The 57671-nt window shown below is 69.1% G+C and carries 49 protein-coding genes and 7 pseudogenes (1 of these 56 running past the window's edge); 37 read left to right on the plus strand and 19 right to left on the minus strand.

The window, feature by feature from the left end; genetic code table 11:
• The 6 genes and pseudogenes from ABT354_RS32645 to ABT354_RS32670 form a co-directional block, all read left to right on the plus strand.
• Positions 1-396 (plus strand): hypothetical protein (locus ABT354_RS32645; protein ID WP_351500545.1); only part of this gene is annotated, 396 nt, incomplete at its 5' end.
• 56 nt (positions 397-452) lie between these two features.
• Positions 453-707 (plus strand): annotated as a pseudogene (locus tag ABT354_RS32650) (methyltransferase); the annotation flags it as partial.
• Positions 708-756: 49 nt separating this feature from the next.
• A complete protein-coding gene (locus tag ABT354_RS32655; protein WP_351500547.1) occupies positions 757-1479 on the plus strand; it encodes a lipoprotein in 723 nt (240 codons plus the stop codon).
• Positions 1480-2215: 736 nt separating this feature from the next.
• Complete coding sequence (locus tag ABT354_RS32660; RefSeq protein ID WP_351500549.1) at positions 2216-3127, plus strand: aminoglycoside phosphotransferase family protein; 912 nt, start codon at positions 2216-2218, stop codon at positions 3125-3127.
• A 180-nt stretch (positions 3128-3307) separates the two neighbouring features.
• Positions 3308-3610: a hypothetical protein gene (locus ABT354_RS32665; RefSeq protein WP_351500686.1), complete on the plus strand. Its 303-nt coding sequence runs from the start codon at positions 3308-3310 to the stop codon at positions 3608-3610.
• Between the two features lie 39 nt (positions 3611-3649).
• Positions 3650-4045 carry a hypothetical protein gene (locus tag ABT354_RS32670; RefSeq protein WP_351500551.1) on the plus strand — a complete coding sequence of 132 codons (396 nt, stop codon included), beginning with the start codon at positions 3650-3652 and terminating at the stop codon, positions 4043-4045.
• Between the two features lie 895 nt (positions 4046-4940).
• Here ABT354_RS32670 and ABT354_RS32675 read toward each other — a convergent pair.
• Positions 4941-5312 (minus strand): MerR family transcriptional regulator, encoded by a 372-nt coding sequence (locus tag ABT354_RS32675; protein WP_351500553.1) that lies wholly within the window; start codon positions 5310-5312, stop codon positions 4941-4943.
• Between the two features lie 125 nt (positions 5313-5437).
• Between ABT354_RS32675 and ABT354_RS32680 the strand changes: the two genes are divergently transcribed.
• The 4 genes from ABT354_RS32680 (at position 5438) to ABT354_RS32695 (ending at position 7987) form a co-directional block, all read left to right on the plus strand.
• A complete protein-coding gene (locus tag ABT354_RS32680; protein ID WP_351500555.1) occupies positions 5438-6610 on the plus strand; it encodes an MFS transporter in 1173 nt (390 codons plus the stop codon).
• Between the two features lie 393 nt (positions 6611-7003).
• Entirely contained in the window at positions 7004-7369 is a 366-nt protein-coding gene (locus ABT354_RS32685; protein WP_351500557.1) for a hypothetical protein, read from the plus strand.
• The gene (locus ABT354_RS32690) at positions 7324-7737 is read left to right on the plus strand and encodes a VOC family protein (protein WP_351500559.1); all 414 of its coding nucleotides are present in this window, start codon (positions 7324-7326) and stop codon (positions 7735-7737) included. Before ABT354_RS32685 ends, ABT354_RS32690 begins: the two co-directional genes overlap by 46 nt.
• A 10-nt stretch (positions 7738-7747) precedes the next feature.
• Complete coding sequence (locus tag ABT354_RS32695) at positions 7748-7987, plus strand: hypothetical protein (RefSeq protein ID WP_351500561.1); 240 nt, start codon at positions 7748-7750, stop codon at positions 7985-7987.
• 1093 nt (positions 7988-9080) lie between these two features.
• On the opposite strand, the gene ABT354_RS32700 is transcribed toward ABT354_RS32695, so the two are convergent.
• Positions 9081-10127: a peptidoglycan-binding protein gene (locus ABT354_RS32700; RefSeq protein ID WP_351500563.1), complete on the minus strand. Its 1047-nt coding sequence runs from the start codon at positions 10125-10127 to the stop codon at positions 9081-9083.
• A 727-nt stretch (positions 10128-10854) separates the two neighbouring features.
• Here ABT354_RS32700 and ABT354_RS32705 point away from each other — a divergent pair.
• Entirely contained in the window at positions 10855-11211 is a 357-nt protein-coding gene (locus ABT354_RS32705) for a peptidoglycan-binding domain-containing protein (protein ID WP_351500565.1), read from the plus strand.
• 411 nt (positions 11212-11622) lie between these two features.
• Here the strand turns inward: ABT354_RS32705 and ABT354_RS32710 are convergent, their stop codons facing one another.
• The gene (locus tag ABT354_RS32710) at positions 11623-12435 is read right to left on the minus strand and encodes a hypothetical protein (RefSeq protein ID WP_351500567.1); all 813 of its coding nucleotides are present in this window, start codon (positions 12433-12435) and stop codon (positions 11623-11625) included.
• A 733-nt stretch (positions 12436-13168) separates the two neighbouring features.
• Between ABT354_RS32710 and ABT354_RS32715 the strand changes: the two genes are divergently transcribed.
• The 3 genes from ABT354_RS32715 to ABT354_RS32725 all read left to right on the plus strand — a co-directional run bounded on the left by ABT354_RS32715 (position 13169) and on the right by ABT354_RS32725 (position 15484).
• Positions 13169-14005, plus strand: coding sequence for a glycoside hydrolase family 25 protein (locus ABT354_RS32715; protein WP_351500569.1), 837 nt, complete (start codon positions 13169-13171; stop codon positions 14003-14005).
• A 253-nt stretch (positions 14006-14258) separates the two neighbouring features.
• Positions 14259-14768 (plus strand): M23 family metallopeptidase, encoded by a 510-nt coding sequence (locus tag ABT354_RS32720; protein WP_351500571.1) that lies wholly within the window; start codon positions 14259-14261, stop codon positions 14766-14768.
• A gap of 458 nt (positions 14769-15226) precedes the next feature.
• Entirely contained in the window at positions 15227-15484 is a 258-nt protein-coding gene (locus tag ABT354_RS32725; protein WP_351500573.1) for a GNAT family N-acetyltransferase, read from the plus strand.
• 511 nt (positions 15485-15995) lie between these two features.
• Here the strand turns inward: ABT354_RS32725 and ABT354_RS32730 are convergent.
• Both ABT354_RS32730 and ABT354_RS32735 read right to left on the minus strand, forming a co-directional pair.
• Positions 15996-17051 (minus strand): DUF4158 domain-containing protein, encoded by a 1056-nt coding sequence (locus tag ABT354_RS32730; protein WP_351500575.1) that lies wholly within the window; start codon positions 17049-17051, stop codon positions 15996-15998.
• 162 nt (positions 17052-17213) lie between these two features.
• Positions 17214-18467 carry a S8 family peptidase gene (locus tag ABT354_RS32735; protein ID WP_351500577.1) on the minus strand — a complete coding sequence of 418 codons (1254 nt, stop codon included), beginning with the start codon at positions 18465-18467 and terminating at the stop codon, positions 17214-17216.
• Between the two features lie 1484 nt (positions 18468-19951).
• Here ABT354_RS32735 and ABT354_RS32740 point away from each other — a divergent pair.
• Complete coding sequence (locus ABT354_RS32740; RefSeq protein ID WP_351500579.1) at positions 19952-20113, plus strand: hypothetical protein; 162 nt, start codon at positions 19952-19954, stop codon at positions 20111-20113.
• An 89-nt stretch (positions 20114-20202) separates the two neighbouring features.
• Here ABT354_RS32740 and ABT354_RS32745 read toward each other — a convergent pair whose 3' ends face one another.
• Positions 20203-21441 (minus strand): site-specific integrase, encoded by a 1239-nt coding sequence (locus ABT354_RS32745; protein ID WP_351500581.1) that lies wholly within the window; start codon positions 21439-21441, stop codon positions 20203-20205.
• 4 nt (positions 21442-21445) lie between these two features.
• Positions 21446-21760 (minus strand): polyprenyl synthetase family protein, encoded by a 315-nt coding sequence (locus ABT354_RS32750; RefSeq protein WP_502983542.1) that lies wholly within the window; start codon positions 21758-21760, stop codon positions 21446-21448.
• Between the two features lie 236 nt (positions 21761-21996).
• Between ABT354_RS32750 and ABT354_RS32755 the strand changes: the two genes are divergently transcribed.
• Together ABT354_RS32755 and ABT354_RS32760 are read left to right on the plus strand one after the other, a co-directional pair.
• Entirely contained in the window at positions 21997-23121 is a 1125-nt protein-coding gene (locus ABT354_RS32755; protein ID WP_351500584.1) for a hypothetical protein, read from the plus strand.
• A gap of 266 nt (positions 23122-23387) precedes the next feature.
• Positions 23388-23819 (plus strand): GntR family transcriptional regulator, encoded by a 432-nt coding sequence (locus ABT354_RS32760; RefSeq protein WP_351500586.1) that lies wholly within the window; start codon positions 23388-23390, stop codon positions 23817-23819.
• A gap of 709 nt (positions 23820-24528) precedes the next feature.
• On the opposite strand, the gene ABT354_RS32765 is transcribed toward ABT354_RS32760, so the two are convergent.
• Positions 24529-24993 carry a hypothetical protein gene (locus tag ABT354_RS32765; protein ID WP_351500588.1) on the minus strand — a complete coding sequence of 155 codons (465 nt, stop codon included), beginning with the start codon at positions 24991-24993 and terminating at the stop codon, positions 24529-24531.
• A 353-nt stretch (positions 24994-25346) separates the two neighbouring features.
• Positions 25347-25785 (minus strand): annotated as a pseudogene (locus ABT354_RS38130) (polymorphic toxin-type HINT domain-containing protein); the annotation flags it as partial.
• Between the two features lie 963 nt (positions 25786-26748).
• Between ABT354_RS38130 and ABT354_RS32775 the strand changes: the two are divergent.
• The 5 genes from ABT354_RS32775 (at position 26749) to ABT354_RS32795 (ending at position 31510) form a co-directional block, all read left to right on the plus strand.
• Positions 26749-27033: a diaminopimelate epimerase gene (locus ABT354_RS32775; protein WP_351500592.1), complete on the plus strand. Its 285-nt coding sequence runs from the start codon at positions 26749-26751 to the stop codon at positions 27031-27033.
• 725 nt (positions 27034-27758) lie between these two features.
• Complete coding sequence (locus ABT354_RS32780; protein ID WP_351500594.1) at positions 27759-28628, plus strand: C39 family peptidase; 870 nt, start codon at positions 27759-27761, stop codon at positions 28626-28628.
• 1 nt (position 28629) lies between these two features.
• On the plus strand, positions 28630-29919 hold the full coding sequence (locus tag ABT354_RS32785) for a hypothetical protein (RefSeq protein ID WP_351500596.1): 1290 nt from the start codon (positions 28630-28632) through the stop codon (positions 29917-29919).
• 512 nt (positions 29920-30431) lie between these two features.
• Positions 30432-31169: a DUF6192 family protein gene (locus ABT354_RS32790; protein WP_351500598.1), complete on the plus strand. Its 738-nt coding sequence runs from the start codon at positions 30432-30434 to the stop codon at positions 31167-31169.
• On the plus strand, positions 31151-31510 hold the full coding sequence (locus ABT354_RS32795) for a DUF6192 family protein (protein WP_351500600.1): 360 nt from the start codon (positions 31151-31153) through the stop codon (positions 31508-31510). Before ABT354_RS32790 ends, ABT354_RS32795 begins: the two co-directional genes overlap by 19 nt.
• A 485-nt stretch (positions 31511-31995) precedes the next feature.
• On the opposite strand, the pseudogene ABT354_RS32800 reads toward ABT354_RS32795, so the two are convergent.
• The 3 genes and pseudogenes from ABT354_RS32800 to ABT354_RS32810 all read right to left on the minus strand — a co-directional run bounded on the left by ABT354_RS32800 (position 31996) and on the right by ABT354_RS32810 (position 35510).
• Positions 31996-33450, minus strand: a pseudogene (locus ABT354_RS32800) (NF041680 family putative transposase).
• Between the two features lie 164 nt (positions 33451-33614).
• Positions 33615-34475: an alpha/beta fold hydrolase gene (locus ABT354_RS32805; protein ID WP_351500688.1), complete on the minus strand. Its 861-nt coding sequence runs from the start codon at positions 34473-34475 to the stop codon at positions 33615-33617.
• Positions 34476-34739: 264 nt separating this feature from the next.
• The gene (locus tag ABT354_RS32810; RefSeq protein ID WP_351500602.1) at positions 34740-35510 is read right to left on the minus strand and encodes an SAM-dependent methyltransferase; all 771 of its coding nucleotides are present in this window, start codon (positions 35508-35510) and stop codon (positions 34740-34742) included.
• A 364-nt stretch (positions 35511-35874) separates the two neighbouring features.
• Here ABT354_RS32810 and ABT354_RS32815 point away from each other — a divergent pair, with 364 nt between their 5' ends.
• The 5 genes and pseudogenes from ABT354_RS32815 (at position 35875) to ABT354_RS32835 (ending at position 38534) form a co-directional block, all read left to right on the plus strand.
• Positions 35875-36348, plus strand: a complete 474-nt coding sequence (locus ABT354_RS32815; RefSeq protein ID WP_351500604.1) for a hypothetical protein — start codon at positions 35875-35877, stop codon at positions 36346-36348.
• 482 nt (positions 36349-36830) lie between these two features.
• Positions 36831-37235 (plus strand): annotated as a pseudogene (locus tag ABT354_RS32820) (hypothetical protein); the annotation flags it as partial.
• Positions 37236-37244: 9 nt separating this feature from the next.
• Positions 37245-37613 (plus strand): iron chaperone, encoded by a 369-nt coding sequence (locus ABT354_RS32825; RefSeq protein WP_351500606.1) that lies wholly within the window; start codon positions 37245-37247, stop codon positions 37611-37613.
• 433 nt (positions 37614-38046) lie between these two features.
• Positions 38047-38169 (plus strand): hypothetical protein, encoded by a 123-nt coding sequence (locus tag ABT354_RS32830; protein ID WP_351500608.1) that lies wholly within the window; start codon positions 38047-38049, stop codon positions 38167-38169.
• Positions 38166-38534: a DciA family protein gene (locus tag ABT354_RS32835; RefSeq protein WP_351500610.1), complete on the plus strand. Its 369-nt coding sequence runs from the start codon at positions 38166-38168 to the stop codon at positions 38532-38534. The genes ABT354_RS32830 and ABT354_RS32835 overlap by 4 nt, the downstream gene beginning before the upstream one ends.
• Positions 38535-39214: 680 nt before the next feature.
• Here the strand turns inward: ABT354_RS32835 and ABT354_RS32840 are convergent.
• A complete protein-coding gene (locus ABT354_RS32840; protein ID WP_351500612.1) occupies positions 39215-39649 on the minus strand; it encodes a DUF6892 domain-containing protein in 435 nt (144 codons plus the stop codon).
• 354 nt (positions 39650-40003) lie between these two features.
• Positions 40004-40966, minus strand: a complete 963-nt coding sequence (locus ABT354_RS32845; protein ID WP_351500615.1) for a COG4705 family protein — start codon at positions 40964-40966, stop codon at positions 40004-40006.
• 699 nt (positions 40967-41665) lie between these two features.
• On the opposite strand from ABT354_RS32845, the gene ABT354_RS32850 reads away from it, so the two are divergent.
• The 7 genes and pseudogenes from ABT354_RS32850 to ABT354_RS32875 all read left to right on the plus strand — a co-directional run bounded on the left by ABT354_RS32850 (position 41666) and on the right by ABT354_RS32875 (position 48193).
• Positions 41666-42337, plus strand: coding sequence for a winged helix-turn-helix domain-containing protein (locus tag ABT354_RS32850; RefSeq protein ID WP_351500617.1), 672 nt, complete (start codon positions 41666-41668; stop codon positions 42335-42337).
• 4 nt (positions 42338-42341) lie between these two features.
• Positions 42342-43718, plus strand: a complete 1377-nt coding sequence (locus ABT354_RS32855; RefSeq protein ID WP_351500619.1) for a sensor histidine kinase — start codon at positions 42342-42344, stop codon at positions 43716-43718.
• Positions 43708-44295 (plus strand): annotated as a pseudogene (locus ABT354_RS38135) (NsdA family TPR-like regulatory protein); the annotation flags it as partial. The gene ABT354_RS32855 and the pseudogene ABT354_RS38135, both read left to right, overlap by 11 nt.
• A gap of 301 nt (positions 44296-44596) precedes the next feature.
• Positions 44597-45844: a serine hydrolase domain-containing protein gene (locus ABT354_RS32860; protein WP_351500621.1), complete on the plus strand. Its 1248-nt coding sequence runs from the start codon at positions 44597-44599 to the stop codon at positions 45842-45844.
• A 17-nt stretch (positions 45845-45861) separates the two neighbouring features.
• A pseudogene (locus tag ABT354_RS32865) lies at positions 45862-46386 on the plus strand (VanZ family protein); the annotation flags it as partial.
• 18 nt (positions 46387-46404) lie between these two features.
• On the plus strand, positions 46405-47121 hold the full coding sequence (locus ABT354_RS32870) for a response regulator transcription factor (RefSeq protein ID WP_351500623.1): 717 nt from the start codon (positions 46405-46407) through the stop codon (positions 47119-47121).
• Entirely contained in the window at positions 47114-48193 is a 1080-nt protein-coding gene (locus ABT354_RS32875; RefSeq protein ID WP_351500625.1) for a sensor histidine kinase, read from the plus strand. The genes ABT354_RS32870 and ABT354_RS32875 overlap by 8 nt, the downstream gene beginning before the upstream one ends.
• Positions 48194-48231: 38 nt before the next feature.
• Here the strand turns inward: ABT354_RS32875 and ABT354_RS32880 are convergent, their stop codons facing one another.
• The 3 genes from ABT354_RS32880 to ABT354_RS32890 all read right to left on the minus strand — a co-directional run bounded on the left by ABT354_RS32880 (position 48232) and on the right by ABT354_RS32890 (position 50718).
• Positions 48232-48414, minus strand: coding sequence for a hypothetical protein (locus ABT354_RS32880; RefSeq protein ID WP_351500627.1), 183 nt, complete (start codon positions 48412-48414; stop codon positions 48232-48234).
• Positions 48415-48564: 150 nt separating this feature from the next.
• On the minus strand, positions 48565-49974 hold the full coding sequence (locus tag ABT354_RS32885; RefSeq protein ID WP_351500629.1) for an FG-GAP-like repeat-containing protein: 1410 nt from the start codon (positions 49972-49974) through the stop codon (positions 48565-48567).
• A 72-nt stretch (positions 49975-50046) separates the two neighbouring features.
• Positions 50047-50718 (minus strand): DUF4291 domain-containing protein, encoded by a 672-nt coding sequence (locus ABT354_RS32890; protein WP_502983543.1) that lies wholly within the window; start codon positions 50716-50718, stop codon positions 50047-50049.
• 574 nt (positions 50719-51292) lie between these two features.
• Here ABT354_RS32890 and ABT354_RS32895 point away from each other — a divergent pair.
• Positions 51293-51624, plus strand: a pseudogene (locus ABT354_RS32895) (ATP-binding protein); the annotation flags it as partial.
• 1524 nt (positions 51625-53148) lie between these two features.
• On the opposite strand, the gene ABT354_RS32900 reads toward ABT354_RS32895, so the two are convergent.
• Together ABT354_RS32900 and ABT354_RS32905 are read right to left on the minus strand one after the other, a co-directional pair.
• Positions 53149-53778, minus strand: coding sequence for a beta/gamma crystallin family protein (locus tag ABT354_RS32900; RefSeq protein ID WP_351500633.1), 630 nt, complete (start codon positions 53776-53778; stop codon positions 53149-53151).
• A gap of 1096 nt (positions 53779-54874) precedes the next feature.
• A complete protein-coding gene (locus tag ABT354_RS32905) occupies positions 54875-55141 on the minus strand; it encodes a type II toxin-antitoxin system Phd/YefM family antitoxin (protein ID WP_351500634.1) in 267 nt (88 codons plus the stop codon).
• A 772-nt stretch (positions 55142-55913) separates the two neighbouring features.
• Here ABT354_RS32905 and ABT354_RS32910 point away from each other — a divergent pair.
• Both ABT354_RS32910 and ABT354_RS32915 read left to right on the plus strand, forming a co-directional pair.
• On the plus strand, positions 55914-56234 hold the full coding sequence (locus ABT354_RS32910; protein WP_351500636.1) for a hypothetical protein: 321 nt from the start codon (positions 55914-55916) through the stop codon (positions 56232-56234).
• Between the two features lie 542 nt (positions 56235-56776).
• Positions 56777-57671, plus strand: the 5' portion of a protein-coding gene (locus tag ABT354_RS32915) for a pentapeptide repeat-containing protein (protein WP_351500690.1). The gene runs 209 nt beyond the window's last position; the window shows 895 of its 1104 coding nt (coding positions 1-895); it begins with the start codon at positions 56777-56779; its stop codon lies beyond the right edge, outside the window.

The raw sequence follows: 57671 nt of genomic DNA on the forward strand, positions 1-57671 counted from the left end.
CCCGCGGCTGGTCCGGGGTCGAGCGGCCGTCCCCTCATGGCCAACCGCCCCGGTGCCGCATGGACACTCGAGTCCCAGCCCTGGAGCGCCCCGAAGGCCATCCGCCTGGTCAGAGAGCACCTCGCCCAGCGGGGCCGGCGCACCCCCGACAGCACCGACGAGGTCGTCCAGCTCCTTGTACGGGCCGCGGTGGCGGACGGCGGCCGGACCATCAGCCTGCACCTGGCGGAACAGAACCGCACACTCCTGGTCCTGGCCCTCAGCCACCAACCTGATCCCCCCGCCCTGGACGACTCCCTCCTCCCCGCACTGCACCGGCTCGGCGTCCTCAGCTGCGGAACCGAGACCGGGACCGACGGACGGCGCCTGTTCGCCGTCCTCCCCCTGACCCGCTGAACCAGCCCGGAACGAAAGCACTCCGCACACCTCGCCGTGCGCGGTGGGGCCTCGCCTCCGTCGACCTCGTCCTCAGCGATCCCCTCTTCCACTCCCACCGTGCGACCACCGACGCCACCGCCCGCGGCATGTTCACCGGCGCGCGCCGGGCACTGCGGCCCGGGGGCGAGCTGTGGGTCATCGGCAACCGCCACCTCGGCTACCACATCCGGCTGCGCATGCTCTTCGGCAACTGCGAGGTGGTGGCGAGCGATCCGAAGTTCGTCGTGCTGCGGTCGGTTCGCCGGGGGAGGGCGCGGCGCACGACTTAGGATCACCCCAAGTCGTATATAGGCGGGGGTAGTTGTCATGATGCGGTCCATGAAGGGCTTCATTCGGGGCGCGGTGCCGCTGATCGTGCTGGCGGTGGTGGTCACGGGGTGCAGCAGTGAGACGACGAGGACGGGCTCGCGTTCCGGTTCGGGTTCCGACTCCGGGTCGGGGTACGGCTCTGATACGGGTGCGGGCTCGGGGGCCGACGACGACTGGGACAGGGCTGTCAAGAAGCTGAAGGACGAGCAGGAGGCCGCGTCAGAGGAGGCGAAGGAGTCGTTGCGGGAGCGGGACGTCGGCCCCGAAGGCTCTGCCTGCACCCTGCCGGTGTCGTTCGATCCGGGCCGGTACTGGCACGCGAAGGCCGTCGAGGGCGCGGCGGGCAAGCCGCTGCGGAAGGAGTTCTCGCTCGTCTGCGAGGTGAACAGCAAGGAGGCCCACGTGCGCGGCACACTGCGCGTATGGACGGCCGCGACTGCGGGCCTCACCGCCGAGCAGGCGCTGAAGAGCCTGGTCGGCGATGTCGCCCCACGCCTGAAGCACGCGCGCTACACCTCGGTCCGCACAGGTGACCTCCCGGTCGCCGAGGTCGTCTTCACGGAAACCCCGTCCCCGGGCGGCGACCAGGACACCACCGCCCGCGCCTTCGCCATCCGCGCCCCGGACGGCATCACCGTCGTCCAGCTCGGCGGCCTCGGCGGCTCCGAGGACCCAGCCGCGCTCCCGGCGTACGAACGGGCGAAGAAGTCCGCCGGCCCCCGCACACACTGACCCCGGGCCCGGCCGAGGTGTGCATGCCACCCTGCCGGGGGAGCGCCCGAAACCGGGCCACCGACGCCCAGGATCCGCCGCCGGAGGTCGAGCCTGTCCTGATTGCACGCTGAAGACCACAGGGGTCGCCTCCGGCTGCACGCGGAGCAGCCGGACCGGCTGGCCGCCCTGCTCGGCATTGTTCCCGCCCGCCCGGTATGACGCTCCAGCACAGCGCCTGCTCCGGGTCGGTGAACCGGCCGCGCCGACCCATTCCCGGCAGATAACGTGTCCACAGCAGCATCCACAAGGAACGGGTCCGCTCGGATGCAGGTAAACGAAAACACCATGATCACGCGGCAACGGCCCAGGTCACGAAGTACCCGCCCCGCCCGCGCAGGGGTAGCTCGCGGGCCGCCGTCTCCGGCCGGACCGCCGAGGGATCTTCCCCGCCCACGGCCTCGACAATCTCCTCGGCGACGAGGCGATCGACGCCGTGGCCGGCATGGCCGCCTTCCTCGGCACGGGAGCCACCGCATGACCACCACCAGCACCGACACCACGGTCGGCAGCACCGAGGGGCTTAGCGGTGTCGACCTCGACCGGGCCGCGCTCATGAGCGCCCGCGCCACCGCGAAGACGCCACCGCGAAGACGCTGCCGCAGACCAAGCGCCATACCGGCACCCGGCGGCCCCGCGGCGACGGCCTTGAGAAAATCACTGGCGGCGGGCAGGCCCGGGCAAGAAGGCTCTCAGCGTGACCCTTCATGAGAACGAGATCCCTGTGGATGAGTCGGTCGTCCGGTCGTTGCTGCGGGAGCAGTTGCCGCAATGGTCCGCCCTTCCCGTCTCACCGGCCGGTGAGGGTACCGACAACAGGATGTTCCGGCTCGGCGACCAGCTCCTCGTGCGGCTTCCGCGCACCTCGGAGAACGCGAAGGCCGTGCGGAAGGAGCAGACATGGCTGCCGCGGCTGGCGCCGCACCTTCCCTGTCGCATCCCGGAGCCAGTGCACGCCGGTACCCCCAGCTCCGCATTCCCGTTCGTCTGGTCGGTGTACCGCTGGATCGACGGCGATGAAGCCGGCCGCCTGGGATCTGTCACCGATTGGCCCGGCTTCGGGGCCGAGCTGGCGGCGATCGTGCAGAGCCTGCACTCCATCCCTCTCATGGGCGCCGCTCGTCAGGGCGAGCTCAGCTGGTACCGCGGGGGTGCCCTGCAAGATTGTGACCGGTGGATCAGCGAGTACTTCGACAACTGCCGAACGATCGAGGGTCTCGACCTCGACCTCGCGCACCTGCGACACCTGTGGCAGAGTGCGCTCGCCCTGCCCGAGCCGTCCGGCCGCCATGGGTGGCTCCACGGAGACCTCAAGCCCAGCAACCTTCTGGTGCAGCAGGGAAAGCTGCACGCGGTCATCGACTTCGGAGCCCTTTCAGTCGGCTTCCCCGACGCCGAGCATTCGCCTCTGTGGGACCTTCCGCCTGGGGCCCGACAGGCATACTGGGACGCCATGAGCCTCGACGACGTGACCTGGCTGCGGGCCCGGGCCTGGGCCATCGCCGTCGGAGTCAGCGGAGTGTCCTACTACTGGGCCACCTATCCGGCATTCGTCGAGGAATGCCTGTCGCGTCTCCGAGCGATCCTGGAGGCTGCCAGTGAGCAGTGAACCAGTCCTGGACGGGGCCTCACCACGAGACCCGGTTCCACAAGAGCCAAATCGTTTGAGCATGACATCCGACTCTTTCCCGCATCATCTGTCAAACCGTCAGGGTGGAGATCTGCCAGCTGCCAACTCGGAAGGGACAGGACAGCCGGCCAGCGCCATCATGGTCAGGTGACGACATGGATGCGCTGCCACTGGGACGAGGAAGACACCTGGTTCTCCTTTGAGGTTGATGCCGAAGGCGGGGTGGTCCGGCAGATCGAACTCGAAGGTCCCGATCTGACCCCGATCGCGGCTGCCTCCCTCGCCGAGTGGCAGCGGGCCTATGACGCGGGCCGCCTGGATGAGTACGACAGCAGGTTCGGGATCACTGCCGAGCTGCCGGTCTCGGAGTGGGAAGGCCACGACCCCGAACACCTCACCTTTGAGGAATTCGAGGAAGTCTGGGGGTCTGCCCGCCGGCAGATCGCATCCCGGCCCAGCTGACCTCCCGGCCCCGCGGAGGGTTCTTGGCATCATCGCAATATGACCCCGCCGATTCCCCGCACCGTCCGAGCCGTCGACACAGCCCATCTTCTGGCCCTGGCCCAAGAGGCCGCCCGGCACAGCTTCAGCCAGCGGCTCCCGGTCGGCTGGCTCCGAGAGCACCTCGCCGCGGAGGCGACGCACTACCTGTTCCCCACAGTCGTGCAGCGGCTCACGCACCGTCCCGAGGTGCCGGTGCAGTGGAGGTGCCAGAAGCTGATGACCGTCAGCACCGGCGAACAGATCTGGGGTCTGCTCGACGTCCTTCCCGACACCTTCGACAAGATCCCGGAAACCCTGGACACGGCTGCCAAGAAGGACACCGTCAACTGCATCGGGCGAGCAGTGACCGTGAGTGAGTGGATGGAACGGATGGGGGCCGAAGCAGGTTCGTGAAGTCCCGGGTGGTGGTGGAGGCGGTTGGACAGTCTGAGGAAAGGACACCGCCTGAGACAGCCACCGGCCGACACGTCGTGAGACTGAAGAGGAACCCCCAGGTCACAGCGTCGGCGCATGACACCGAAAGTGAGAACCTACACGGGGATGTAGGACCTCAAAAGCCTTGGCAGAATCTCACGGCAGTTGGCAGATGGATGGCAGAAATGCCACTGTCGTGAGACTCGCAGTTGTCCTGGCGCACTGAAGCTGTCGGATTCTCATTGCGTCACGCGCTGAGCAGGGACGTTCGCCCCGTACGTGGGGTTTGATCTCATTTTCCTGCTCCGGTTCTCGCTGTACCTGTCACGATCGTTTTCGGCAGGTACGCGGAGCCGGGGGGATCTGGGTCTGGTCGATGTCGGGTGGGCTGACGGTGAGGGCGACGGGCTGCGGAAGTTCGTGCTGGAGGCTGTGTCCCGGGTTCGATTCGGAGCTCCCAGTGCGGCAGTTCACGTCGTACGGGCACCGCCATTGGAACCCAGGGCCTCCTCTACCAAGGGCTCTGCCTCTATCGAGGCCGCGACTTCCGTGAAATCCAGGGAAATGGAGAATCCAGGGCTGCCGCCTCCTCGAACGACCTGGCATTCCGGCAGGCCAACGGCTCGTCAGCTGACAGATGCACTTCGACAGGACAGCAGTTCAGAGGCTTCACTCGTGGTAGTCCGGGTCATGAAGTCTGTTTGAGACTGGGCTGTCTGGGCTGTGCTTCGCCTACAGCTACTCGTTCTATGGGAACGGCGATGGCGGGTACGACAGACCCGGAAGCGTTTCGGGTTTCGGGAGGTTTCGGTCGCGGATGCGGAGAAGCTGACCGAGTGGCTGGCAATAGGCTCAGCAGCAGACCCGGCATCGGTTAGGAGGCTCGGATATTGCGGCGTACGGCGTCGAGGTAGTCGGTGATGGCTCGGTGGTTCTTGGTGAGACATTCGATTTTCTCGGCCATGCGATCGCGTTCGCGTTCGAGCGTTGCGACCATGTCTGGCGTGACGTAGGGCATGTGGATCGTGCGGGGGGTGTTCAGGCAGGGCAGGATCTGCTTGATGATCCGTGTGGGTAGCCCTGCATCGAGCAGGCCTCGTACCTGGAGAACCCGGTCAACGACGTACTCCTCATAGTCCCGGTATCCGTTGGGCAGTCGATTCGCCTCGATCAGTTCCTGCTCCTCGTAGTAGCGCAGCAACCTCATCGGAGTCCGGGTGCGCGTCGACAGCTCACCGATCCGCATATCCCTCTCCTCGCCCTCTGTGGCTGGCGTTCTGTGACTCGGCGCACACCGAGTTGACCTTCACACTGATGTCACCCATCGATGGTAAGGCCATGACACGACCAGATACTCTGACACCTCGCTCGATGACGAACGCCCGGCTCCCGCTGGCGGGTCTTCTGGCCTTGGCCGCCACCGGGTTCATTACGCTCCTGACCGAGACGATGCCCGCCGGGATGCTTCCCGGGATGAGCCGAGACCTGGGTGTGAGCGAGAGTGCTGCCGGGCAGAGCGTCACCGTCTTCGCGATCGGGGCGATCCTCGCCGCGATCCCGCTCACCAAGGCGACGATCGGCTGGCCGCGCCGACACCTGCTGCTGGTGGCGATCACAGGACTCGCGATCGCCAACACCGTCACCGCGCTCTCCGAGAGCTTCGCACTTACGCTAGCCGCCCGGTTCCTCGGCGGCATCGTCGGCGGGTTGCTCTGGGCGCTGTTGGCCGGGTACGCGGTACGGATGGTTCTCCCACATCAGCGCGGCAAGGCAATGGCGATCGCGATGGCGGGCGCAATCGTTGCCCTGTCCGTCGGAGTTCCTGCTGCGGCGCTTCTGGCCAAGCTCGTCGAGTGGCGATACGCGTTCGGAATCATGACCGTCCTCACGCTCGCGTTGATCCTGTGGGTCGTCGCGGCGGTGCCGAGCTTCCCCGGACAGCCCAAGGGCTCACGGCTCCCGCTCACCCGTACCTTCCGCATTCCCGGCGTAGCGCCCGTGCTCCTCGTGACCCTCACGTTCGTGCTCGCCCACAGCATCCTCTACACCTACATCGCCCCGTTCCTCACGCCGCTCGGCATGGCAGGTCAAGTCGACGCCGTGCTGCTCACCTTCGGCCTGGTGTCGCTGGTGAGCATCTGGATCGCCGGAGCGCTCGTCCATCGGCACCTGCGCCTCCTCATGATCCTCGCGTGTGCGCTCTTCGCGACATGCGCGCTGCTGCTCGGCATCTTCTCCGGCGTGCCTACGCTCGTCTACGCCAGCGTGGCGCTCTGGGGGCTCGCGTTCGGCGGCACCTCCACCCTGTTGCAGACCGCAGTCGCCGAAGCAGCAGGCGATGCCGGCGATGTCGCCCAAGCACTCCTCACCACCGGATGGAACGTCGGAATCGCCGGTGGTGGCATCATCGGAGGCATCGTCCTCAGCGGATTGGATGCACCCTGGCTGAGTTGGGTCGCGCTCGCGCTGCTCGTCCCTGCACTCGCCACTGTGCTCACGGCGCGCGAACACGGGTTCACCAAGGGAGAACTCGGCAGCCGCTAAACCACCGCTGCCCGCGACCCAAGAAATGCCATGGCTTTGAGACTGTCCTTCAGGACCCTGCGGTGAGACAACGAGCAAAACCGAAGGTCACTAAAGATCAACATGTCATCGAAACCGAGACCCTACAGATGCTGTAGGTTCTCAAATTCTGTGTCATTTCCTCATTCGCAATGTCATCTGACTGGCCGAACTGGCGCGGGATTGAGAATCGCTGTGTCCTGTCGCATTGAAGCTGTCGGATTCTCACCGCTTCTCGTCCGCGGTGTCCGATTCTCATTGCGTCGCATTGCTGGGCGGAGATGTTTGCCCCGTACGTGGGGTTTGATCTCATTTTCCTGGCCTGGTTCTCGCTGTACCTGTCACGGTCGTTTAGGCAGGTACGCGGAGCCGGGGGTGGCGATGGATCTGGGTCTGGTCGATGTCGAGTGGGCTGATGGTGAGGGCGGCGGGCTGCGGAAGTCCGCGCTGGAGGCGGTGTCCCGGGTTCGGTTCGAGTCGGTGCTCCCGGTACGGCGGTTCACGTCGTACCGCGGGCAGCGGCACTTCACGGGCTGGTACTGGGCGGCGACGACTGAGTTGCTGGTGGGGTTCGAGTCGTGGCTGGAGCGGGACCGGGCTATGATCCTGGATCATGACCCATGGGTGGTGGGGCTGGTCTCGCAGCCGTTCCGGTTGACATGGCAGAGAGAGAAGCGCCGTGACAAGATCCTGGGATGCTGCGACTCACCGATTTCATTATCGACTGCCCGGACACGATGAAGCTGGCGGCTTTCTACTCCGAGGTGACGGGCCGTCTGATCAAGGAAGGCAGCTCCGAGGACTGGGCTGGCATCCAGTTCGGCGAGATCGAGCTGGCATTCATCCGGGTGGACGACTATCGCGCTCCGCAGTGGCCCGACAGCGAGCACCCCAAGCAGTTCCACCTCGACTTCGAAGTGGACGAGATCAAGTCCGAGCAGCGCCGCGTCCTTGACCTCGGCGCGACGCTGAGGCAGGACTTCATCGGCCCCAACGGCTACGGCTGGCAGGTCTACACCGACCCGATCGGCCACCCCTTCTGCCTGTGCCGTAACAAGGGCGTCATCTGGACCGACCAGGGCCCGATCTGGCCCAAGCGCGACTCATGAGATTCCGGTCATGGCGAAGTGCGACATCACGATCAAGCTCACCCCCGACGAGGCATTGGTCCTCTCGGACTGGCTGGAGCGAGTACAGATGACAGATCTCAGCCGCCTGGTCGACGATCCGGCTGCCTGGGCCCCGATCCACAAGATCGCGGGAACACTGGACAAAGCGCTCCCTGGAATCTTCACCGGCGACTACGCCGAACGTCTGGAAGCGGCCCGGCACCGTCTCCGGACGGCCAGCCTTGCCTAAGAGCGATACGGCTGAGCTGCCTTTGCCCACCACCAGCGCGCTTCCGTGAAAGCCGTGTCGTTTGAGAACGCCAGCCCGCGGTGTTCTCAAACGACACGGCAACCCAGCAGGTCAGCGGCCCACGATCTGTCAGTTGCACTGCGACAGGACAACGAGGACGACCTGCGGGGCGCGACGGCCACGGCGGCCGGGGAATCGGCGCCGGGCCGTTGGCGTGTGATTCTTCGAGTACGGGGGGAGTTCCAGCCGTGCCTGCGTGCCACCGCGCGCGCCTGGGCCAGAGCCCGGACGCCCGGCGGCGACGAGGAGGGATCCCGGTGACCCTCGGCGTCCGTACTTGGGGCATCTGGCACCCCACCGGCGAAGAGATCACTCCGCCCGGTGAGACCGGCGCCCGCCCCGCTGGAGTGGTGGCCCTCGGCCCGGGCCGCCGCAGTGTCCCTCCAGGCCCGTTCCCCGCAGGCCCCGGGAGGCAGGATCAACACCGACACCGAGCACCGGGCCGACGGGACCATGCCCCCCGACGCCCAGTTCTACGGCAACCACCGCTCGGTGATCCACCTGTACGCGGTCGAAGGCGAGCCCCCGGCGCCGCCCCCCCGTATCACCGGCGAGCCGTGCGCGGTGATGGAGTTCGGGCCGCGCGGCGACGTCCGCCACCGTCTCCTCCCAGCGCCGGGCCCCGGGGAGGCCGGATGTGACGGTCGCCGGGCGGCCGGTCCCCGCTCCATCCCACGGACCGCTGCGGGCGGCCTCGCCGAGCGGGTACGGCGCGGGGCCCGGGAGGTACCGAGGGGGACCATGCGGCGTGCTGGCGGCTCTCCGTGTCCGGCTACCCGCCCACCCAGGCCCGTCTCGTGTCCGGCCCCAGCCGGACACGAGGGCGCGGGCTCTGGCCCGGGGGCGCCGGCCGCTGACATCAGAATGCCCGAGGGAAAGGGCGAGGGAAGAGGTGCGCGGCCCGCTCTGCCATGCGCATGGACGCGGCCTGTATGGCAGTGCCATGGCCTGCGGATATGCGCTCATGAACCAGCGCTTCAACGCGGGGTTGGCATAAAGCGTGGGGCCCCGGCCGCCCGGGACGGTGCTCCTGTCACGCGGTCGGCCGCGGGCTGCCCTGTCGCTGGTAGGCGGGTGCCTTGACGGGAGAGGGCTGATTCACCAGGAGGGCGAGCCAGGTGTCGACATCCACCTTGCCGGTCACGGGCAGGCGCTGGGAGCGTTGGAAGGCTCTCACGTCCTCGGCGGTCGCTGACGTGAAGCGTCCCGACACCTCCGTGCCGTGCCCGGCGTTGTCGAGGAGTTCCTGCACGGCCCTCACCTCGAACTGCCCGGACCCGTGCCTGACTTCCTTGACGAGCTCCGGCCAGGTCTTCGGGCCCACTTTGCCATCGGCCGACAGACGCCTTCTCTGCTGGAACTCCATGACGGCGTCCTTGGTGTCCTGCCGGAAGAAGCCATCCGTGCGCACGGTGAACCCGTGCGCACGGAGAAGGTACTGAAGCACACGGCCCCGCGTGTAATAGTCCTCCGCGGCCATGTACAGGACCGGCCATTTGAGCGGACCCGTACCGTGTGGTGCGCCGTCCCCCGCGGCACCGGCCGCAGAGCCGCGCTCCGGCGAGACGTACCGTTCCTGGACGACCATCCCCGCCGCGAATGCCAGGGCGACGGCACCCGTGATCAGCACCAGGCGTAACCTGCGGAAGCCGGGCCGGCCCGGTGCCCGCGGTCCCCCGGACTCGGGAGCGTTGCCGTTTGTGCGCCCGGGTGCCTTGGTGACGCCCGCGTCATCCGCCGGCGCCGAACGCTGCCCCTTGGCGCCTGCGGTCTGACGACGGGCGTTCTCCCGCAGAGCCGTGTGGCACAGTTCCCGCGCCTGTTCGAGTTCCCCGGCCGGGGCACACAACAGAACATGGAGTGCCTCCACCACCCGCAACGGAACCGTCGACGGGCGGCTCACATTCAGATATCGCGACAGCGTCGTCTGGTCGACCCCCAGCTTCTGGGCCAGCGCCTGCTGCTTCGGCCGGGCGCTGCCAGGTGGACTCCCGGCCTCCTCCCACCACCGCCGCAGCATCCGCGCGAGCTCCCTGCCCGCTTCCCCGCCGAGTCCCTCGGCGTCCTGCTCCCGCCCCACCGTCCACGCCCTCCCTAGCCATATGCGGAACAGACGGGCCACGCGCATATCACCCGCATATAGGGATATCTCTGCACGTCAGATCTATGCATCGCGGCGCGCATCGCCGCATGCAATGGCCCCCGGCAGCGCAGAGCGTAGCGGCCCGTAACCCTGCCGGGACGGTCCTCCGCCAGTCGTCAACGCTGAGGCCCAGCCGGCTACCGGCCACGGACTGGAGCTCGGCCGTCGGTGACCAGGAAGAAGCCGGACCGGCGAATCGCGGCAGCCACCCTGGTATTCACCCGAACGAGTGCCCCGGCCCCGGACCGTCCCAGCAGCCCGGCAAGACCCCCGCTCGGGAACGCCTCGCTCCCCGTCCGAGGGCGGACAGGAGCCGGGTGCTCCCGCTTCTATCCAGCCCTCTGCAGGGAAACTCCCACCAGCACAGAGAGCCCCTCCCCAGCACTTGCCGAACATGACCCGGCCCCCGGGCCCGGCGTCACGAGGTACTCGTCCCACGACCCTCACCGTCACGACATCCCGTTCCGCGCCGCGGACGGTATCCGGCCCCTATGCCATGCACGACCAGGGGAACCACACATCGGCCTCGACCGGTCCGTCGCCGGACGACCGTGCCCGGGTGATGTGGCCGGAATCGCGACCGCGGTCTCGACACGGCACAGCCACGGGCCTAGAGTCCCCGCCCAACCTCCGGGAAGCAAGGAACTGTCCGAGGAGACCTCCCGTGAAACAGAGCATCGTTTCGCTCATGACCGCCGCCGTCCTCGCTGCCGGGACCCTGGCAGCCGGCGCCCCGGCCGCAAGCGCCGTCCCCGGGAACTGCGCCCACACCCCAACGACCAACCGCCCCACCCTCCAGCGGGGGAGCACCGGCGCAGCGGTCAAACAGGCGCAGTGCCTGTCCAATGTGTGGAACGGCGTCCCCCGGCTGACCGTGGACGGCATCTTCGGCGCGCAGACCCAGACCAAGATCAAATGGATTCAGGGGTGCCACGGCCTGACCAAGGACGGCATCATCGGCCCCCGGACCTGGAACGCCCTCTACAACCCCGCCCCCGATTGCTACGACCCCTACCCGTAGAGCCGGGTCGTCAGAGCGTCGGCGCTGCCCCCGGACACGATGCCCGACGACCCGTCAGCGTCGGCGCGAACCGCCCGGGAAGTGACCGCCGGATGTGAGCAGGCCCTCCGCCCGCCGGGCCTGGAAAGGCTGGACGCCTTCGCACGACCAGGTACATCGCCCGCCGTCGCCCCGCTCCGCCCCAAGGCCACGAGACCCTGCCTCCGGGGCTGGCGGCGTGGGTGGAGGGGTACGGCGCCGATTGGTCAGTGCTGCTTACGGGCGCCACGTGCGGCCCCCGTTACCTCCGTACGGTTCGACAGACCCAAGCGGCTTGCCGGGGCCCGCACCTTGCGGCCATCTACCACCAGGGCGTTCCCGGCCTGCTACACCTGACCACCGCCTGGAAACGCTCCGATGCGGGGTTGTGTCTCATTCCGGCTCGGAGGTGTCCGCCGCCGGTTGGGGGCCGTGTGGTTCATCCCGGGCCGCGAAGGCGTCAAAAGCCCGGGCGATCGTCTCGTCAAACTCGGTCTGAAGTGCGGCAGTCGCCTGCAGGTCGATCCCGGTGCGTACATCCTCGTCGGGTCTGCGGGTCGGTGCGTCCAGCCGCAGCTCCGCCGGAAACGGTGGCAGTCCAGCCAGCAGGGCCGCCAGGTTTGGATCCTCCATGGTGGCCAGCGACTCCAGTTCCGTCGCCCGGCCAAGAATCCGCCGCAGCTCGATCTCGATCGCCCTGAGGTCGAGTGTCTCGCCGGCCACCTCGACAACCCAGGAGCCATGGCCAAGTGCCCGCATCGGCGGTGGCGGAAAGACCGGCAACATACCGGCTTCCATCTCCTCGGCCGTGACGCGGGGGTGCTCGCCTGTCCAAGCGTCGAGGCGTTCGTCGAAATGCTCGCTGGCGTCCCGGACCCTGCGGTCCAGGACAGGCGATGCGTCATCAACATCCAGTAGGGCGCAAAGCCGCTCACCACGGAGTTTGCGCCGGTCGTAGGTATTCTGCGCGGGCCCGGGACTCTTCGGCCTGCCCCTGTCCACGCCGACGGGCTTGAGCATCTTCGAGACCTTGGCGCTGAACATCAGGAAGGTCTCCAGCGGGATCCAGACCAGCGGGTCCGGGGGCGTTTGGCCGGCCCGCGTTCGGATTTCCAGAAGCGCGATCTGCGCGTATCGGATGTCTCGCGCCAGCCAGGTCAGGTATACCCGCTGGGCCCACTCGTCCCAGACCAACTTCTCAGTCACGGCGACCATCCTCCACTCGTCCGGTGCTCGACGGCATCCGTCCCCGACCCGGCCCTCGCGCTCGACCGCATCTCCCTCCCCTTCCGCCTCGGCGCCGACGACGACCAGCGCCTCTTCCTCCGCTGGCACCGCCGCTCGTACCCAGCCGCCAAGGTGCTCCAGAGCATCATGGCCGCGGCCAGCCGGTCAGCCCAGCGCAGGATCCCAACAGAACGGCACCGTCCACCGCAGCGGCCTCGGTCACCTCGAAGGTGCGGATGAACGACGAAGGTCACCGAACCACCGGCGGCCATCAGACGGTTCCGTACGCGATTCCGGAGGCGGCCGCGGGTCCAGATCGGTATCGGTGGCGGCCCGTCCTCTGCGGTCGGCCCGGACGCTTCGCACCGGCCGCACCGGCCGCACCGCCCAGAGCCCCGGCCGGGATGTACGCCTGCTGCGGGCCCGCTTCGGCGAGGCCGCCCCATGCAGGGCGTGACGATGCGACCGACCGGTCGGCATCGGGCGCATAGCCGCAGGTCAACCTCTCTTCATACGCGGTCAGGCCTGCATGCATGAACGGCCCGCCGAGCGCTCTGGTGACACCCCCTGGGCCTCGGGCAATCTGTGAACCGGGCCCGGCGCGAACGCCGCCCCAAACCTCCTCTCCCTCACGCCCCCTGGGTCTGCCCCCGCCTGCGCGGACAGCGGACCCATGGGCAGCACAGACATCACCAGAACCAGGAGCCACACCATGTCCACAACCTCATCCGTGCGAGTGCGCCTGGCATGCGCCGCTGCCGCCCTGGGGGCGGCGCTGGCCGGTCTTCCCGCCATCACCGCCCCTGCCCACGCGGCCCCGCCGTCGGCGTACACCGTCACGGGAGTCGACACCAGCCACCACAACCACGGCCGGGGGGAAACGACACCGATCGACTGGCGCCGCGTGGCCACCAACCACAGCTTCGCCTTCCTCAAGGCCACCCAGGGCACCCGTTACACCGACCCCTGGCTCCAGCGCGACTACGCCGCAGCCGCAGGCACCACGCTGCTGCGCGCTCCGTACCACTTCTTCGACCCCCGCACCACCGGCGACGGCGCCGCCCAGGCGCGCCACTTCGTGACCGCTGCCCGCGCCGCCGGCTACCAGGGCGGCGGGAAGGGCGAACTGCCCCCCGTCCTGGACATCGAGAAGGTCCACCGGAACCACAAGGAGGTCTGCCCTCCCGAACTGCGCGTCCAGCAGGTCCGGGCCTTCCTGGACGAGGTGGAGCGGTCCTTCGCCGTCAAGCCCATCGTCTACACCCGTGCCTCGTTCGTCCAGGAGTGCATGGACGGCAGGGGAGAAGTCTTCGCCGGCCACCCGCTCTGGCTGGCCCGCTACCGCAGCGGCGCCAACGAACCGCAGCCGGTACCCGGCGCCGGCCGGTCCTGGACGTTCTGGCAGCACACCGACGAGGCCCAGACCCCCGGCATCCCCGGCAGGAGCGACCTCAACGTCTTCCGGGGCAGCACGGCAGACCTCCGCGCACTCGCCGGCCGGGGGCGGCAGGCCCAGCCCTCCGCCCACAGCGACACCACCCGCTCCTGAGCCGCCAGGCGGCCCCCGGTACCCCGGGTGAACCCCGGGGTACCACAGGCCGCCGAAGCGCCGACAGAGCGGGGTATTCCGCAGTGACGGCGCACGTTTCCCAGCCGGCGTGGCGGCGATCAACCGCACCCTCCCGTGCCAACGCGGTCCGGGCCGGCAACCCCCAACCCCTCTCCTCACACCGGAGGCACCCATGCAACACCACCCGTTCCGGACGACCCTCCTGCGGCGGGCTGTCACCAGCGTTGCGGCCTTGGCGTCCCTGGCCGCCTCGGGACTGGTCTTCGCCGAACCCGCGAGCGCCGCGCCTGCCTTCCAGGCGCCGTTCGCCTGCGGCGAGACCTGGCGAGGCACCACGCGCACCAGCCACAACGACTACCACTCGATCGACTTCAACTGGGGCGCGGGCAGGGACGACCACCTCCGCCCGGTACGGGCGAGCGCTCCCGGCAGGGTGACCGGCTCCGGCGTCTACAACGACGGCGTGTCCTACGTGCTGATCGACCACGGAAGCCGCTGGGAGACGCGCTACCTCCACATGCAGACCAGGAGTCTGGCGCGGGCGGGCACCACCGTGCGCCCGGGTGATGTGGTCGGCAAGGTCAGCGATGTGGGCTCTCCCGGCGCGTACCACCTGCACTACGAACAGCGCCGCAACGGCGAGATCGTCGCCGCCAGGTTCAACGGCGTCGCCTTCGCCTACCCCTCCCAACGGATCACCAGCAGGAACTGCGGCACTCCGTCACCGGTACCCGGGCGCTGAGCCGCTCACCCGAAGGACACACTCACCTGCTCCGCGGGCCCTCCCCCGGCACGGGGAAGCCCGTGATATCCCCGCCAGCGCACCGAGGCACCGGCCCCAGTGCGCTGGCCCCTGCTGGACGGCGATCCCGCCGCGGCGGGCAGCAGCTTGCACCAGCGGCTCGACGCCGCCGCGGCTGCCGATGCCGCACCGGCTCATCTCCTGGTCGCGCAGTGAACGGCCATGCACAGCATGGACGCGTACACCGCCGATGACCTGGCCACGCGGGTACGGTCGCGGATGGACCCGCCCTCCATGCCGGACAGGGCAGCCGACACGGTGAACACGGCGCCGGGGACGCGCCGGCCGCCCCGCACCCCCGGTGTGCTCCGGCTGAATGCGGTGCCGGGGCGCATCTGGCGGGGGAGGACGCGCTGCTGGTGCGCTGACTGAACGGCGGGCCCGGTACGCGGGAGGGCGTGGAGGCGTACTTCCGGCACTGCCGGGAGCAGTGGGCGACGGGCGGCCCGCTGCGGGCGTTCGGTATCCGGGCGGGCGAGGACAAGATCCTCGCGGGCACGGTCGACCTGCGGTTCGCGGGGGAGGGACTGGCACCCGGCCAGGTGAATGTCGCGTACGGGCTCTACCCAGCCTGGCGGGGGCGCGGCCTGGCGACACCTGCGGTCCTGCTGGCGACCCGGTACGCGGCGGACGAGGGCGCGACGGAGGGGCGGTGATCCAGGTGGAGCCGGACACAACCCCGCCTCCGCCGTGGTGGCCCAGCACGCGGGATTCGCCCCCGGCCCGGCAGCCCGTGGCGGGGGCGGCACCCCCCTCGACCACTACTCCCGGGCGCTGCGGTCCTCCGGGCCTGATTGTGCGACATCCCGTGGGTTGCTCTGAGCCGCCTGAGTCCCCGACTTCGTGGCCAGGGGGTTCGCCCTCTCTCCAGCAGTGGTTCGCGGGCTGACGTAGCTTCGGGATTCCTGAAGCATTCTCACCCTGACCGATCGGTTCGCAATCTGGCTGAAGGTGAGAGGGCTCGGGTTGGCGCTGGCTACCGTACGGAACCTGCGCGATGATGTCCGGCTGCCGGCCACGGCGGAGGAACTGCAGCAGTTCGGAACCGACGGCTTGCGGGGTTCGTGCTGGCACGGGCGTCGGCCGGGCTGGCGGACGGCACGATCCGCAGGGACGTCGGCGCCGGGAACGGCTGGGCCGCCGCGCTCGCCGCCCGCAGGCACACCGTCACCGCCGTCGAACCACCGCCGCGCTGCGCGCCCACGGGCAGCACCTCCACGCAGGCAGCCCCATCGCATGGACCGGCTGTCCGCCCTGGCGTCCCTCAACAGCGACGACCGGTTCGACGCTCTCACGGCCACCGGCGGTCTGGACGCACCTGGCCCCCGCCGCCCGCCACGGCCATGACCCGCCGCGCCGCCTTCCTCCCGCGGGGCTGGCCTTCTTCCTGACGCTGCGCCACGACCCCGTACTCCCGGGCCGGATGATGTACGCGGTCTCCGCCGCCGAGAACACCGGCCTCGCCGCCCTCAATGGCCTGCTGCTCATCCACCACAGTGGGGACCAGCCCGATCTCCAGGCCCGTGCCGGAGTCCGGTGGACCTCGGCTCGCCTTCCAGCGCGGTCACACGACGGTCCCGCCCGGGACCGGCTCCACAGCGGTGCCCTGCCACGCCCCCGGGACCGCCCTTCCGACAGGGAAGGACACGGACGAGCACCCCCACCGGGCCGCAGAGGGACCAGCCCGTGCCGAAGCCGACCGTGAGGAGCGCGAGGAGGTGCGCCCAGGATCCCCGGCCCGCACCGGAGGAAACGCGGCGCCGAGCAGCAGGGCGCCGCCCCGGGGCTGCCCGGCCTGTGCGGCACCCGGCCCGACGACACCGCCGGGGGGCAGAGGGGCCTGGAGGGGGACCGTAGGCACCCCGACCGGCCCGAGGTGGCATCGTGAGGGTGACGAACTCGGCGGGGTGGAGGCCGAGGTGTTCGGCGACGTGGTCGACCACGACCGCCGGGCACGTCCTCCGGGTTGTCGAGGAAGGTCCTCAGGTGGCGGACGGTCCCGAGCTGGACGGCGAGGCCGATCCGGTTGCGGGCGCCCTTGACGGCCATCGTCCGGCGCCGTGCAGTCCGGTCCGGTCCGGTCCGGGAGAATGGACCCCGTGAGCTGCCCCTCGTCGGGGTCCCGGCAAAGAGGCCGAACCGCTGCCGTTGGTCCGAGGACCCGCTCACCCCCGAGGACACCGGGCTGCGCGAGTGGCTGACCGCCCAGCGCTTCGCGCTCACCGAAGCCGACCGCGAGGAGAGGCACCCGTGATCCCCAGTCCCCGCCGGATGAAGGACAGCGCCCTGCTGCTCGGCACCGCCGGGAAGACGGACGGGCCCGGCCCGTACGGGCCACGGCCGGCGCGACGAGGCTCTGCGGCCGGTGGTGGTGGCCTGCCGTTGTCACAGTCCGCCGGTGAACAGCAGCAGGTTCGGGGTGTTCGGGCTGGGGTTGCGTACCTGTCCCCGGGAGGCGGTGTTCAGCAGCCAGTTCCCCACCTGCGAGGACGATGCCTGCGGGTACGCCTCCTTGTAGAGGGCCGCGACCCCGGCGACATGGGGTGCCGCCATCGACGTGCCGGACAGGGTCCTCTCCTGCTGGCGCGGGAAGGCGGAGTAGATGTCCTCGCCGGGGGCGTAGATCCTCACGCAGGGTCCGTGGTTGGTCCCGTGGCGGGATCCGTCCGCCTCGGTGACGTCGTACTCCATGTCGAAGCGGTCCGTTGCGGCGACGTTGAACGCGTGCGGGGAGCGGCCCGGCGAGTAGTCGCAGGCGTTGTCGCGGTTGTTGCCCGCCGCGATCACCGGGAGGATGTCCGCCGCCCGGACCCGGCGGACGGCCTCGTCCAGCATGTCGCTCGGGGAACCTCCGAGTGACGCGTTGAGGACGGCGGGGACGTTCCGGTTCAGCTTGTTCCCGATGACCCAGTCGAAGGCCGCGATGACATCGTCCCACTCGGCCTTGTTCTGGCAGTCGATGGCCCGGACGCTCACCAGTTCCGTGTCCGGCGCCACCCCGAAGTCCCGCCCGCCGATCGTCCCGGCGACGTGTGTGGCATGAGGGTGACACCAGCCGTAGCCGTCGCCGATGTAGTTCGCCCCCTCCCAGGCCCGGTTCTCGAACTGGTGATGGCTGACGTCGATACCGGTGTCCACGACATAGACCACGACCCCGGCCCCGGTGCGGGCGTGGTCGTACTGGCCGTTCAGCGGGAGCCATAGCTGATCGATCCGGTCCAGCCCCCACAGACTGCCCGGCACCGGCCGCGCCCGCCCAGCCGTGCCGCGCTCGGCGGTCCCGGCCGTGGTCCCGGGCCCGTGGCCGACGCCGTTCTCCTCCACGGCCACCACGCCCGGCATCAGCCGGACGGCCCGGAGCTGCTCCTGGGTGAGCTTGGCGGAGAAGCCGTTCAGCGCGTGGCTGTAGGTGTGCTTCGGCCGCACATCCGGGATCCCGGCGAGGAGGGACGCGGGGGTGGTGTCCTTGTTCAGTTCCACGATGTACTCGCCCGGCACGGCTTCCGCCGCCTCGCGCAGGGGCGCGGGCTCGGGGGTCGGGGCGAGGGCCGACGCGGAGGAGGGGGTGAGCTGGCATGTCACGGCCATCAAAGCGGCGACGGCGAGGGTGGAGGCTCTGAGCCTCGTACGTCTGGTCACGGTTCCGAGCAGACGCCTCGCCGGGTGGTGACGGGCGGTCGGACCGTACGATCTTCGACCAACCGTGGCGAACTCCCTCCCAACGGGGCCCTCCCTCCGGCCGACCCCGCTTTTCGTAGCCCGCGGGAGGGTGTCCGTCCTGCGGAGCCGGACCCGGCGAGATGGCCCGGGCTCAGGAATCGAAGCGCACGCTCCCGTGGACCCCAGGCTCTACCCCACCGGCGGGGATGTCCGTCGCCGTGCCCCTGCACCCGGCGAGGGGAAAGCTGTGCGCGACTGCGTCCGTTTCGTTGTGCGCGACGGAGAACTTTCCCGGAGCCACGTCATAGCACCTCCCTGCTGCCGGGTCCTCGACGGCCGGCCCACCAGTGGGGTCTCCGAGGGGCTGCGCCCAGAACACTCCGGTGGCGGCGTGGGCGGAGACGGGGGTGGAGAGGACGAGCAGGGCCGCGCTCAGGACGGCAGCGCGGGCGAACGAAGACATGCGCATGCGAAGACTCCCAGGGAAATGGGGTAACTGACACCGGGGCCATGAGACCCTCCTCCAGCCTGCGGTCCCGTCCCCCGCCCCGCTGCTCCGGTGACCCGTCGGAGTGGGAGCACCGGACCGTACTCGCCAGGACACACCGGACACGGGGTGCCGATCAGCCGCACGGCCGTCAGGGACGCGAACCCGTCCAGCACGTCGTCAACAGCCCTGGCTTCCGGGCGCCGCATGACCGCGGCGAGCAGCACCGCCCTCGTGGAGTTCCGCTCCCGCTTCGCAGCCGCCACCGGAAACCCGTCTGTTCCGAGCAGGGGCACCGGCCGCTACAAGCCGGCTCCGGGATCGTCCGCGCCAACGCTCGGCCCGGCCGGTGTCCCTGGTCGCCGAGCTGGGCGAGTTCGTGCTCGCAGTCGACGGCAACAGAACGGGGCGATCCCCCCTGGCCCAAACCCGCAGCTCACGACCATGATCGTTCTCAGTGCCAACGGCTGTACCGATGTTCCCCACGGCCGGTGAGGTCCGTGGGTTCAGGGAAACCGAAGGTTCTTCACTGTGAGGTCCGGCACGCCCTAGACTGCCGGTTTCCAGACCAGAGAGGACATCTCGTCAGATGGCGGCGCCGGACGATACAACATCCCGTTCTCTGAGCGGTGCTCCTCAGACTTCCGACCCGCTGCCAGAGGGCAGCGATAGGGGAAAGACCCTGCGTCAGCGCATCGCCGACGGGTGGAACCGGCTCGGGCCCGCTGGCAAAGCGGGTGTGATCGTAATCGGTAGCGCGGCCGCTGCGATGGTCGTAGGCCTCTTGGCCTCTTCGAACCCCCGCGCTGCTGCGGCCGACGTGGTCGAGGAAGACGACAACGACCCACCCACCCGTTGGTGGACCAATCACGCTGGCGGCTACTACGTGTGCGGTCACCAGGGGTGCAGCAAGAAGGTAAACCCGACCATCTTCGGTCACGAATGCTGCGGCCGCTGCTGGCCTGGCCGGGACTGTTTGAGCGCTGCGCAACGCGACTACGACGGTCCCGGCGGCTTCGCTCACAACTACTTCGAGGTGCTCCTGAGCCCTGGCATCTGCGAGGTCTGCGGCGAACCGCCCAAAGCACATCCCTGGGAGTTCGACTCCCTCACCGGCCAGCGCCACGCCGCCGTCTGACCGGTACTCGGCGACGTCACCCCACTCCCAACAACTACCCGCCAGTTGCATCCCTCCTTCGGGCAGCGGAAGGAGTCCGGGGTCGATGGTCAGCCGGCGTTGCCGAGATCGACGTCGTCGAGCGTGAGGGTGGCGATCTGGGCGACCCGGGCGGCGTGGACCGCCGCGAGCGCGAGCACGAGCCGTGCCGCCGGGGTGGTCACAGCCGCGACGGAGCGCTCGACCTGCTCGGGGACGAGAGGTTGCAGCACGCCGTACTCATATTGCCCGACCCTGATCCGGCTGGTGGGGTTGCGGAAGATCAGACCGTTCCGCTTCGCCCAGGTGAACAGGGATCGCAGCGCCACGAGCTGATCACGCCGATGGCGGCCGTCCACGGATTTCATGTGGGCGAGGACATCGTCGCGGGTCACCTCCCGCAGGTGGTCGTAGCGGCTCGACCACTCCAACAACGCTGGACGGACACGGTTGAGAGAGAGCCAGACCGTGCCCTCCCGTCGCGGGAGACTGCGGGGGCCGCCGTCGCGCAGGACGCGGGTCCAGCGCTCGGCTTCCGAGCCGATTCCTGGTGCGAGTCCTTCCAGCCGCTCGGTGAGCCAGCGCTCGAAGGACGGTTCGCTGTCATCCTCGAAGATCTCCATCTCTTCCAGGACCGTGACGACGTGGCCGACGGGCAGGTCCAGGGCCCGCAGCGGGGCGAAGATCTCCGTGTGCCGGATCACGTCGCCGTCGACGTGGCCGGTGAGGACGACGGCCAGGCCCCGGTTGGCGGCGATGCGTATGTTGCGTCCCCAGCCGGGGGCCTCGGCGAACCGGTGGGCGAGGTACTTCGCCCAGGCCAGCCACGGGCTGGCCAGGTCGGCGTCGGCCGGGTCGAGCTGGCCGAAGTCCCGGGGGATCTGCTCGAACAGCGGCTGCTGCCGCCAGCCGGGGGCCGGGCGCCAGGCGGGTGCGGGAGGTGGTTTGCGCGGGGCGCCACGCTGGCCTCCCCTCCGCCGGGCCAGGGGTGGTGCCGGTCTTCTGCGGTAGTCGAGCCCGACGAAGGACAGCTGATGACTCCGGACGGCGGCGAGCCGCTCCCGCGCGTATGCCCCGGCCGCTGGCCGGCCGTCGGCCGTCTTCGCGCCGAGGCGGGCCTGGCACCAGCACAAGCGGCAGTAGTTCCACTTCAGCGGCTGGACGCGACGGCAGCCGGTGCATTCCGCCGTGTCGTGCCCGCGGCCGAACATGTAGCAGGCGGGGCAGAGCCGTCCACGGAAGTCGCCCCAGGCGAGGCAGCCAGGGCAGGAACTGGTGGGTTTGACGGAGCCCTTCGGGAAGCGTGCCACCGGATCACTCCGGCGGGAGCGACCGGCCGTCCCGGTGCTTGGGGATCATCTTCGGCGCGGCGGTCGGCGCACCTCGGCGCAGGGCCGAGTCGTCCATCACGTCGTCGTGGATGAGAGCGCATGCCTGGACGAGTTCCAGGGCGGCGCCCGTACGCAGCAGCGCTGTGGGGTCTACCGCCCCGCCGGCTGCCCGCCATCCGCACCACGCGAACGACGTGCGCAGCCGCTTACCGCCGCAGAGGACCAGGGCGGTCACGCGTTCTGCGATGTCACGGGCGAACACCGGGGCTGGTGGACGAACCTGGCGGGTGTCAGCCATACGCAGCGGATGTTCGACGTATGGGCGAACCGGTCCCCGAGCTGGAAGTGCCGGTCGGCCAGGGCCGTGCCGCCCGCCGGCCCGGCAGGCGGCACGGCCCCGTGCGTTCTCCCCAGCCATCGTGAAGCTGCCGTTCCCACATGACCGAATCCGTGTCTCGACCCGGCGGTTCCCCCGTGGTTGCATGCTGTGTTCTCCGGTCGCGTACCGGAGACGTGACCTGACTGGGGGGAACAATGAGCGCAAACGCGAAGCGGAGTACCACCAGACAGAGACGTATCCGGGTCGCTCTGAGCGCCGTGGTCGCCGCGTGCGCGATCACGGCGGGGCTGCCCGGAGCGGCCTCGGCCGCCCCGACGGCCGGGACGGACGGCGCGGGCGAGCGCGTGGCCGGTGTCGAGAGGATCAGTGTCACCTCCGACGGCCTCCAGGCCAACACCGATTCAGGCGACGCCTCGATCACACCCGACGGCCGGCGCGTCGTCTTCACGTCGTCGACCCGGTACCTCGGGACGAACGCCGCGACGACGGGTGACACGGTGTACGTCCGCGACCGGCAGACCGGCCGGACCACGCAGGTCGGGGACGAGACTCCGGTCCAGGCCCCGACGATCGGCGCGGACGGGGACCACGTCGCCTTCCCGATCCTCAGGATGCGGAACGAGCACATGCGCATCCATGACCTGCGCACCGGATGGCCGGCGAGCCCTCTCTGCCCGGCCGCCTACTGCCGGATGTCGCTCGGCGCGAGCGGCCAGCATCTGGCATATGACGTCCAGTTCCGGCGTCCGGAGCCCAATCAGCGCATCGAGGTCATCAACTACGACACGGCCATCAAGTACGTGATCGACGTCATCCACAACACCGAACCGACCCTGCTCTCCCTCAGTGACGACGGCCGCTTCCTCGCCTACCAGGACGGCGGGGCACAGGACATCTTCCTGTGGGACCGGAACGACGGCACCCCCCAGGGCCCGATCGAGGGCCCGGCGAAGGCCGCCGAACTCGTCCAGATCAGCAACGACGGCAGAAAGGTCGTCTACCGCTCGGGCGCCGACACTTACGTCCACGACACCACCACGGGCACCGCGCAGCTGGTGGCCAACGTGCGAGGCGTGGCCATAGACCCCACCGGCAACCACCTCCTGTACGCCCCGCACGCCCCCGCCACCGGACCCTCGCTCGTCCTGCGCGACCTGCGCACCGGCACGGACGAGACCATCTCGGACCAGCCCGCGACGGCCGGGATCGACGCCGTGAGCGCCGACGGGCGCCATGTCGTCTTCCAGTCCGCCGCCACCGACATCGTGCCCGGCGACACCAACGGCAAGCAGGACGTATTCCTCCGTACCCTCCGCTGATCGCCCAGGGGGCCGGCTCCCGCGACGCGGTCGCGGGAGCAGGTTCCTCCGTGCACGCGGCGCCGCGAACGGCCGCCCGCCGTCACCAGGCCGGTCCCCGAAGCCTGGTGATTCGCCCGCAGCACCGCGGCACGGTTGGAACTCCGCGCCCGGTGCACCGGTTCGCTGCGGCATCATGGCCGTCACGCCGACGGCGCGGCCGGAGACACCGTGGCGGTCGCCCGGGGCACGAGGCCGTCAGCCCTCCCGGAAGGAGGCCCTCCCCGGTGAGCGAGGACGAGCAACTGCGGGTCAGGCTAGGGTTCCGTGAGATCGCGGCGGCGTTGCGCGGCGAGATCCTCGACCGCCGGTATCCGACAGGGTCGGTTCTGCCTCCGGAGCCGGAACTGGCCCTGAAATGCGGGGTCTCCCGCAGCCCGGTGAACCGGGCCATGGCCGGCCTGACCGCGGAAGGACTGGTGCGGCCCCGGCAGGAGCGCGGAACGGTCGTGACCTGGCTCCCGCCGATCCCTCATTCCCCTACGGCAGGGCATGACCCTGCCAGTGATCTCCGGGCGCTGGGCCTGGAGCCCCGGTACGAGGTCGCCGTCGAACAGGCCGAACAGCCAGCCGCTGTCACCGAGCCCTGCGCGTCGAGCGCGGGCAGGCCAGCTGTATCGTCCGCAGCGGCCGGCTGTTCGCCGACCAGATCCCCGTAACGGCTGACCGAGAGCTGGTTCCCGCTGACGATCGCGCAGAACACCGTGCTGGAGGAGCCGGGGCCGCTCACCCCAAGTGCGGCAAGGGCCGCGCTGGCCCGGGCGGGGTTCGAGCAGACGGACGTCACCGAGCGGACCATCCCCTGAGGCACTTCGCGCAGCTGACGGAGTCGGCGACCCGGCATGCCGCGACCACCGCACTCGCGCTCTCGGGTCTCGGCTCGGGTGAGATCAGCACGGTCACCGCCGAGGACCTCGACCTCACAGGCGGCACGACGCGGATCCGGCCCCGCCACTGCCGACTGGACGCGTGGGCGGTCCGGGCTCTGGCCCGGCGGATCGACCGCCTGCCCCACCCTGGTCTGCCGCTGGCCGGCAGCGAGGGCGGCACCCCGGCCCAGCGGCAGGCCCGTGTCTGCACCACTCTGCGGGAAGTCCTTGTCCGGGCCGGGCTCGGGGACGACCCGACCCTGCGGTCGGCGTCCCTGGCCGCACACCCTGGACTCCTGGCGTTCCGGGCCACCGGACGGATCGAGGACGCAGCCCGGCTCCTCGGCCCAACGCAGCCCCGTTTCCCTTGACCAAAGAGATAGGGGCACCCCCCCCCGTCGTCCGCTGGCGTTGCCGTCAAACGCCCGCAGAGGCCCCGCTGGAAAACTCCAGCGGGGCCTCTACATTTCAATCTCTGTCGCCTTCGAAGGCAGGTTGCCTACTCCGGCGAGATTCGCTGGATAACTGGGTTTGCCGACAATCCAGGAATCTCTGTAACCAGCCGCGAATGCACTTCTCGAACGAATCGAAGAACTTCACCCACGAGCTCTTCACGCCCCACGGCTCCGTGCATTGGATGCTTCGATGAACTCACCGCAACCAGATCGCCATCTTGACGCAGATGAATCACCTCTTCGCTTTCAGTGAAACCGAATGCGGCGTCTTCACCTGACGAGATGCGCTTCACCGCGCCAGATAGAGACAAGGTCAGATCGACGAGAGTCACGAATCTCTTCTTCGAGACGATCTCAACGTCGCCAACCATCAGTTCAAAATTCACCCCGAAACACTTGTAGCGGAGGTCCATTTCACTGATTATGGCCGGATCGCCCTGATTGGCGGCGTCCCAGGTCTTGGTCCAGGCTGAACCCGGCTCCGGGAGGTAGAAGGAGAGTTGAATCACGCTTTTCCTCACTTGCTACTCACTTAGTACGGAAACGCCGTCACGACTTTTCCGTCATTAACGATTGCGCGGACATTGTTTAGCCCGCCTCCACCCTTCGCCGGACCTGTCCTCCCGACAGGGCTTCCGAAATCCCACTCGTAGATTTGACCAGGCCGCGCCTCGCCTGTAACAGGGTCCGGCGTATTGGGCTTCGGCGTTCCCCGGTTGATAGTGTCGACTATTCGGCGACGAACGTGCTTTTCCTTACCGGTGAAGATCCCGGCGGCATCGTCCACCAGTGCACCTCCAGGCCGGTGACGGTCCACGATGTGCTGCCAGTCGCCGTTTTCCAGCGCCGCGGTTCCGCACAGACCATTCGAATTGTGCACCAGAACCGGGCGTCTCGCCCGCCAGCACATAGTACGTGTGCAGGTCATTCACCGTCAGGTTATAGGTCCTGACCCGCTCCGTGTACGCGCGGTTGGCGGTCACCACCACGGTGTCCCCGCTCTTCGCGAGGAGCGTCATCCCCGCGGTGAGGTCCGCGGCGTCCATCCAGCGGCGCTCGGACGGGGACCAGAAGGGGTGTTCATCGGTGGCGATGAGCTGCTGGATGCCGTCCTCGGTGGCGATGGACAGCTCGTTGAGCTGCTTGTCGCCGCGGCCGCGGATCAGGTGGGTGACCTCGCGCGGGCCCCAATCGCCGGTCTCGGGGTCCCGGGCCATGACCATGTCGCCTACTTGCACGTCCTCGATGTTCTTGGTCGTGCCGTCGGCCATCAGGACATCGGTACCGGCGAGGAAGGAGTTGCACGGGCGGGCCGCGTCCCTGAGGCGATCCAGTTGCTTGCCCAGCCTCGCCCCGTCGCCGAAGACCGGGATGAACCCGGCTCCGGCGAGTGCGACACCGACCTTGTCTCCCTCATCGGCGGCTCGGACACCGTCGTAGAGGTCGCAGCCGGCACCCGCGAGGGGGATCCAGCCGCAGACCATCAGGCCGAGTTCCTTGAGTACCTCGTCGTCGACCGTGTGTCCGCCGATCAGTACAGGTGCCGGGCTGGGCTCGTAGATCCTGGCGCCGTTCCTGTTGTCCTGCGCCTGGTACCGCACATCGCCGTTGCCGTGGTCGCAGTACGGCCTGCCCATGCTGACGCCGCAGGTCGAGGTATTGGAGAAGACCTCGGCAGGGACGGTGTTGCCGGTGCTCGACGTGGCGGACGTACCACCGCCACCTCCGCCGCCACCACCGGTTTCCCGGCCGCTGGAGCCCTTACCCGTGTAGCAGCCGTGCCGGATGCACTCCTTCTCCTCCTCGCTGGAAGCATTCTTGATCGCCTCGGTCGACTGCTCAAAGCACGCCTGGGTGACACACGAGCCGGGGTCCTGGAGGCCCGTCGGGTCGGAGGAGGTGGCCGGGTGCTGGTTGGCGTAGCTGTAGCCGTTGAGCGACTGGTGCTGGTCCAGGGTCAGGAGCGGGTCGACGCTGATGAACTGACCGCGAGGCCGGAGTCGTACTGACGGGCTCCGATATGGGTCAGATTGGTCCCGGCGTCCACCGGCTTGCCGAGGAAGCCCCCTCGCCGGACACGAACCGCGCGTCACCGAAGAACCCGGCGGAACGGTCCTCATCAAGGCCGACCTCACCACCGCCCTCGTCTCCCGCTGGCTGCACCTGCTCGCCGTCCTCGACTTAGGCGCCGCCTACGGACTGCGCAGCACCGAGGACCGCCGGACCGCCGGGCTCCGCTTCGACCTACCGGAGGATCCCCGCCCATGGCACCCCCGACGGGCCCGCCGCACCCGTTCGCCAAAGGCCACGGCGCCGAGAACGACTTCATCCTCCTCCCCGGACCCGACCGCATCACCGTCACTGTCGGCGGACACACCTGGCAGGCCCTCCACGTCGACCTCGGCAACCCCCACGCCGTCGCCCTGGTCGACGACCTCACCCACCCCGGCCCCGTCACCACCCCACCCGCCGACGCCTACCCCCACGGCGTCACGGTCGAGTTCGCCCTTCGGCGCGGGCCCCGCCACCTCGCCCTGCGCGTCCACTGACGGCGGCGCCGGCGAAACCCGCTCCTGCGGCACCGGCGCCTGCGCCGCCGTCACCGCCGCCATCCACCACACCCGACAGGCCCCCGAGCCCGGCACCTGGACCGTCGACACCACAGGAGACCGACTCACCGTCACCCTCCACCCCGACCGGACCATGGACCTCACCGGCCCCGCCGAGATCACCGCCCACGGCACCCTCACTCTCGCCCCGCAGGTGGACCGCTCGTCCCGGCCCCGCAGTGTCTGACCCGACTGAACACGGACGCCGCCGTTCCGACCTGCAGGCCCGGCGTTTGGCAAAGCGGCGCGCCAGCCTCCGACCAGGGAACTTCCGCCGAGGGACTCGCCACCGGGGCGGCCGGGACAGGTCAGGGGCAGGGCGGAGCACCGCGTGATGACGCGCCGGCGCGGCGCGGAATGAGACATTGCCGCAGGCTTCGGATCGCCCGGAGATGCCCGCTTCATCCTCCCGCCAGCTGCGCCGGTGATGTTACTGACCTGTCAGTTCGAGGGGAGGAGCCCTCTCCGGATGCTGTGCGTGACGGTCCGCGCACTTCGGGCCACGGCCGCGTGCCGGGTTGCCGGTGGCCGCGGCGCTCTGATTCCTTGTGCCTGCTGATCACGGGGGCCGACAGCGCAGTGCCGCACCGCGCCCTGCCGGATGTCCGGCAGCCCCTCCCCGTGTTCCGGCACTCAACACACGTTCCATAACGGGAGGAACCCCTATGCGCTCCAAGCGACTCTTACCCCTGGGCGGCGCCTGCGCGCTGCTGATGGCAGCCGGGACGATCGCAGCGCCCGCGGCGCAGGCGGCCGAGGAACCGCGCCGGAATCCCGTGGGCAACCACACCGGCGGAAGCGTCACGCCTCCGGGAGAGAACATCGCCCTCTCCGACCAGGGCAAGGACAAGACCGCGGTCACCGAGTCGTTCGCCCAGGCGGAGGACGGCCGGATCACCTGGGCCGAGTACAACAAGCGGGAAGCCCGGTATCTGAAGAAGTACAAGCGGGCCAAGCGGATCTCCGCGCACAGCTCGGTCGCGCCCAAGGAGAGGACGCTCAAGCTGACCCACTACGCGCAGAAGAACAACTTCTTCTGCGGCCCCGCGACCGGCATCATGATGGTGAAGATGGCCGACGGCAAGATCCGCAGCAAGTACAACAGGAACAAGTTCAACCAGACCAACATGGGCAACAGGTCGCACATGGACACCGCGCGGGCCGGTCTGACGGACTGGACCACCAAGCAGTTCGAGAGGGGCATCGACCGGTGGCGCGGTGAGAACTGGTACGTCCAGGTCCCCAGCCCGTCGGGTAAGCAGGCGGTGAAGACGATGCGGCACAGCATCGGCAACAACGGCATGCCGATCGCGGCCGACACCGTCGAGTTCCGCAACGGGCCGCACTACAACAGCCACCCGCGCAACCTCACGATCGGGCACTGGATCACCGCCTACGGCTACACATCCAAGGGCAGCAAGAGCAAGTGGGCCGACCCCTCGACATCGGTGTGGCAGGGCGTGAAGAAGAAGTTCACGGCCGGCACCAAGGGCTTCGCCGACACCTACCTCCAGTCGAACGGATACGTGTACTGACATGCGCGTCAGCCCGGCGTTAGCCCTCGTTCTCCTCCTCGCCGGGCTGACCGCCTGCACCGGCGACGAGGACACCCGCCCCTCGCCCGCACAGTCCACCCGGGCCGAGCCGTCCCCGGCCGCGTCGCCCGGCCATGGGAGCGCCCGGGGCATGTCCTTCACCGTCGCCGCCACCGTCCGCCGGGCCGACGCGGTCCCGATCGGCCGACCGGAGCAGCGGCCGTACGAGCGGCCCTTCCGCTCCGCCTCCGACCTCGGCCAGGGTCGCACCGCGGCCGGTCTCGATCTGACGGCCGACGGCCGCCTGATCACCTCGTCCGATCCGAAGGCCCGGACGGTGGACGGCCGACTGAGGATCGGCCAGTCCCGGATGGGGCTCCAGACAGCGGACGGCTTCACCCCGTTTCCCCCGGCACCACGGGGATCGTGCCGGAACAAGGGGCCCCGGCAGGCCCCTTACGCGGACGAGCAGAACGGCGTCGTCGCCTGGGCGGAGACCACCACCACCAACCTCTACCGCTTCGACTGGTGCGTCTTCGCCCACCACCCCAGGACCGGCCGCACCACCCTGCTGGGCGACTCCCACACCCTCACCCGGGGCAAGCCGATGCCCGAGGCCCAGGACGGATCGGGACTCTCCCTCGGCACCGACACCGCCTACTGGGCCACCGCCCACCCCCTGCCCGGCAAGAAGAACGCCTTCGGCACCAGGATCGTCGCCGCACCGCTCACCGCCCGGACCCCGGGATTCCACACCGTCGTGGAACGGGCGAAGCTCCCCCAGGCCCTCGGGAAGTCCCTCTTCTACGTCCGCACCGCCGACGTCACCCCGGAGCTCCGCAAGGACCGCTTCGAGATCCACCGCCTCGACCCCGGCGGAACCGACACCGTCGTCGCCCACGGCACCCTCGCGAAAGGACAGTCCGTCTCCACCCTCGCGGTCAGCAAGGACCGAATCACCTGGACCATCGCCACCCACACCAGAACTTCCGGCCTCCTCTACTCCCTCGACCTGCGCACCAACCGCGCCCTCACCATCGCCCTGGGTCACTCCGCCCCGGCCACCATGGCCCTCCGCGCCACCGACCGCTTCCTCGCCTGGGGCGGCGCCGACGAAGGTGACGCCGGCCAGTACCTCTACGACCTCCCCCGCAACAAGCTCTGGCGCCTGGGCTCCCAGCCCGGATACAGCGTCGCCCACGCAGCCGGCGACCACGTTGCCTGGGCCAAGCTCTCACAACCGAAAAGAGGCCCCGGGACCTCCACCTACACCGTCGCCCGATGGAAATAGCCCAGTCCCCAACCTGGCCGTCCCAACAGCCAGTCCCAGCGGCGCGGTACGTCACCACCCCGGGGTGAGAGTCCCCGCTTCTGATCCCGGCTCCGAGGTGTGGTGACCGGTGTGGCGTGACCACGGGACGGCCAGTGATCCGGGTCCCCACTCCGAGTGCAATCACCCTGGTGAGGTCTGGATACGGCGAAGCACGGCCCGGCAGGACCTCCGGTGACTCCGTGAGATCCACCGCCTGACCCGGTAGCCCGGCGCCGCGCCCGCAAAGCCGTCCCATATCTACGGTGAGTGACTGGGATTCTGGTCTGGTCCGTTTCGGTTGCTGGAGGGTCGCATAGAGGCTGATCCCGCCCTCTATTGGGCTGATCATATTGGCATATGTGCATTTCAGGGTTTTGCTGGTGATCTCGGCTGGTGGCGGCGGACCGTGCTGGTAGTGGCGGGACGGAGCCCGTGTCGTTGGCGTGGTGCCGCGTCTTCGTCCTGCTGGTGGGTGGTGATCCGCCGTGGCTGTGATCGGGGGTGTCAGCGCGAGCCGCTATCACGAGCTGGTGGCGTCGTCGCTTCGTCAGGTCGAAGTCCATTCCGTTGCCCAGTGGGCCTTGGGTGATGCTGTGCTGGAGATCGAGCCGATGCGTGAGCATGGCGGTCATCTGCGGGTTCCCGAGGATGGGCAGAGCGTGGAGGACTCGCTGAAGGTCTTCGCCGAGGAGGTGGGTCTGTCGGTGGCGACGGTGCGGACGTATCGGTGGGTGGCGGCGAAGTGGCCGGCCGAGCGACGGGTGGCCGGGGTGTCGTGGGAGGTCCACAAGATCCTGGCATCGGCGCCGGACCCGTTCGAGGTGATCGCGCATCCGCCGTTGAACGAGCGGACGGGGCGGCGGTCGTGGGACGGGGAGGCGGCGAAGCGGGTGGTCGGGTGGAAGACGTCCACGGCGGTCACGGTGGAGGAGAAGGTCGAGGCGGTCGCGGAGCTGGTGCGGGACGAGGCGGTGGCCTGCCGGGTGGCGGCCGACCTGCTCAAGCGCCGGGAAGTGGCGTTCGTGGCCATGCGGGACACGGATGCCCGCTACATGGTGAACGAGATCCAGTTCGAGCAGGCCGACGAGGACGACGAACTGGACGAGGAGTACCGGGACGTCCTGGCCCGCGACAACGAAGAAGAGGCCGGTGGGGACGGTGAGCGGTTCGACGACCCGGCAACCGCGTGGTCCGCCGGTGGCACCGTCAGATGGAATTCACCGATCTGATGGCCGTCTGCGAGGGCTTCATCGCGGGCGCGGCCCGGCTGGTGCCGAAGATGCGGGGGCAGGAGTTCACCGACCGGCACGAGCGGGTCAGCACCGTGCTGGAGAAGTTACGGGCGACGGCGGACTGGATCGAGACCGCCGTGGCGACGGGGCAGACGGATCTGGACGAGGTGCTGGCCCAGTTGCTGCGGGGCGAGCAGTGGCGCGGGGGCTGCCCGCCCATGTTCATGGTGAGGTGGTGCGCAAGGCGCTGGTCGAGGCCCGGCCAGCCGGAGCGAGTCCGGCCCAGCTGTGCCATGCGACCCGGCGGACGCCCTCTCCCCACGCGGCAAGTTTCATAGCGTAGTTGAGTTCGCGGATTGAGTAGTAGCCGTTGCCCTCGGGCCTCAGCACGAAGACCTGGCGGTTGATCTCGTACTGGTCGGTCCCGCGGTAGGGCGGTTGGAGGAGGACACGCCCGCGGTCGGTGGTCAGTACCCGTCCACCGAGCTTCTGCGCGAAGAGGTACTTGTCGTTGTCCAGGGCGAGGAGATGCCAGGTCTGGGAGAGACTGGGGGTTCCCGGACTGCTCCCACCTTGTAGGCGTATTCCGGCTGCGGCGTGATGGACGGCATGGGTCTCCCTCAGGTCAGCTTCACCAGACCGGGGAATCATTCACAGCCGTACACGAGTCCCCCAGAGCTTTACCCGCCATATCCACACGCGTCCGGTCATACCGCCTTGACAACTGTCACCAGATCTCTCCACCAACAGCCAAATCACCTGGCGCTCCCGCTACCGAGCGTTGCTACGCGAGGGGATGTGGGACGGCTTCTGACCTTGTCTTTTATGGTCCAGGTCGGTTTCGTTCGGTGATGCTTTCTGGTCGTTTCGCTGTTTTGCCCACGTCGTAGCGGGTGGCGGGCTGTCTGTTCTTCGAGCCGGGTGGTCGTCCGGGGCCCGGTCGTGAGGGTTTCGGCGCACGGGCGGGACAGGCGAGGTTCGGGCGGAGGTTCCTGAACCCCCGGCGGACGCGGGCCGGGGTGAGCCGGCCGGGTTAGGCGGGCTTCTCCCAGGGATGGCGGAGGTCGGCGGCGGCTGGGCGGAGGAGGCGGAGCTGGGTGTGGGCGGCGATGACGATCCACGTCCAGCGGTCGCCGGCCTCGGGGGTGCGGAGCTTCGGCCGGGTCCACCCCAGGGTCTGTTTCATGAGACGGAAGGTGTGTTCCAGGTCGAAGCGCCTCAGGAACGCCTGCCATCGGACATCGACATCCTCGCCGGTCAGGCCGGTGGCGGACGACCACAGCCAGACCGGCAGCGGGTCTCCGCCGCCGGGGAGGCGGTCGACCTGGAGGCGGATGAGGGTGCCCTCGATGACCGGCAGGGGGCCGGTGTGGTCGATCCACGCGGAGCGCGTGGTCAGCCTCGGGTGGATGCGGTCCCAGGCCGCTGCCTGGGCGGTGCCGTACCGGTCGGTGACCTGCACGGTCGCCGCGTCGGGTTCGCCCCAGGTCCCGGGTTTGGTGGAGTGGAACTCCTTGCCGTGCTTGGGCGGGTGACCGCCGCGAGGGTGGGCCCGGTAGTACTCCTCGCGGGAGGGAGCCGGGCGGCGCATGACCCGGTCCGCGCGCATCCGGCCGAGGACCTCGACCGGCAGACCGTGCAGGAGGTGGGCCATGCGCGGCGCGTCGTATCCGGCGTCGAACACGATCAGGATGTTCCGGTCGCCGGTGTGCCAGCGGCCCATCTCGATCAGGTCGGTGACCACTCGGCGGACTTGGGCGGCGGTGACCTCGGCTACGTCGTCGGCAGGTCCCAGGCGGACGGCGTCCAGGAGCTGGCACCAGGACGTCCGGCCGCATTCGAGGGCGGCGACGAAGGAGTACGGCCAGCCGGGTATCAGCTGGTCCGAGGAGCGGCCGCTGCGGCCGTAGACGTGGCAGAAGAGGCGGTCCGCGCTGGTCGGGGCGTCAGGGCGGAGCCAGTGGCTGACGTCTACCGCGAGGACCAGGCGTCCGTCGGCGGCCTGGGGCATGGGCAGGCCGGCCATGACCTGCCGCAGCCGGGGCACGTCAATGGTCCCGTTGTTCAGCGCGTCGTACAGGGCGCCGTGCCCGCGCCGGTGTTCGGCCACCAGCGTCAGGTCCACCGGTGTTCTCACCGGGCCGTCGGCACACAGCAACGCGTCGGTGAGATCGAACAGCTCGTCCCCACGCGAGGTCAGGCAGTCGAACAGGTCGTCCCGGAAGCGTGACGCCTTCGCGAACACTTCCCCAGGACCGATGTCAGGCAGCAGACTCACTCTCACGGCCTTCGTCTTGGTCGGAGCACATGATCAGACGAAGGCCGGCCCCCACGTCCGGCGAATGCCCAGGTGAGCAGCCCAGTTCGAGGCCCATTTCGACACCGGACCCCTCCGCGGTGCCGACAGCTGGGGATGACGTCAGCCGGCAAACCGGCGAGACCCTATGTGCCCACCGTGCCGTGCACGAATCGCCGAAGGTGCGCACGCACGGCGTCAGGCTGCTCCAGCCAGGGCTCGTGCCCAGCGCCCTCGACCTGCGTCAGTGGAAGATCGAGCCGGAGCGCAAGTGATTCAAGAGCCGACACAGGGCGGGGATCGTCAGCCCCACCGAGGAGTTCCGTTCGCGCGGGCAGGCACGCGCGCAGCTCGGCAAGATGATCATCGAGCGGGTCCGCGCGTTCTCCCCTGCCCAGTTCGCCATTCATGGTCCAGTTGACGGGGCGACGCCGCTGGGCTCCCTGCGCGGCCCAGTGCCACCCGCGTTCGGGATCGGCGTGGTCGGTGAACCAGGCCAGCGTGAGCAGCTCGACTTCCTGTTCCTCCGTGCGGTCCGGCAACTCCTCCAAAGCGCGGAGCCGCTCCTGCTGTGTCGCGGACATGCGGCGATCACGCTCCGCTCGGTCCCCGGAGCGCCAATCACCGACGAACGGCCCGCACATCAACAGCATCGCGGCAACCCGGTCAGAGTGCGCCAGACAGAACCGGCTCGCCAGGTCAGTGCCGTAGGAATGCCCAATCAGCACGGCTTCAGATACGTCCCATGCGTCGAGCAGCTCGGCGAGATCGTCGACATGCAGGGCGAGAGAATGGCGCCCCCGCCACGGTGACCGGCCCGTGCCGCGCTGGTCATACCGGTACACGGGCGCAAGGTCCGCGATCATGGCGGCTACATCGCCCAAGTAGTCCGGCAGACCCGGACCGCCATGGAGCATGACCACGGGCGGCCGCCGGGTGGTGTCTCCCAGCGCCATCCAGCGCAACTGCGCCTCGTCCGTCATCAACACGAGGCCCTGCGTCTCCATCAAGGTCACTGCGGAGAACCTACCGGTCTCACTGAGGCCCCGCCAAAGGTTAAATAGCAAGCTGACACCGAGGCCCGCCAACCGTGTCACACTCCCCGCAAGCGGAGTGTCAACGATCTCCCTGCTGCCCTGGTGGTGAACCTCCCTGAATGTCCTCTGACACTGAACCTGGGTCGTCTGTCACCGAAGTTGGGCCGACGAGGGGGGTGCGAACGGTCGAGATGGGAACGATCGGTGAGCCCGCGCACCGATCGCAGGCTTCGCTCAGTTCTTACGTGCAGTTACCAGAGCGAAGGAGAGGTATTCGCCGCCGTCCGCGGTGAGCATCTCGATGACAGGCTGGTTTGTACTCTGACCGTTGGGGTGATGCTCAGCGCCTGCCTGGGCCCAGAGCAGCCAGTCCCGCCAGGCATTCTGCTGCAGACGCGCGGATGTGACCGTGACCAATTCGGTGATCTCCCAGTGGAAGCGCCACCACTCCGCCGTGTGCCAGGCGATGGCTTCCCAGCCGACCAGATTCTTGATGTGGGACGGGATCGTGCCGAGCTCACGGATCTCCCGTGTCATGGCGGGGGTCGCCATGCCCAGCTGCCCGCCAGGCCGGAGAAACCGCAGCAGGTAGGGCAAGTAGCTGTCTGCCGTGCCGAAGTACTCGAAGGCGTCCACGCTGACGATCGCGTCGAAGCTCTGCTCCTCGAACGGCAGGGTGTGCGCCTCTGCTCGCACAGCCTCCACCCGGTCTCCGACACCCGCCTCAGCGAAGACGGCTGCCGCCTGTTCGGGGGCTATCCACAGGTCGGCGGCGACGACCTCGACTCCGTACTCGCGTGCCAGAAACACCGACGTGGCGCCCTTGCCGGAGCCAAGGTCGAGAACCCGCATACCCGGGTGCAGGTCAAGATCGTGAGCAAGGTCCTCCAGCATCCACAGCGGGTTCGGCCCCATGTCGAGGTCAAGCAGCCATGCGGGGTCATAGCGAGAGGAGAGCGGATAGCGGTCCGGCCGGAAGAGGTCACTCAAGGTAGTCACGAGCACGGACCTAAGCTGATTCCGTGCCCGGCCGCAACCCGTTTTCCCTGTGCCCCACCGGTCGGCCGAGGGCCAAGGGGAGGAGCGTCGTGGCTGTCCAACTTCAGTGACAGACGTCCAGGTTCAGTGTCAGGAGACACTGAACCAACCGGCAGCAGCCTGTGACGACTGGCTGCAACTGTGAGCCGCGCACGGCGTCTCCGCAGGTGAAAGCCCTGTGGCGTGACCCTGTGAGCAGTGAGCGGATGCCTGTGACGGACGGTCCTGTCCTCTGACACGGGATCTTGACTGTTTGTCACTCGATCTTGGCTGGCGGCAGACGTGCCTGACCTGTGGAGCTGTCATCCCTGGCCGTGCAAGGATCCCTGTCGTGGCAGACGGAGGCGTGTGGAGTACCGGATCGCCGGGCGAGGCGATGGCGGAAGGCGACGGCCTGGTGTCGTTGCTGGGCCGGACCGCCCTCCGGGAGCCGCTCGGGCGGGTTGTGATCACGACCGTCGTCTGCAGATGGTGCGACTGGGACCAGTTCGAAGTGGCCGGAGACGAGTGCTTCTGCGAGGGCTGCTGCCTGCCGGTCGGCCTAGTGGACGGAGATGTCTACGCAGGCGGATCCGCCTGGGAGCTCGCGCCATCCGTCTCTCCACTGCCCTGGCCGCGCGAGCTCTTCCGCAGATCGGCGGACCCGGCATGCCCCGCCGGACACCGCGTGTTTCAGGTGGCGGTCGCTTTTGTCCTTGCCGCGGACGGCCGGGTTCGCCGCCTGTCGGTCGGCCTGCAGTGTCCGGTCGACGGGGCACTGTGCCTCCATCTCGACAACGTGCACGTGGTGTCGAGCAGGACCTGACGCCGGCCTCGCCCGGCGAGTCGGCCCAGGCACGCTTGGCCAGAGTGCCCGGTGCGAACGGCCCGCAATGGCACTCAAGATCATTTGGCAATCGGTCAAGGTCAGCTGTCAGAGGCCAAGCGGGGCCGGCCTCTCCGCTCCGGCGGCTGCATAGCATCGCAGATCTGCGATGCTCCGCATGACGTCTCTGCACGACTTCTGCATGCAGCGACTGTGTCCGTGCCGCTCGCCGCCCCTGTCACCTGTGCGTTTCCCCTCCAGGGGAACGACGTAACGCTTCGGCCGTACCGGTGTACGCGGCCCTGATCGTTCTGGTTCTCCGGAACAACACGGTTCACCTGGTGCTACCGGTCAGGGGCTTCCACCCGCGGGCTTCCATCCTGCAGACGTCGGGCTTCACGTCCCTTTACCGGAAGCGGCATAGCGGGTGAGATCGACACCAGCCGAGCGGGCCTCCTTGAGTCGGAGGCCGCCGCCCGCACTTGGACGAACGGCTCGGCAAGACGGTGGGCGGGAGGGCCGTGACCTCCGTGAACGCCGCTGCCCTCACCCAGTCCTCCACCGCCATCCCCGGTATCGGCCTGTACTCGGGCCTGCTGCGCGGCGTACTCGGCGAGGGCCTGGTCCCGCCGATCCGCCGGCTCGCGGCCCTGTGGGACCAGCTCACCGGAGCCGCCCCGCTCGATCTGGACGACGAGGGCAGGATCCGCCTGGACAGCTGGGAGCTCGCCGACGTCGAATGGTTCCGGGCCGAGGTGCGGCGTCTGTACGGGTTCTCAGTGCCCGGCGTCGACTGCACTGCCACCGTTGCCACCGGCGTCCCCTGGCCCGATCACCCCCCTGAACCGGTGACCCCGGTGGTTGATCCGGCTGTCAAAGCCCAATAATCTGACTAAATGGTGCAGAGTGCGGCGAGTGATGTCGACGGCTACCTGGCCGAGGTCCCCGAGGAGCGCAGGGCCGCGCTGACCGGGCTGCGGGAGCTGTGTCGCACGGAGCTGGTGGGCTTCGAGGAGGTCATGGCGTACGGGATGCCCGCCTACCGGCGGGACGGTACCGCGGAGATCGCGTTCGCCGCCCAGAAGCGGTACATCTCCTTCTACCTCCTGCGCGGTGATGTCCGCGAGGCGTTCGGGGAGCGGTTGGCCGGACAGGACATGGGCAAGGGCTGTCTGCGGTTCCGGGGGCCGGAGAGCATCGACTTCGACCTGGTACGGGATCTGCTCAGGGCCACCGCGGCCCGACGGCCCGGCGTGGCCTGCTGATCCCGCCCGGCCGTCGGGTCGTGGGCACGGCGTGACCGGGCGCGACCTCCGGCGCAGCCGAACTCCCGCTTCGGCGCCGGCCACAGCCGGTACGACGTTCCGGCATCAGCTGGTCCGATTCTCGTGAACCGGCGACGCGGAGGCAGCTCCGGCAGATACCTTGCTCGCAGCAGACCTCCACGCGAAAGAGCCGATCAGATGCAGGTAAAGGAAAACTCCATGATCACGTGACAACACCGCAGGTCACGAGGTGTTCGCCCCGCCCGCGCCGAGGCGGCTCGTCATCAGCGCGAGCGAAAGCGCGCCGGGCGTACGGGACCAGTAGGGATGGCTCTGGTTCCGGCACAACCCGAACAGCGCGGACGTCCTCGCGGCGACGAAGGCCGCCGAAGCGGCCCGGGAACGCACTGCGCAGCACCTCCTGGGCGTACGGATGGAGCAGCTGCGCGAGCGGCCCGCCGCCCCCACCGAGCAGACCGCGTCGTGGGCGGAGCGGCTGCCTGAGCTCGCCGCGCGCCCGCTGGACGGCGACGCCACCGGGGCGGTGACTGCATGACCAGCGAGCTGAGCGGTGTCGACCTCGCCCGCTGGGTCCTGGTTGCGGCCCGGGAGGCGGCGGAGAAGAACGGCTCCGCCACCAGGAAGTCGAAGCGGCGCACCACCACCGTCGTACGGCGCGATGGCCGCGAGCCGCTGGGACTGGGCAGCGCGATCGGCCGGATGATGACCGAGCCGGCCTGGTCACCCCGGCCGCCGGCGGCATCGTCCTCGCCTACTCCGACCCCCATCCTCGCCGCAGTCATGCCCGAGCTCACCGGGCGTGTGAAGGCCGTGGCCTTCGACACGGACACCGGCCGCCTGGACCTGGCCCCGATGCCCTGGCTGTCGGCACGAAGCTGCGCCGGAGCGCGCCGAAACTGATCGCGGCGGCCAACAAACGGGTGCCGAACGCGAACATCCGCACCCTGAACGTCCTGGCCCCCCATCAATGAAGGCCAGCCCCGGCAAGGTGGCTGCCGACCTGGCCCCACAGTCGGCCGTGCCCCTCGCGCCGGGGGAGCGCCGGATCCCGTCGGACGGCTACCGCCTTGCGATCGAGGCGCACGCCAGGCCGTGCCACCGCCCCGGGTGGATCCGGGTATCGCGGCAGACGAAGGCGATGCGGGAAACGTCGCGCCGGGCGTTCCCCGAGCCCGACGTCGCCCCCAACGATGCGTCGGCCCCGATTGACCAGGCCCGCCTCCAACGCCGCCGCCAGGCCGCGGCGACCGAGGCCGCCGCGCTGTGCCGGGCACGTGCTGAGCGGGCGGGAACGTCCATCCGCGTAACCGTGCCGTGGTCGTTGGTCAGGACGGGGTAGGTGGTGCCCGCACAGCATGGTCGAGCGCGACGACGTCGAGGGGGAGGCCCTGGTGAGTGAGGGGACACAGGTCAGGCTCGGGTTTTGTGAGATCGCGGCGAGGCGGGTGGCCTCGTTGACCTTGCGCTGCTGGCACGGGTCTCCTCCAGCGATGTCGGCGCCGGGTCCTCCTGGCGGTCCGGGTCAGTCGGGATCCATGCGCCGCTGGCCGGGGCCCGGGGGCGATGAACGGGTGCCGGGCTCAGTCGGTGGTGATGCCGCGTGCGGCGAAGATCTCCGCCGCGTCCGGCACCGTCAGGACGCCGTCTTCCACGAAGGTGACCTCCCGCAGGTTGGGCAGGAGTGCGAGGTCGTCGAGCGAGCGGACGTCGAACAGATCGTCCTCGCCGTCCCAGGCGGGGGCGCAGTGGGTGAAGACGTCCGCGTCGGCGTCGAAGCACAGTTCCTCGACGCGGGAGAGGAGCTCGGCCGGGATCTCCAGGGTTTCGAAGTGGGCCCGGGACTCCGGCAGTACCTCGGTGTGGAGGCTGTTCTCCAGGACATAGGAGGCGGGGTCGCCGATCCCTCGTCCGGCCAGCCGTGCGGGCAGATCGTAGACCGGGAGGAGCGGTTCGGGGCCGTACATGAGCTCCTCGATGACGAGCAGCTTGAGGTTGAAGTCGCGGAACTGGCTCATGGGACAGGAGTACCACGGAGGTACGACACGGTCCCTCCGACCGGGACCTGCGGGCGGCCGAGGTCGACCGCGCTCGGGTCTGCGGATGGCGCATGCCCCGGCAAGGAGGAAGGAGGGGGGCGGACAGAGCGCACAGCTCACGGACCTCCATGCCCCTCGGTACGCGGCCACTGGCTGATCCTGGCCCTGGTACTGGCCGTGGTCTGGGCGTTCCTGGTCATCGTGCCGCGCTGCCTGCTGCTGCTGGTGGCGGCCGCCTGGCTCAGCCTGTTCACCGTGTTCGGGGCCGGCGCCCTCTCCCTGGGGCGAGAAGTGCGGCCGGATGAAGTGTGCCGACCGCTCGGCTTGCCGGCGTCAGCCGGGATGCTGCCTTTGAGGTCGGGGTGCTGCCTCCGGGGTCCGGACGATCTGGCCGGGGTGCGGGCCGTAGGCCAGGACGACCTGCCCGTTGGGCTGCTGCGGTTGTCCCGTGATCCTGTGGGTCGGGGCGGGCAACAGGTCGAGCGGGTGACGCCGGATGTGCCAGGTCTGGTAGGCGATCAATGCGGTGAGCACTCCCACCAGCATCACCGAGCCCCACAGGGTGCCCAGCCCGAGTCCTCCCTCGCTGACGGGTTTGGTGATCGAGTCACCAGCGGCGGCACTCAGTGGGCGGGTCAGGACGAATGCCACCCAGAACAACACCATGCTGTTGATGCTGGTCAGATAGTGGGCGGCGAGCAGCAGCAGCATGATTGCGGAGATGACGAAGAAGGCGTTGCGGAATCCCAGTCCGGTGCCGTGGGCCAGCCAGTCCCCGCTGGCGGTACCGAGGGTGTTGGACACCAGGATCGCGATCCAGTAGAGGGTCTCACCCTTGCGGGTGGCGATTTTCTCGACGTCGTAGGTCTGCCCGGTTCGCCACCACACCAGGAAGATGACCACCAGAATGCTGGTGAGGATGATGGCGCCGGGCCCATAGCCGATCCCATTTCTTGTCACGGTGCTGGAGTGGCCGATTCCACGGTCCATGAGATCCGATATCGAGGTGCCGACGATGCTGGTACTGAAGATCACTGTCCAGAAGAGACCCGGATGGAAGCGTTTGGCTCGCAGTTGCAGGAGAGCGACGATGGCGAAGAATACGAAGAAGATGATCGCGCAGGTCGCGTAACCGATTTTGAGTTCGATCGCGAACTGGTCACTTGCGGTTTCTCCGAGGGTGACAGCGATGATTTTCAGCGCCCAGAACAGCGCCGTCACGAGCGGTAGCTTCCGCAGCACATACCTCGCCGGGGAGGCCGCCACGTTGGGCTGGACGGAAACGGTGGCAGTCATGCCGGTGTCTCCTTTCCCTTCAGTTTTGTCGGTGCGCTACGGCGGTCCGGGCGGGCGGGGAATCTCTGCCTGACCCGCCTCGGGGGCCTGCGGTGGTGGGCGTATCACCAGTCGCCTCTGGCGGTGTCCGGCCTCGGTTGTGGGGCAGCGCCACGAGGACCTGGTGGCAGAAGGGAGCGCTGGCCGATACGCAGGTGAAGGGCCATGTGGGCATGACCGTGTCGCGCGGCATTGGCGGCGAGTTCGCTGACCACGAGAACGGCGGCTTGACATTCCTCGTCGCATATTCCCCAGGAATGCAACACGCTGGCGGTAAAGTCTCGGTAGGTCCGCACGCAGGGCCCTCGTGCGGGTATCGCGAGAAAGACTTGACCATAATGGCCGCCATATTGCGCGGACAGGCCTGTTTTTTCCAGATGGCATGCTGGAGGAATTCCTGAGCGAGGCGCGGCCGGGGCCGATCATCATGCAATTGCACTGCCGACCCCACCCGTCGGCGTATCGTGCCGGGCATCGGTTCGCGCCTGGTGCGATGGTTGGTCATGGCGCCTGTCCTCGTCCTGTAGGAGCGGCCACCCCCGCGGGCACTACACAGCCTGCGCCCAGGCTCCTGAGAGAGGGCTGAGAACCGCTCCGGCTCTCAGCCCCCTCTCAGCAAGCCACCCCCTACGGTGCGGCACAGAGTGGTAGGAGGCGATCATGAGGGTGCTGATCATCGAGGACGAACGCGGTCTCGCCGACGGGCTCGCCTGCGGTCTCGCCGAGGAGGGCTTCGTCGCCGATATCGCCTACGAGGGCGTGGACGGCCTCTGGCGCGCCCTTCACCAGCAGCAGGACGTCATCGTGCTGGACATCATGCTGCCCGGACTGTCCGGGTACGAAATCCTCAAGCGGCTGCGGGCTGCCGACGTATGGACCCCGGTGTTGATGCTCACCGCCAAGGACGGGGAGTACGACGAGGCGGATGCCCTCGACCTTGGAGCCGACGACTACCTGAGCAAACCGTTCTCCTACGTCGTACTCGTCGCGCACCTGCGGGCACTGCTGCGACGCGGGGCGCCGGCCCGGCCGGCGGTGCTCGCGGCCGACGACCTCACTCTGGATCCCGCCTCTCGCCGGTGCCGCCGCGCAGGACAGGAAATCACTTTGACCGCACGGGAGTTCGCACTGCTGGAATTCCTGCTCCGCCATCGCGACGAGGTGGTCAGCAAGACCGACATCGTCGCCCATGTGTGGGACGAGAATTTCGACGGCGACCTCAATATCGTCGAGGTTTATGTCGGCTACCTGCGACGCAAGGTCGACGTCCCTTTCGAGCGCCCTTTGATCGAGACCGTTCGCGGGGCCGGCTACCGGCTGCGCGACAGGTGACGCGATGGGCACCCCCATCCGGGACTGGTGGTCCCGCCGGTCGCTGCGGCTGCGGCTGACAACAGCCGCAGCGCTCGTGATCACGGTGGGGCTGGTGGGTGCCTCCGTGGCGCTGCTCGCCTGGCTGCGCATCAGCCTCACCAGCGGCCTCGACCAGGCCGCGTGGCAGAGGGCCCAGGCCGTCGCGGAAATCGTCGACTCGGGCAAACTCCCTGCCGCACTGCCTTCCCCCGGCGACCGTGACATCACCGTCCAGGTCATCGACAAACAAGGCTCGGTCCGGTCCAGCTCACCGAACCTGCAAGGCCAAAGCAGAGTGTTCGCCTTCCCACCGACCGCCTCCGACGAACCGCATGCCCGCAGCCTCCGGTACCTGCCCCACGCCGAGAACACGACCTGGCGTGCCGTAGCCGTACCGGCCGGCACCCGAAAGGATCCGGTGACCGTGTATGCGGCCGTGCCCACCGAGGACGTCGACGCCAGTCTGGCCCAGCTCGGCGGCGGTCTGGCCATCGGCGTGCCACTGGTCATCACCGCGCTGACCAGCGTCGCATGGGTGCTCACCGGACGTGCGCTGTTCCCGGTCGAGGTGCTGCGCGCACAAGCCGCCGAGATCACCACCTCCGACCTCAGCCGCCGCCTCGATGTCCCTCCCTCGGCCGACGCTCTGGGCCGGCTCGCCACCACACTCAATGATCTGCTCGCGCGCTTGGAAGCCGCCACGCAAAGGCAGCGCCAGTTCATCGCGGACGCCGCCCACGAGCTGCGCAGCCCCTTGAGCAGCCTGCACACCCGACTCCAGATCACCGCCCGGCACCCCGATTCCGCCAACTGGCGCACGCTGGCCCCGGCACTGGCGGAGGACTGCGAACGGCTCGCCCGCCTTGTCGACGACCTGGTGTGGCTGGCCCGCCTCGACGCCCGCCCTCGGCTCCGCAAGCAGCCCACAGACCTGGACGAGATCGTCTTCGCCGAGGTCAGCCGCGCCCGCGAGCGCACGCAGCTCATCATCGACCAGCACGCTGTCAGCGCGGCACGCGTGGATGGCGACCCCGACGCCCTCGCGCGCGTCGTACGCAACCTGCTGGACAACGCCCTCCGGTACGCCGTCCGGCGGATCGAGGTGAGCCTCCGTGCCGGCGGCGGCACCGCGCAACTGGTCATCACCGATGACGGGCCCGGCATCCCCGAACCCGACCGACACCGCGTCTTCGACCGCTTCACCCGCCTCGATGACGCGCGCGCCAGAGACACCGGCGGCAGCGGACTCGGACTGGCCATCGTCCGCGACATCATCACCGCCCACCACGGCAGCATTGACATCGAGGACCATGCTCCCGGGGCCTGCCTTGTCGTCCGCCTTCCCGCCCATGCCAACTGAAGTGCCTACCGGTGGCAGTCCGCAAACACCGGCCAAGAGGTGTCCGGGCCGCAACCGCGCGCCGCCCTTGAGCCTCGGGACTTCTGGCACCTGGGTCGACCAGGGTTCGACGGATGGTGTGCCGCTCATCGCCCGGGCCCTTCCTCGCCATGTGTGCCGTCCCGGCCACGGCACGCCGCGCGCAGGGGTCGCTCGTGCCGAGAACCACGCCGGAGACCCTCTCGCCGCACTCGACGTGGCCCGCACCATCCCGCTCATCGCCTGCCTCCAGCAGGCGATGCTCCTGCTGCGCGGGCGCTTCTCCGGGGCGGTGGGCCGGGACCTGTTCAGCGCCGTCGCCGAGCTCGCCCGGATCGCGGCCTGGGCCGACGTCGACATGGGCCGCCACGCCACCGCCCGCCGCCGCTTCGCCCAGGCCCTGCGCCTGGCCCGCGCCGGAGGCGATGCCCGGACCGATGCGTACGTCCTCACCACCGCCGCACTCCAGCATTTCCTCCTCGGCCGCCCCGCCGGCACCGTGACCCTGGCGGAATCCGCCTGCGAGCGTGCCCGGCGCACCGCGGCGCCACGGGTGCCGACGTTCGCCCGGCTCGCGAGCGACGCCAGCGAGGTACAGCGAGGTACAGCGCGATCTCGGAAACCCGCGGGCCAGGCGGCCGACCGCCGCCCGGGATGCGGTGGAGCAGTGGGCTGGATCAAGCAACGCGACTGGTCATGCCGTCTCGTCGTACCCGGATCGCGGCTGGGGATTCCGTGTATCGCGGGCGTATCGAAAATCGCATACGCCGACGCAACAGCCTTGCGTCTTCAGTGGAGGCATGAACCACAGCGCATCACTGTTGGCGCCAGATCTGTTCGACCGGGAAAGGCCCGTGATCATGGATTCGGATTCGGTACGGGGCGTCGACCGCCGGCGGCTGTTCAGATGGGGCGGGCTGGCTACCGTCGGCGTGGCGGCGGGCGTGCCGCTGGTGGGCGCCGGGATCGGCCACGCCTACGCGGCCCCCACCGACGCGTCCGAGGACGACCGGATCCCGCAGGACACCCTGCCCGGCGGAGCTTTCGACCGATACGTGGCGCGGCTGGCCGCCGAGGGCAAGTTCTCCGGCGTGGTGCTGCTGTCGCACCGGGGCCGCACGGTCCTGTCCCGCAGCTACGGCATGGCCGACGAGGAGAAGGGGATCGCCAACCGCGAGGGCATCGCGTTCAGCCTCAGTTCGGCGGGCAAGCCGTTCAACGCTGTGGCCATCTTGCAGCTGGCGCAGCAGGGCAAGCTGCGGCTGTCGGACTCGGTGGGCGCCCACCTGACCGGCTTCGCCAAGGACATCGCCGAGCAGGTGACCGTCCACCACCTGCTGTCCGGCACGTCCAGGCTGGATTCCCCGGATGAGGACGTGCAACGCGTCTTCCAGAGCCGGGACGAGGTCCACGGGCACTACGAGCAGCGGGCCCGGCAGGCGAAACTCGTGGGCGTCCCGGGCACTCCCAACACCGGCCACGCGGAGGCGGAGGCCACCATTCCCGCGCTGATCGTGGAGGCCGTGGCCGGCACGACGTACTGGGACTACGTCCAGAAGAACGTCTTCAAGCGCTGTGGCATGACCAGCTCGGCGTTCTGCACCAGGCCGCAGTGGCTCACCGACCCGCACATCGCGCACCCGTACATGGAACTGGCCGACGGCAGCGTGGTGGACGCGCTCCGCAACCTGGACCAGGGCAGCCCGTACCCGTACCTACTCGGCAAGAACCCGGGCCGCACCTTCATCGATGCCCCTGGGGACGGCGGCTTCGCCACCGCGCCGGATCTGGTCCGCTTCGCGCAGGCGCTGACCGACGGCACGGTGCTGGACCGGCCCTGGGCCGACGTGCTCTTCGGGGCCAAGACCCCCCACGGGCCGACGTCGTTCGGTGCGTACGGGCTCGCGATCAACATCGTCAACGGCCAGTGGAAGTACCAGCGTGCCGGTGGAAACCCCGGTGTCGGCGCCAACTGGAGCATCTACCCGTACACCGGCTGGGTCGCCGTCACCCTCATCAACCGCGACTCCGACAGCCTGGTGGACATCCTCGACCGGCAGACGCAGGCCATCACCGGCGCTGCGCCCTCCGGCGGGGCGGGCGGCTGAGGTGGGAAGCCGCTCCGGTGGTGCGGGCTCCGGCGAGCCCGCGGCGCGCCGACGGTGTCACGTCGGCGCGGCGGATGCCACTGGCCGAGGTGGGCATGGGTCTACGGGACGGTGCCGATGGTGTGGCTGACCCTGCAACCGGGCCCGGGGGCGGCGTCGTCCCCGGCCGGGTGAGTCCGATCCCGTTGCGGGACCTGGTCACGATGGGGCCGGTCGGGATCGGCGGTAACCTGCTGATCTTCGCGGCGCTGGGGTTCTTCGCTCCGATGCGGTTCGCGGCGCTGGCGTCCGTGCGGCGGATCCTGGTGCTCGGGGCGAGCTGCTCGGTCCTGGTCGAGACGGCACAGTACGTCCTGCGGCCGGACAGGGTGTCGTCGATGGATGACGTACTGGTCAACGCCGCCGGCGCCGTGCTGTTCGGGCCGGCGTCGCGCCGCTGGTGGCGCACTGCGGCGGAGGTGCCGTCGGACCGGCCTCGCCCCGCGCCGGGCGACAGGGCGCGTGGCGTGTCCGGTGGGCACCCGTCGGCGCCGATTCTGTGACGACCATAGGCTTCACGCATGCGCGTACTGATCGTTGAGGACGAGCCCTATCTGGCCGAGGCGGTCCGTGCCGGTCTGCGGCTGGAGGCGATTGCCGCCGACATCGCCGGCGACGGCAACGCGGCCCTGGAATTGCTCGGCCTCAACTCGTACGACATCGCGGTCCTCGACCGTGACATCCCCGGACCCTCCGGCGACGAGGTCGCCCGGCGCATCGTCGCTTCCGGCAGCGGCATCCCGATCCTCATGCTCACCGCTGCCGACCGGATCGACGACAAGGCGTCCGGTTTCGAGCTCGGCGCCGACGACTACCTCACCAAACCGTTCGAGCTGCGGGAGCTCGTCCTGCGGCTGAGGGCGCTGGACCGCAGACGCGGGTACGCCCGGCCTCCGGTGCGCGAGATCGCGGGCCTGCGGCTCGACCCGTTCCGGCGGGAGGTCTTCCGCGACGAGCGCTATGTCGCGCTCACCCGCAAGCAGTTCGCGGTGCTGGAAGTCCTCGTCTCCGCCGAGGGCGGGGTCGTCAGGGCCGAGGAACTGCTGGAACGGGCCTGGGACGAGTACGCCAATCCCTTCACCAACGCCGTGCGCATCACCGTCTCCGCGCTGCGCAAACGGCTCGGCGAACCATGGGTCATCGCCACGGTGCCCGGCGTCGGCTACCGGATCGACACCGGTATGAAGACCGTAGCCCCGGACCGGGACATCGCCGCCCCCGGCAGTCCGTATGCATAGACCCCCGGGGCTCAGCACCCGATGGAAACTCACTCTCAGCTACGCCGGATTCGTTCTGCTCGCCGGCGTTCTCCTGCTGGCCGTGGTGTGGGGGTTCCTCCTGCGCTACGTACCGGACAGCGATGTGGGTCTTCTCAGGGTCGCACCCAACCGCTACGTCCTCCTGCAAGTCTTCGGCCCCGCCGCAGCCGCGGCGATGGGCTTCCTGCTGGTGTTCGGGCTGGTCGGGGGATGGATCCTCGCCGGCCGGATGCTCGCACCACTCACACAGATCACGGATGCGGTCCGGACAGCCGAGAACGGATCGCTGTCCCACCGGATCGGCATGAAGGGCCGCCAGGACGAATTCCGTGAACTCTCCGACGCGTTCGACTCGATGATCGAACAACTCGAATCCCACGTCGCCGAGCAGCAGCGATTCGCCGCGAACGCCTCCCACGAACTGCGCACCCCGCTGGCGATCTCACGGACGCTCCTCGATGTCGCCCGCAAGGACCCGACGCGGGAACCGGACGACCTCATCGAACGTCTGCACGCAATCAACCAGCGGGCGACCGACCTCACCGAGGCCCTCCTGCTGCTCGGCCGCGGCGACCGCGGAAACTTCACCCGCGAGAGCGTCGATCTGTCCCTCATCGCCGAAGAAGCCGCCGAAACGCTGCTTCCCTTCGCCGAACAGCGCCGGATCACGCTGGATGTCACCGGCGGACCGGCTCGGACCAGCGGCTCTGCGGAGCTCCTGTTGCGGACGGTGACGAACCTCGTCCAGAACGCCATCGTCCACAACCTCCCCGCCGATGGCACCGTAACGATCCACACCGAGGCGCACCGCGACACGAGCGTGCTGCGAGTCGAGAACACGGGTCGCCGACTCCCACCGGAACTGGTACCGACCCTCATCGAACCCTTCCAGCGGGGAACAGAACGCGTACGCACCGACGAACACGCCGGCGCCGGCCTCGGCCTGGCCATCGTGCACAGCATCGTCCGTGCCCACGAAGGGACCCTCGACCTCGTCCCCAGCCCCGCCGGCGGCCTCCTCGTCACGGTCCGGCTTCCCGGCACGCCGTAGGCAGCGTTCCCCGTTCGGGCCGGCGCTGTTCTTGGCGATCAGGCCGAGCGCCGCCGAACCTCAAGCCGCTCACCGGCCTCGCGTCCCTCCGCGTCATCCGCTGCACCACCACGGCGGCCGACCTCGCCCACGGCCGCATCATCCAGCGCGCCAAGGAGGACACGCACCGGGCCGCCCGCGGCGACCAGGACCTGCTTGAAGCCATCGCTGCCGGAGAGCACTCTCTCGAATCCTTCATGGCGATCTCCCTGGACGTCCCCACGCTGACCGTGGATACCTCGGACGGCTACCAGCCGGCATTGCCGGATATCGCAGCATTCGCCCGGCAACTGTCCACAACGGTGTGCCACCCGAACGCACAAGGGGGTAGGTCACTGCGGGGTGCAGTCCCACGGGCGGCGCGAGTAGCAGCGGTGTCGGGGCCGGAGAGCCCGTGAGCCGGGTCCGGCCCGGCGCCCTGGTACCGCCCGAGGGTCGGGCCGAGGGACGGGGCGGCAGCGACGCCGTCGATCAGTGCGGCGAGAACGGTGCAGCGGCTGTCCGGCGCGGCGACGGGCGCCGAGCGTGCCGTTGCCGAAGGTGACCGAACCGCTCGCGGTGATCCCCGTCCACGTCGCCCGGAACACCCAGAGCGCCCCCGCGCGTTCGTTCTCACCGGTCGCCGCGGTGATCAGCTCCGCGCGGTGGTCGCCGTTCAGGTCCAGCAGCCGGGTGTTCGCGCCGAAGCGGTCGAACCGCTCGGAGGCGCCCGGCACGCTGGGCGTGCTCTGGCTGAACAGCCGGGCCCCGGCACCGGTCAGTCCCTTCGCCGAGCCCCACAGGGTGACCACCGCCCCGGCGCCGTCCAGGCCGGCCACGTCCTTGCCCTCGATCCCGGCGGAGACATCCTCGTACCCGTCGCCGTCGATGTCCGCGACCGAGATCCCGGAGCCGAAGCAGTCGCCGTCGACGGCGACGCCGGGGATCCCCGGGCTGTCCTGGTTGAGGTGCGTTGCCTTCGCGCCCTGCACGCCCTGCGCGGAGCCGGGCACCACGGTAATCATGCCGCCCTTCGCCGGCGGGAGGTCGCGGTCGCTGTCGGAGCCGTCCCGGCGGCCCATGACGATGTCCGCGAACCGGTCGCCGTTCACATCGCCCAGGTCGAGGTGGTCCCCGCTGGGCAGGGCCAGGCCGTTCGCGCCGGTGACCACCCGGTATTCGGGGCCGGCGCTCTTCGGGCCACCCATCCACACCGCGAGATGACGGGAGTCGGGGTCCTCGATGTGACGGCGCGGGGCGACCAGGTCGGTGCGGCCGTCACGGTCGACATCCCCGGCGGCGAGGCCGATGGTGAAGTAGCCGCCGGTCTTCAGATGGCCGTAGTCGGAGCGGCTGCCGTCGCGCTTGAAGGGGCCGGAGAGCGCCATCATGGAGCCCGCGTTCTCGACGGTAGCGAGATCGTGGGCGCCGTCCCCGTCGAAGTCGCCGACCGCCAGATGCGTCCCTGCACCGAGGTGCGGCCCGGGGCCCGCCGTCAGCGTCGCGGAGTCCGCGAGACCCTTACGCCCGCCCCAGATCACGATGACTGTGCCAGCCTCGGGGCCATTGGAGCCGAGGCCCTCTCCCGGGGTGCCGACGATCAGGTCCGTATAGCCGTCCTGGTCGAGATCGCCGGTGGCGAGCGCCTCACCGAAGCCGTCCCCTTGTCTCGGCTCCGCCCGGGATACCCGGCTGGTCCTGGTGGATGAGCTGCCGCCGCTGGTACGGGGCCCCGGACTTCGCCCCGTACAGCACGGAGACATGCCCCGCCCACGCGACACCGTTCACGGTGCCGGAGGGCGCGGCGACGGCGCCCGCGTCCCGCCCTGCATCGTTCACCGGCACAGATGGCTCAACGCCCCCTCCTTCACCGGGTACTCCCGCTCGGCTGGCAGCAGCGCCTTCGCCGCTTCCAGCTCTCCGTTCCGTACATGCCCGTGCACCTCGTGTGCCAGACCCGTCACATCCGTGACCGAGACGATCCACTCGTCCGCGTAGCGCCGTGCTGCCTCCCCGCTCAGGCCGAGCTGGAGGGAGCGGTGGGGGAGGGGCCGGAGGTGGAGGTCGCGTTCCGGGTCCCACTGGACACGGGTCGGTGCCCGCTTCAGAGTGCGCTTCCAGTCGGCGAGGCTGGGGTGCAGGCCCCTCGCGTAGTGGGAGAGGCAGGCGTACTCCAGCGCCCAGGCGAAGCCCTCGCGGGTGATCTCCACCGCGAGGACGGTCTCCTGGCCTTCCTTCCGGCCCCAGCCGCAGCGGTACATCATCCAGAGGAAGGACGGCTTGATCCAGGTCATCCGGTCCCGCTTCCAGGCGGCCGGAAAGCGGCCATCTCGGGCGGCGGGCCCGCCGATGTGGGGCGGGTACGCCTGGTAGACGGTGATGGTGGATTCCGTATGGACGGCCCGGATCCGGTACGTGGGCTCCTGCGACCGCTGCTGTTCCTGTACTCGCTGTTCCTGCTGTTCTCGCACGGAACCAGGGTGCACGTGCCGTTCGCCGTAAGCCATCCGATTATCGGGTGCCGAAGTGCACGTACCGCGCCGGACACGGCGAACGGCCCAGGAACGGCCCTCATAGAGGAATCCCAAGTGCCGTCAGCCGCCCTGCATCCCCATGGTTCGCTGAATCAGCTCCAGCTCCACACTGGCCGGCTAGCGTTCCCGCCGAGGCGCGACGCCCGTGATGGCCATCGGGGCCCGGTGCCGCTCGTGGGGCTCGCCTCGGGCCTCGGGTTAGTACGGGAAGGGATTCGTCGATGCTGGCTGCGGAACCTGAACCCGCAGTTCGCACAGGAACGTCAGCAGCTTCTGGACGGCCTCCTCCAGACCGGGCGGGACCCCCTGCGGGCCTTCTTCGGCCGGATCTCTGAGACCGAGCGGGACTACCACAGCGGGAACAGGACGAAGGGCGCGACCGGTGCCTTGGGCAGCCCGGTGCAGCAGGGGCCGAGGCCGGGTCGGCTTCGTACGAACCGTTGGGCAGACGGTAGCCATGCTGGTGATAGATCTGCCAGGCCCGCTTGAGCAGTTAGGTGGTGGCTTTGTTGATGAGTTACGAGAGCGCCTGTTTCCACGGGAGAGTGATGTCGCCGACGAGAAGCAGCTGACCAAGACCATCGCCCGCTACGGCCGCGTCGATCTTTTATGCATCGACGAACTCGGCTACATGGAACTCGACGGCCGCGGCGTCGAACTCCTCTTCCAGGTCCTCACCGAACGCGAGGAGAGGAACAGCATCGCCATCGCCTCCAACGAATCCTTCTCTGGCTGGACCAAGACCTTCACCGACCCCCGCCTCTGCGCGGCCATCGTCGACCGCCTCACCTTCGGGAGCAACATCATCGAGACAGGAACCGACTCCTACGCCTCGCCACCACCCGCGCCCGCGCAGAGCAGCAAGCCACTGCCAGCTGATCACCAAGGTGGTGCCGACACCAGCTTCTACTGAGGTTCCCAAAGGCGCGCGGCACCCACTGATCGAGCTGGGTGCCGAAGGCCGCTGCCGATGTGATGTCGAACGCCTGTATCGGTCCGGCGTCGTCGAGGCCGTCGAAGTAGTCCACATCAGCCCACCCGCCCCGGAACAGCACCACAGACAGCCCAGCATCCCCCGGGCCGGAGATGAGCACACCGAACGAGTCGGGATCACACACGAGCGCCCGGTCAGTCTCAAGCCGCCGAGGCCACGGCGCAGTTTCGTCCCGTCACGTCACCTGCCCAACCTTGAGACCGCCCACCACCCATCGCGCAGCCCGCTCAGCGATTACTGCGGCTGCCTGATCAAGGTCGATGACATGCTCCATGAGCGGATCACGCCGCACTCCGACGCACCCTTCCACTGACCTCCACACACCCTCCGCGGTCGGACCGCACACCACCGAGCCGACTCCGGTGCTCTCAGTTCTCAGCGACATATTCAGAGTGCCCTGCCGTCAACCGCTCTTCGAAGCCACTGACAATCGCTCTCCGGTCTCACCTAAGCAGCCAAGGTGGCGATGCCCTGGCTGCGGGTGTGTTCGGCGACGGCCAGGCCGTGGACCTTGACGACGAGCAGGCTCGGTGCCGTAGCCGTTCTGGGCGGCCAAAGCGATCTCCTCCCCGCCCAGACAGGGGCAGCTGTCCACATACGCCATCGCGTCGACCAGTTCGGGTATCCGCACCGCTTATCCAGGATGGGACGTGATGATCATCAGCCCCATACGAGGGGGCAGGCCGAGTTGTCCATGACGGGAGGCCTCGGTCCTGCCCGTGCAGATACTGGCGCTCCGTCGCTTGGGTCGCTGCCACGCTCTGCCCGGCGTACCCACGACCACCGACGGGCACGCTCTGCTTCGCCCGCGCGGGAATCGGTCCCGGATCGAGGCATCAAGGCGCCCTTAGAGCCCTTGTCCGCCGTCCTCGCACGGTGTTGCCCTCGTCCTGGCCGTGGGCGGCGAAGGCCTCAGGGTCACGGTTCCTGGCCGAGAGGGAGTAGCACGTCGGCCGACCGCCCAGCCCGGAATGACCCCGAAGCTCCGGTATCGGCGCTGCCGGTTCCCGTTCCGGCGAACCGGCAGCGCCGACTCAGCTCCGACAGATAATCTGCCGCACAGCAGACGCTCACAGTATGGGTCCGCCCAGATGCAGGTAAAGAAGAACAGCATGATCACGTAACAACGCCGCAGGTCACGAAGTGTGTCTTCCTCGCCCGCGCAGGGGTAGTTCGTCGAGGGGCACGCGGCGGACGATGCGTCCCATACTCGTCCTGCCCGCGCAGGGGGTAGCTCCTCATCCGAAACTGCCGCCGCCGGGCAGGATCACCCGGCGGCGTCTATGAGGGTCTGCCCGATGGCTCCTGGACGGGGGCGGGGTGTGGAGCCGGATGGCGATGGTGGCGCCGGGGTCCTCGTACGGGCCCGCCCTCGGGCCGATAGGGCCGTCGCCCGGAGAACGCGCGGATCAGTGGATGACCTCGCCGCGTGCCTTCAGTCGGTAGGAGCTGGCCTGGTCGTTCATGGCCTCGCCGATCCACTCCGTGGTGTCGTAGAGGTTGCGTATCCCTCTGAAGTTGTTGCTCGCATACAGTTCGAGGAGGCAGTCCCTGGACACGAACACGGAGCTGGTGAGGTCGTTGAAGCCGTGGTCGGCGAGCCGGCCGCCCTGGCCGTCCCATCGCCCGTCGTTCATGCACGCTTCGGTGTCCGCGGTGCGGAGCGTGAGGGAACGGCCCCCCTGGTGGCTGTGCTCGTAGAGAATGGCGCCGTGGAACGGCTTGGGGCCTATGGGATTGGTGCGGTTCGAGGCGGACGCGTCGTCGGTGGACTTGAGGCGTACGTTCATCTTGTCCAGGAACTTCTTGTCCGCGGCGGCCTCCTGCGGTGTCGCGGGTGCGTCGGTGATCCGGCCGCCGGTCGCCGCGGCGATGCTCTCGCGGAAGGTGTCGTAGCAGGTGGTTTCGCCCGTGGCGGCCTGGGCGACGCAGTGGGGCCCAGTCGTGGCCCGGGGGGCCGCGGTGGTCGGCGACGCCGTCAGGAGGACGCCCGCGCACGCGGCGGCCACGAGCCCGGCCACACCGGTGTTCACTCTCATGATCTTCCTCATCTCCCGTGAGGGCGGAGCGACCCGACCGGCCCTGCCGGTAAGGCCGTTCACCCCATGATTCGTCGGAACAGGAGAGGAGGAGCGGGGCAGAAAGGTTGCCTCATGATCGCGACATCCGCCCCGACCGCATCCCTCCAGCGACATCCCTCCGACGACACGCGCCCCGGCGACACCTGCCGGGGCGCACCGCCGCCCCGGCCCACCTTCCGGGCCCGGTTCCGGCCCGGGCGGGGCCGTTACCAGGTCATGGACGGGGACGGCGCGGGCGTACGAAGGGTCCCGGACCGCCATGAGCACCGGGACGCCGTCGGCCGAGGACACGGCCCGTACCGGCCACTTGTCGTTGTCCCTCCCGGTGCCACCAGCGGAAATACGATCTCTGATCTGCTTACTGGGACGGATGGAGCGACTGTACGTCCGGGCTGCGCGTACGGGGGCGGCTGGTGGATGGCCGGGCTGAGGAGCGCGGCGACGGGGCCGGTGGCCATCCCGTACGCGGTATCCGGTGGGCTGTCGGGCCCACCCCCGCACGCGCGGGACCTGCGGCTACGGCCGGAACAGGCCAAGCCTGTGGGGTGACCGTCGAAGGGCCGCTGGACTGAGGCACCGGGCCAACGACGGCGAGGGCCCGCTTCCCCGCTCGGCCGCGGGCTCACACGGCGACGCCTACCCCGGCAACGCCGTCTGGAACGGCGACTTCATCCGGCTCGGAGACTGGGGCGAAGCCGCGACCGTCCCCGCGAACTCGATCTCGCCAACGCCCTCCCAGGCACCCATCGCCCGCTGGGGAACATACTGCCCCCGACCTCCCGGTCGACCTCGACCCCGTGTCAGCAGCCGTCCGTGCGGTCCCGCCGCCGTGGACGGCACCTCGCCGGCACCGCCTCTACCGGGCGGCCGTTCGCCACGGACCGAGGGGTCCCGGGGCCGCCCGCTGTCGTGGGATGGGGGTCGGCTCTGCCCGGCCGGGGGTTGTCGGTCAGCCGGTCCACGGCGGTGAACACCCGCTGGACTCCGCCGGGATCGCGTTTGGCGAAGTGCTCGGCCCGGGAGAGAGCCTCGGGCTCCCGGATGACCTCGTACCTCATGCCGCGCCCCCGCCGCCGAACACCCGCCGCACCGCCTCCTCGTGCGGAACCCCGGCCTGCTCGCCCAGCGCCTGGCGGTCGCGGTAGGCGGCCAGCGCCCGCAGCTCCTCCAGCTCCAGGACATCGGCCGGGCTGACCAGGGCCGCGACAGCCCGCCCGTCATCGCCGGTGAGCGCGACACGGATGCCGGTGGCGCCGACCTCCCGGGCAAGGGCATCAAGCCGCTCCCGCGCCTGCGCGATCGAGTACGCCGTCTCCGTCATACCCGCCACGCTAGAGGCCAGGACGCCTTCGCAAGGGCCGGTCCGGCCAGGTCCCACCCGACCGGATCCAGCAGAACCCACCCGGCGCCGCTGATCGAGCGGGCGAGGACGCGACACGGTGGCGGAGTGCGCTCCCCGTGTGACGTGCATCACTTCGGCGGAAAAGTTTGCCGTCTCGACGGTCTCCCGTCAGGGGTAGGTGAAGAGAATTTCCCAAGCTGAACAGGAGGGCTCGATCGTGCCTGGGACTTCCCCACTGGGCTCGGCAGTGGACGGCGACAGTCAGCAGCTCAAGCATGCTGTGTTGCCGGAGACGTCGCTGACCGAAGCCGGTGCCACGGATGAGTCGGGTGCCAGTCACCCCCGGGCCGCTGCCGGTGGTCCAGGGCTCCGACGTCTCTTTCCGCTCGACGGCTCTCCTCCGCCGCTTGGGGAATCGAAGGAGAAGTGCGGGATTTGGCTGGACAGAGTCGGTGAATCCCTTCAGCCGCTCCTCCAGCTGCCGGACTTCACGGAAGTGATCGGCAAATCGTCGGCGGGCAGCATGCTTCCGGCGCTGTCCACTGGACTGGACCGGGCCTCCCGGCTGTCCGAGGCGCAAGCATCGCTGCTCCGTGCCGCAGATCTGCCAGGCAGGCTCACCGCGGTCGCCATGCTTGAGGGCAGATGGGAGTAGAAAGCTGACCTAGCTGATGGCCAGTCGGTCCGCCGGGGCCTTACTTGGTACGCACGTCGGGCATGCGACCGGGAGTACGAACATCAGGTCAGGGGTATGGCGATCGGATACATCCCAGGAGGTTGGCAGCAGCCGGACGTGGTGCCGGGGCCGGAGGACTTGGTGCTTCCCCGCCTCGTGCCGTGGGCGCAGCGGTTCGAGACCGCTCCGGTGCGATATGCCGTGAGCCGGCTGAATGAGCAGGAGGAGGCTGTCGTGCGAGCCTGGGCGGAGAACCCCCCTCTGCCTCTGCCGTGGACCAAAGCACCGGCCTTGGTGCAGCAGGATGAACACCAGGGCGAGCGCAGTCGGCGCAAGCTCATCCGGCTGGGCCAGGAATGGCGCCGCCGGGAGAACAGCCTTGGCGGGCCGCGATGACAACATCACCGCCCGAGCGTGGCCAGGAACCCCTCATAACCGCACGAACTGCTGTAGTCCTGATGATCGCCCTCCAGGTCGCCGTCGCAACCGCCGTACTGACCGTCCTCTCTGGGCAGTGCGCCCGCCCTGGTGGGCCCGACGCGCTGTGCTGGCCTTGATCGAGGCTGCCACGTGGTTGGCGCCCGCTGGGAACCGTGGTCGTCGGCCGCTGCACCAGCAGGTCGGCCGGGCGTACTGGACCACGAGGCCGTGCCCCCGCTGCGGGGCGGACCGCGGCCAGTAGTGAGTGGTTGACGGCGGGCCACGTTCCGGCCGCGTGCGGCCACTACCGCACGCCGATCGACTGCGGCTCGTCATCGACGAACTCCAAGACCAGCAGAAGAAGCACGGGGCGGTCCGGACCGTGTGGTGGAATGGCGCCGCGCCAAGTCGGGCATCTTGATCGTCTCTTGAGCCGCGCCTAGGCTCCCATGCCCATGGAGATGGGGGAGCCGGACCGCGGTCGCAGGCCATGGCGCGACCGGCTGGCCGGGCATCGTGTGATCGGGGCCGTGCTGGCCGGGGCAGCGGGGCTGGCTGCTCTTGGCGCGGTGCTCGTCGTCCTGCCCGGTGTGGTGGTCGATCATGATCTCGCCGGGGCGAGCGTCGCTGCACAGGACCGGCTCAAAGCGGTGAACGACGTCCGTACGACACTTTTACAGGCCGTGGGCGGCATGGTCCTGCTGTTCGGCGCGTACGCCACCTGGCGGCAACTGCGGGTCAGCCAGGACGGCTTGCACGCCACCCAGGAGGGTTATGTCACCGACCGGTTCAGCACAGCCGTCGACCAGCTCGGCAGTGACAAGCTGGAGACGCGCATCGGCGGGCTCCACGCGCTGTGGCGGATCGCGGAGCACTCCGCTCGCGACCGCGAGGCCGTCATCTCCATTCAGGCCGCCTACCTGCGTACACACCTGCCCTGGCCGCCCGCCGGACCGGAAGCTCCAGCGACGGACGTGCCCATCAACGACGTCGTGCCGCTGGAGGTCCGTGCCGCCGCAGCACAGGTGGCGCTGACCGGGCTCGGCGTGTTGTTGCAGCAGCCCCGGAAGCAGTCCTGGGTCAACCTCAGCGTCACGGACCTGCGCCGGGCCGACTGCGACGGACTGTGGTTGCACGAGGTCAACCTGGACCGGTCCTGTATGGAGGCGGCGGGCCTGTACCACGCAAACCTGACGCAGGCGTCCCTCGTCGCGGTCAACCTGCGGCACGCCGACCTCACGACAGCGATCCTGCGCCGGGCCCGCTGCGTTCTGGCTGACCTGCGGGGCGCACGGCTGGTCGAAACGGACTTGCGTGACGCGGACTTCACCGAGGCCGACCTGCGCGAGGCGAACCTGCGGAAGGCCGACGCGGGCGGCACTGTCTTCCGCCGCGCCGACCTGCGCCTGGCCG

Source organism: Streptomyces sp. NPDC000594 (assembly GCF_040299965.1).
In the GTDB taxonomy this organism is placed as follows: Bacteria; Actinomycetota; Actinomycetes; order Streptomycetales; family Streptomycetaceae; genus Streptomyces.

What these genes read in the sequence shown, in the direction of transcription:
- ABT354_RS32655 (WP_351500547.1), top strand. Translation starts at nt 757, where the DNA reads ATGAAGGGCTTCATTCGGGGCGCGGTGCCGCTGATCGTGCTGGCGGTG.
- ABT354_RS32665 (WP_351500686.1), top strand. Translation starts at nt 3,308, where the DNA reads ATGCGCTGCCACTGGGACGAGGAAGACACCTGGTTCTCCTTTGAGGTT.
- ABT354_RS32670 (WP_351500551.1), top strand. Translation starts at nt 3,650, where the DNA reads ATGACCCCGCCGATTCCCCGCACCGTCCGAGCCGTCGACACAGCCCAT.
- ABT354_RS32675 (WP_351500553.1), bottom strand. Translation starts at nt 5,312, where the DNA reads ATGCGGATCGGTGAGCTGTCGACGCGCACCCGGACTCCGATGAGGTTG.
- ABT354_RS32680 (WP_351500555.1), top strand. Translation starts at nt 5,438, where the DNA reads ATGACGAACGCCCGGCTCCCGCTGGCGGGTCTTCTGGCCTTGGCCGCC.
- ABT354_RS32690 (WP_351500559.1), top strand. Translation starts at nt 7,324, where the DNA reads ATGCTGCGACTCACCGATTTCATTATCGACTGCCCGGACACGATGAAG.
- ABT354_RS32695 (WP_351500561.1), top strand. Translation starts at nt 7,748, where the DNA reads ATGGCGAAGTGCGACATCACGATCAAGCTCACCCCCGACGAGGCATTG.
- ABT354_RS32715 (WP_351500569.1), top strand. Translation starts at nt 13,169, where the DNA reads ATGTCCACAACCTCATCCGTGCGAGTGCGCCTGGCATGCGCCGCTGCC.
- ABT354_RS32750 (WP_502983542.1), bottom strand. Translation starts at nt 21,760, where the DNA reads ATGGCTGACACCCGCCAGGTTCGTCCACCAGCCCCGGTGTTCGCCCGT.
- ABT354_RS32755 (WP_351500584.1), top strand. Translation starts at nt 21,997, where the DNA reads ATGAGCGCAAACGCGAAGCGGAGTACCACCAGACAGAGACGTATCCGG.
- ABT354_RS32775 (WP_351500592.1), top strand. Translation starts at nt 26,749, where the DNA reads ATGGCACCCCCGACGGGCCCGCCGCACCCGTTCGCCAAAGGCCACGGC.
- ABT354_RS32780 (WP_351500594.1), top strand. Translation starts at nt 27,759, where the DNA reads ATGCGCTCCAAGCGACTCTTACCCCTGGGCGGCGCCTGCGCGCTGCTG.
- ABT354_RS32785 (WP_351500596.1), top strand. Translation starts at nt 28,630, where the DNA reads ATGCGCGTCAGCCCGGCGTTAGCCCTCGTTCTCCTCCTCGCCGGGCTG.
- ABT354_RS32795 (WP_351500600.1), top strand. Translation starts at nt 31,151, where the DNA reads ATGGAATTCACCGATCTGATGGCCGTCTGCGAGGGCTTCATCGCGGGC.
- ABT354_RS32805 (WP_351500688.1), bottom strand. Translation starts at nt 34,475, where the DNA reads ATGGAGACGCAGGGCCTCGTGTTGATGACGGACGAGGCGCAGTTGCGC.
- ABT354_RS32825 (WP_351500606.1), top strand. Translation starts at nt 37,245, where the DNA reads ATGGTGCAGAGTGCGGCGAGTGATGTCGACGGCTACCTGGCCGAGGTC.
- ABT354_RS32830 (WP_351500608.1), top strand. Translation starts at nt 38,047, where the DNA reads ATGGAGCAGCTGCGCGAGCGGCCCGCCGCCCCCACCGAGCAGACCGCG.
- ABT354_RS32835 (WP_351500610.1), top strand. Translation starts at nt 38,166, where the DNA reads ATGACCAGCGAGCTGAGCGGTGTCGACCTCGCCCGCTGGGTCCTGGTT.
- ABT354_RS32840 (WP_351500612.1), bottom strand. Translation starts at nt 39,649, where the DNA reads ATGAGCCAGTTCCGCGACTTCAACCTCAAGCTGCTCGTCATCGAGGAG.
- ABT354_RS32845 (WP_351500615.1), bottom strand. Translation starts at nt 40,966, where the DNA reads ATGACTGCCACCGTTTCCGTCCAGCCCAACGTGGCGGCCTCCCCGGCG.
- ABT354_RS32850 (WP_351500617.1), top strand. Translation starts at nt 41,666, where the DNA reads ATGAGGGTGCTGATCATCGAGGACGAACGCGGTCTCGCCGACGGGCTC.
- ABT354_RS32855 (WP_351500619.1), top strand. Translation starts at nt 42,342, where the DNA reads ATGGGCACCCCCATCCGGGACTGGTGGTCCCGCCGGTCGCTGCGGCTG.
- ABT354_RS32860 (WP_351500621.1), top strand. Translation starts at nt 44,597, where the DNA reads ATGGATTCGGATTCGGTACGGGGCGTCGACCGCCGGCGGCTGTTCAGA.
- ABT354_RS32870 (WP_351500623.1), top strand. Translation starts at nt 46,405, where the DNA reads ATGCGCGTACTGATCGTTGAGGACGAGCCCTATCTGGCCGAGGCGGTC.
- ABT354_RS32875 (WP_351500625.1), top strand. Translation starts at nt 47,114, where the DNA reads ATGCATAGACCCCCGGGGCTCAGCACCCGATGGAAACTCACTCTCAGC.
- ABT354_RS32885 (WP_351500629.1), bottom strand. Translation starts at nt 49,974, where the DNA reads ATGTCTCCGTGCTGTACGGGGCGAAGTCCGGGGCCCCGTACCAGCGGC.
- ABT354_RS32890 (WP_502983543.1), bottom strand. Translation starts at nt 50,718, where the DNA reads ATGGCTTACGGCGAACGGCACGTGCACCCTGGTTCCGTGCGAGAACAG.
- ABT354_RS32900 (WP_351500633.1), bottom strand. Translation starts at nt 53,778, where the DNA reads ATGAGAGTGAACACCGGTGTGGCCGGGCTCGTGGCCGCCGCGTGCGCG.
- ABT354_RS32905 (WP_351500634.1), bottom strand. Translation starts at nt 55,141, where the DNA reads ATGACGGAGACGGCGTACTCGATCGCGCAGGCGCGGGAGCGGCTTGAT.
- ABT354_RS32910 (WP_351500636.1), top strand. Translation starts at nt 55,914, where the DNA reads ATGGCGATCGGATACATCCCAGGAGGTTGGCAGCAGCCGGACGTGGTG.